At 70.8% G+C, this 55,928-nt stretch carries 56 protein-coding genes and 1 pseudogene (2 of these 57 cut by a window edge); 42 read left to right on the top strand and 15 right to left on the bottom strand.

Annotated elements, in window-relative coordinates; genetic code table 11:
• From hemL to ACFYOP_RS28470, 8 genes are all read left to right on the top strand, one after another.
• Positions 1-1,266: the 3' portion of a glutamate-1-semialdehyde 2,1-aminomutase gene (gene hemL, locus ACFYOP_RS28435; protein WP_356897624.1), read on the top strand. 51 nt of this gene lie to the left of the window's left edge; only the last 1,266 of its 1,317 coding nucleotides appear in the window; the start codon falls outside the window, past its left edge; it ends in the stop codon at positions 1,264-1,266.
• A gap of 119 nt (positions 1,267-1,385) precedes the next feature.
• A complete protein-coding gene (locus ACFYOP_RS28440; protein ID WP_356897691.1) occupies positions 1,386-2,033 on the top strand; it encodes a histidine phosphatase family protein in 648 nt (215 codons plus the stop codon).
• A 187-nt stretch (positions 2,034-2,220) separates the two neighbouring features.
• The gene (locus ACFYOP_RS28445) at positions 2,221-3,471 is read left to right on the top strand and encodes a hypothetical protein (protein WP_356897625.1); all 1,251 of its coding nucleotides are present in this window, start codon (positions 2,221-2,223) and stop codon (positions 3,469-3,471) included.
• 68 nt (positions 3,472-3,539) lie between these two features.
• Positions 3,540-4,139, top strand: coding sequence for a TlpA disulfide reductase family protein (locus ACFYOP_RS28450; RefSeq protein WP_356897626.1), 600 nt, complete (start codon positions 3,540-3,542; stop codon positions 4,137-4,139).
• 4 nt (positions 4,140-4,143) lie between these two features.
• A complete protein-coding gene (locus tag ACFYOP_RS28455; protein WP_356897627.1) occupies positions 4,144-4,914 on the top strand; it encodes a cytochrome c biogenesis protein CcdA in 771 nt (256 codons plus the stop codon).
• A 2-nt stretch (positions 4,915-4,916) separates the two neighbouring features.
• Positions 4,917-6,590 carry a cytochrome c biogenesis protein ResB gene (locus ACFYOP_RS28460; protein ID WP_356897628.1) on the top strand — a complete coding sequence of 558 codons (1,674 nt, stop codon included), beginning with the start codon at positions 4,917-4,919 and terminating at the stop codon, positions 6,588-6,590.
• Positions 6,587-7,690: a c-type cytochrome biogenesis protein CcsB gene (gene ccsB, locus ACFYOP_RS28465; RefSeq protein ID WP_356897629.1), complete on the top strand. Its 1,104-nt coding sequence runs from the start codon at positions 6,587-6,589 to the stop codon at positions 7,688-7,690. The genes ACFYOP_RS28460 and ccsB overlap by 4 nt, the downstream gene beginning before the upstream one ends.
• A 37-nt stretch (positions 7,691-7,727) precedes the next feature.
• On the top strand, positions 7,728-8,243 hold the full coding sequence (locus ACFYOP_RS28470) for an SRPBCC domain-containing protein (protein WP_356897630.1): 516 nt from the start codon (positions 7,728-7,730) through the stop codon (positions 8,241-8,243).
• A 9-nt stretch (positions 8,244-8,252) separates the two neighbouring features.
• On the opposite strand, the gene ACFYOP_RS28475 is transcribed toward ACFYOP_RS28470, so the two are convergent.
• Both ACFYOP_RS28475 and ACFYOP_RS28480 read right to left on the bottom strand, forming a co-directional pair.
• Entirely contained in the window at positions 8,253-8,702 is a 450-nt protein-coding gene (locus tag ACFYOP_RS28475; RefSeq protein ID WP_356897631.1) for a nucleoside deaminase, read from the bottom strand.
• A gap of 14 nt (positions 8,703-8,716) precedes the next feature.
• Positions 8,717-9,106: a PLD nuclease N-terminal domain-containing protein gene (locus ACFYOP_RS28480; RefSeq protein WP_356897632.1), complete on the bottom strand. Its 390-nt coding sequence runs from the start codon at positions 9,104-9,106 to the stop codon at positions 8,717-8,719.
• Positions 9,107-9,196: 90 nt separating this feature from the next.
• On the opposite strand from ACFYOP_RS28480, the gene ACFYOP_RS28485 reads away from it, so the two are divergent.
• From ACFYOP_RS28485 to mqnP, 3 genes are read left to right on the top strand one after another with little or no spacing between them, the layout of a single operon-like run.
• Positions 9,197-10,648, top strand: a complete 1,452-nt coding sequence (locus ACFYOP_RS28485; protein ID WP_356897633.1) for a menaquinone biosynthesis decarboxylase — start codon at positions 9,197-9,199, stop codon at positions 10,646-10,648.
• The gene (locus ACFYOP_RS28490) at positions 10,645-11,112 is read left to right on the top strand and encodes a hypothetical protein (RefSeq protein WP_356897634.1); all 468 of its coding nucleotides are present in this window, start codon (positions 10,645-10,647) and stop codon (positions 11,110-11,112) included. Before ACFYOP_RS28485 ends, ACFYOP_RS28490 begins: the two co-directional genes overlap by 4 nt.
• Positions 11,112-12,032 (top strand): menaquinone biosynthesis prenyltransferase MqnP, encoded by a 921-nt coding sequence (gene mqnP, locus ACFYOP_RS28495; RefSeq protein WP_388453324.1) that lies wholly within the window; start codon positions 11,112-11,114, stop codon positions 12,030-12,032. Before ACFYOP_RS28490 ends, mqnP begins: the two co-directional genes overlap by 1 nt.
• A gap of 114 nt (positions 12,033-12,146) precedes the next feature.
• On the opposite strand, the gene ACFYOP_RS28500 is transcribed toward mqnP, so the two are convergent.
• Entirely contained in the window at positions 12,147-12,740 is a 594-nt protein-coding gene (locus ACFYOP_RS28500) for a rhomboid family intramembrane serine protease (RefSeq protein WP_356897636.1), read from the bottom strand.
• Between the two features lie 107 nt (positions 12,741-12,847).
• Here ACFYOP_RS28500 and ACFYOP_RS28505 point away from each other — a divergent pair, with 107 nt between their 5' ends.
• The gene (locus ACFYOP_RS28505) at positions 12,848-13,510 is read left to right on the top strand and encodes a UbiX family flavin prenyltransferase (RefSeq protein ID WP_356897692.1); all 663 of its coding nucleotides are present in this window, start codon (positions 12,848-12,850) and stop codon (positions 13,508-13,510) included.
• Here ACFYOP_RS28505 and ACFYOP_RS28510 read toward each other — a convergent pair.
• Positions 13,507-13,641 (bottom strand): hypothetical protein, encoded by a 135-nt coding sequence (locus tag ACFYOP_RS28510; RefSeq protein ID WP_356897697.1) that lies wholly within the window; start codon positions 13,639-13,641, stop codon positions 13,507-13,509. The two genes, ACFYOP_RS28505 and ACFYOP_RS28510, sit on opposite strands and share 4 nt — an antisense overlap.
• A 142-nt stretch (positions 13,642-13,783) precedes the next feature.
• On the opposite strand from ACFYOP_RS28510, the gene ACFYOP_RS28515 reads away from it, so the two are divergent.
• The 5 genes from ACFYOP_RS28515 (at position 13,784) to ACFYOP_RS28535 (ending at position 18,083) form a co-directional block, all read left to right on the top strand.
• On the top strand, positions 13,784-14,239 hold the full coding sequence (locus tag ACFYOP_RS28515) for an Lrp/AsnC family transcriptional regulator (RefSeq protein WP_356897637.1): 456 nt from the start codon (positions 13,784-13,786) through the stop codon (positions 14,237-14,239).
• 50 nt (positions 14,240-14,289) lie between these two features.
• The gene (gene mqnE / locus ACFYOP_RS28520) at positions 14,290-15,453 is read left to right on the top strand and encodes an aminofutalosine synthase MqnE (RefSeq protein ID WP_356897638.1); all 1,164 of its coding nucleotides are present in this window, start codon (positions 14,290-14,292) and stop codon (positions 15,451-15,453) included.
• A 62-nt stretch (positions 15,454-15,515) separates the two neighbouring features.
• Positions 15,516-16,040 (top strand): GNAT family N-acetyltransferase, encoded by a 525-nt coding sequence (locus ACFYOP_RS28525; protein WP_356897639.1) that lies wholly within the window; start codon positions 15,516-15,518, stop codon positions 16,038-16,040.
• Positions 16,041-16,120: 80 nt separating this feature from the next.
• On the top strand, positions 16,121-16,417 hold the full coding sequence (locus tag ACFYOP_RS28530) for a DUF4229 domain-containing protein (RefSeq protein WP_356897640.1): 297 nt from the start codon (positions 16,121-16,123) through the stop codon (positions 16,415-16,417).
• A 286-nt stretch (positions 16,418-16,703) separates the two neighbouring features.
• Positions 16,704-18,083, top strand: coding sequence for a dicarboxylate/amino acid:cation symporter (locus tag ACFYOP_RS28535; protein ID WP_356897641.1), 1,380 nt, complete (start codon positions 16,704-16,706; stop codon positions 18,081-18,083).
• Positions 18,084-18,128: 45 nt separating this feature from the next.
• Here the strand turns inward: ACFYOP_RS28535 and ACFYOP_RS28540 are convergent, their stop codons facing one another.
• Positions 18,129-18,281, bottom strand: coding sequence for a hypothetical protein (locus ACFYOP_RS28540; protein WP_356897642.1), 153 nt, complete (start codon positions 18,279-18,281; stop codon positions 18,129-18,131).
• Positions 18,282-19,144: 863 nt separating this feature from the next.
• Between ACFYOP_RS28540 and ACFYOP_RS28545 the strand changes: the two genes are divergently transcribed.
• Positions 19,145-19,483, top strand: coding sequence for a hypothetical protein (locus tag ACFYOP_RS28545; RefSeq protein ID WP_356897643.1), 339 nt, complete (start codon positions 19,145-19,147; stop codon positions 19,481-19,483).
• A 249-nt stretch (positions 19,484-19,732) separates the two neighbouring features.
• Positions 19,733-20,410 carry a TetR/AcrR family transcriptional regulator gene (locus ACFYOP_RS28550; RefSeq protein ID WP_356897644.1) on the top strand — a complete coding sequence of 226 codons (678 nt, stop codon included), beginning with the start codon at positions 19,733-19,735 and terminating at the stop codon, positions 20,408-20,410.
• Here the strand turns inward: ACFYOP_RS28550 and ACFYOP_RS28555 are convergent.
• Together ACFYOP_RS28555 and ACFYOP_RS28560 are read right to left on the bottom strand one after the other, a co-directional pair.
• Positions 20,379-21,260 carry a MaoC/PaaZ C-terminal domain-containing protein gene (locus tag ACFYOP_RS28555; RefSeq protein ID WP_356897693.1) on the bottom strand — a complete coding sequence of 294 codons (882 nt, stop codon included), beginning with the start codon at positions 21,258-21,260 and terminating at the stop codon, positions 20,379-20,381. The two genes, ACFYOP_RS28550 and ACFYOP_RS28555, sit on opposite strands and share 32 nt — an antisense overlap.
• A gap of 2 nt (positions 21,261-21,262) precedes the next feature.
• Positions 21,263-22,573 carry a 3-oxoacyl-ACP reductase gene (locus ACFYOP_RS28560; RefSeq protein WP_356897645.1) on the bottom strand — a complete coding sequence of 437 codons (1,311 nt, stop codon included), beginning with the start codon at positions 22,571-22,573 and terminating at the stop codon, positions 21,263-21,265.
• Positions 22,574-22,743: 170 nt separating this feature from the next.
• Here ACFYOP_RS28560 and ACFYOP_RS28565 point away from each other — a divergent pair, with 170 nt between their 5' ends.
• Positions 22,744-24,666 (top strand): AMP-binding protein, encoded by a 1,923-nt coding sequence (locus ACFYOP_RS28565; protein ID WP_356897646.1) that lies wholly within the window; start codon positions 22,744-22,746, stop codon positions 24,664-24,666.
• Positions 24,667-24,787: 121 nt separating this feature from the next.
• On the opposite strand, the gene ACFYOP_RS28570 is transcribed toward ACFYOP_RS28565, so the two are convergent.
• Positions 24,788-24,991 (bottom strand): cold-shock protein, encoded by a 204-nt coding sequence (locus ACFYOP_RS28570; RefSeq protein ID WP_003967102.1) that lies wholly within the window; start codon positions 24,989-24,991, stop codon positions 24,788-24,790.
• A 294-nt stretch (positions 24,992-25,285) separates the two neighbouring features.
• On the opposite strand from ACFYOP_RS28570, the gene ACFYOP_RS28575 reads away from it, so the two are divergent.
• The 8 genes and pseudogenes from ACFYOP_RS28575 (at position 25,286) to ACFYOP_RS28610 (ending at position 34,304) form a co-directional block, all read left to right on the top strand.
• The gene (locus ACFYOP_RS28575) at positions 25,286-26,161 is read left to right on the top strand and encodes a menaquinone biosynthesis protein (protein ID WP_356897647.1); all 876 of its coding nucleotides are present in this window, start codon (positions 25,286-25,288) and stop codon (positions 26,159-26,161) included.
• Positions 26,162-26,213: 52 nt separating this feature from the next.
• Positions 26,214-27,980, top strand: a complete 1,767-nt coding sequence (locus ACFYOP_RS28580; RefSeq protein ID WP_356897648.1) for a protein kinase — start codon at positions 26,214-26,216, stop codon at positions 27,978-27,980.
• Between the two features lie 75 nt (positions 27,981-28,055).
• Positions 28,056-29,255: a cyclic dehypoxanthinyl futalosine synthase gene (gene mqnC / locus ACFYOP_RS28585; protein WP_356897649.1), complete on the top strand. Its 1,200-nt coding sequence runs from the start codon at positions 28,056-28,058 to the stop codon at positions 29,253-29,255.
• Between the two features lie 7 nt (positions 29,256-29,262).
• Positions 29,263-29,862: a hypothetical protein gene (locus ACFYOP_RS28590; protein ID WP_356897650.1), complete on the top strand. Its 600-nt coding sequence runs from the start codon at positions 29,263-29,265 to the stop codon at positions 29,860-29,862.
• Between the two features lie 188 nt (positions 29,863-30,050).
• Positions 30,051-30,746, top strand: coding sequence for a demethylmenaquinone methyltransferase (locus tag ACFYOP_RS28595; RefSeq protein ID WP_356897651.1), 696 nt, complete (start codon positions 30,051-30,053; stop codon positions 30,744-30,746).
• A gap of 30 nt (positions 30,747-30,776) precedes the next feature.
• Positions 30,777-31,688 (top strand): glutaminase, encoded by a 912-nt coding sequence (locus ACFYOP_RS28600; RefSeq protein ID WP_356897694.1) that lies wholly within the window; start codon positions 30,777-30,779, stop codon positions 31,686-31,688.
• 183 nt (positions 31,689-31,871) lie between these two features.
• Positions 31,872-31,940 (top strand): annotated as a pseudogene (locus tag ACFYOP_RS28605) (zinc-ribbon domain-containing protein); the annotation flags it as partial.
• Positions 31,941-32,066: 126 nt separating this feature from the next.
• Positions 32,067-34,304 (top strand): hypothetical protein, encoded by a 2,238-nt coding sequence (locus ACFYOP_RS28610; RefSeq protein ID WP_356897698.1) that lies wholly within the window; start codon positions 32,067-32,069, stop codon positions 34,302-34,304.
• Positions 34,305-34,361: 57 nt separating this feature from the next.
• Here ACFYOP_RS28610 and ACFYOP_RS28615 read toward each other — a convergent pair whose 3' ends face one another.
• Entirely contained in the window at positions 34,362-34,889 is a 528-nt protein-coding gene (locus ACFYOP_RS28615; RefSeq protein ID WP_356897652.1) for a GNAT family N-acetyltransferase, read from the bottom strand.
• A 122-nt stretch (positions 34,890-35,011) separates the two neighbouring features.
• Between ACFYOP_RS28615 and ACFYOP_RS28620 the strand changes: the two genes are divergently transcribed.
• Positions 35,012-36,298, top strand: coding sequence for a geranylgeranyl reductase family protein (locus ACFYOP_RS28620; protein WP_356897653.1), 1,287 nt, complete (start codon positions 35,012-35,014; stop codon positions 36,296-36,298).
• Positions 36,299-36,427: 129 nt separating this feature from the next.
• On the opposite strand, the gene tgmC is transcribed toward ACFYOP_RS28620, so the two are convergent.
• The 4 genes from tgmC to ACFYOP_RS28640 form a co-directional block, all read right to left on the bottom strand.
• Positions 36,428-37,585 (bottom strand): ATP-grasp peptide maturase system methyltransferase, encoded by a 1,158-nt coding sequence (gene tgmC / locus ACFYOP_RS28625; protein ID WP_356897654.1) that lies wholly within the window; start codon positions 37,583-37,585, stop codon positions 36,428-36,430.
• Entirely contained in the window at positions 37,578-38,546 is a 969-nt protein-coding gene (gene tgmB / locus ACFYOP_RS28630) for an ATP-grasp ribosomal peptide maturase (RefSeq protein ID WP_356897655.1), read from the bottom strand. The genes tgmC and tgmB overlap by 8 nt, the downstream gene beginning before the upstream one ends.
• A 1-nt stretch (position 38,547) precedes the next feature.
• Entirely contained in the window at positions 38,548-38,811 is a 264-nt protein-coding gene (tgmA, locus tag ACFYOP_RS28635; RefSeq protein ID WP_356897656.1) for a putative ATP-grasp-modified RiPP, read from the bottom strand.
• Positions 38,812-39,038: 227 nt separating this feature from the next.
• Positions 39,039-39,380, bottom strand: coding sequence for a hypothetical protein (locus ACFYOP_RS28640; RefSeq protein WP_356897657.1), 342 nt, complete (start codon positions 39,378-39,380; stop codon positions 39,039-39,041).
• A gap of 551 nt (positions 39,381-39,931) precedes the next feature.
• Between ACFYOP_RS28640 and ACFYOP_RS28645 the strand changes: the two genes are divergently transcribed.
• From ACFYOP_RS28645 to ACFYOP_RS28655, 3 genes are all read left to right on the top strand, one after another.
• On the top strand, positions 39,932-40,252 hold the full coding sequence (locus ACFYOP_RS28645; protein ID WP_356897658.1) for an antibiotic biosynthesis monooxygenase: 321 nt from the start codon (positions 39,932-39,934) through the stop codon (positions 40,250-40,252).
• Positions 40,249-41,487, top strand: coding sequence for a helix-turn-helix domain-containing protein (locus ACFYOP_RS28650; protein WP_388453300.1), 1,239 nt, complete (start codon positions 40,249-40,251; stop codon positions 41,485-41,487). The genes ACFYOP_RS28645 and ACFYOP_RS28650 overlap by 4 nt, the downstream gene beginning before the upstream one ends.
• Positions 41,488-41,555: 68 nt before the next feature.
• Positions 41,556-42,299: an NAD(P)H-binding protein gene (locus ACFYOP_RS28655; protein WP_356897659.1), complete on the top strand. Its 744-nt coding sequence runs from the start codon at positions 41,556-41,558 to the stop codon at positions 42,297-42,299.
• 569 nt (positions 42,300-42,868) lie between these two features.
• Here the strand turns inward: ACFYOP_RS28655 and ACFYOP_RS28660 are convergent.
• The gene (locus ACFYOP_RS28660; protein ID WP_356897660.1) at positions 42,869-43,660 is read right to left on the bottom strand and encodes a class I SAM-dependent methyltransferase; all 792 of its coding nucleotides are present in this window, start codon (positions 43,658-43,660) and stop codon (positions 42,869-42,871) included.
• Between the two features lie 213 nt (positions 43,661-43,873).
• The gene (locus tag ACFYOP_RS28665; RefSeq protein ID WP_356897661.1) at positions 43,874-44,689 is read right to left on the bottom strand and encodes a C40 family peptidase; all 816 of its coding nucleotides are present in this window, start codon (positions 44,687-44,689) and stop codon (positions 43,874-43,876) included.
• Between the two features lie 733 nt (positions 44,690-45,422).
• Here ACFYOP_RS28665 and ACFYOP_RS28670 point away from each other — a divergent pair.
• The 10 genes from ACFYOP_RS28670 to ACFYOP_RS28715 all read left to right on the top strand — a co-directional run.
• Positions 45,423-45,782, top strand: a complete 360-nt coding sequence (locus ACFYOP_RS28670) for an NADH-quinone oxidoreductase subunit A (RefSeq protein ID WP_003974383.1) — start codon at positions 45,423-45,425, stop codon at positions 45,780-45,782.
• Between the two features lie 18 nt (positions 45,783-45,800).
• Positions 45,801-46,355, top strand: a complete 555-nt coding sequence (locus ACFYOP_RS28675; protein WP_031141109.1) for an NADH-quinone oxidoreductase subunit B family protein — start codon at positions 45,801-45,803, stop codon at positions 46,353-46,355.
• A complete protein-coding gene (locus tag ACFYOP_RS28680; RefSeq protein WP_356897662.1) occupies positions 46,352-47,080 on the top strand; it encodes an NADH-quinone oxidoreductase subunit C in 729 nt (242 codons plus the stop codon). The genes ACFYOP_RS28675 and ACFYOP_RS28680 overlap by 4 nt, the downstream gene beginning before the upstream one ends.
• A complete protein-coding gene (locus ACFYOP_RS28685; protein ID WP_356897663.1) occupies positions 47,077-48,399 on the top strand; it encodes an NADH-quinone oxidoreductase subunit D in 1,323 nt (440 codons plus the stop codon). Before ACFYOP_RS28680 ends, ACFYOP_RS28685 begins: the two co-directional genes overlap by 4 nt.
• A complete protein-coding gene (nuoE, locus tag ACFYOP_RS28690; RefSeq protein WP_356897664.1) occupies positions 48,396-49,229 on the top strand; it encodes an NADH-quinone oxidoreductase subunit NuoE in 834 nt (277 codons plus the stop codon). Before ACFYOP_RS28685 ends, nuoE begins: the two co-directional genes overlap by 4 nt.
• A complete protein-coding gene (nuoF, locus tag ACFYOP_RS28695) occupies positions 49,226-50,608 on the top strand; it encodes an NADH-quinone oxidoreductase subunit NuoF (RefSeq protein ID WP_388453306.1) in 1,383 nt (460 codons plus the stop codon). The genes nuoE and nuoF overlap by 4 nt, the downstream gene beginning before the upstream one ends.
• Before the next feature lie 97 nt (positions 50,609-50,705).
• On the top strand, positions 50,706-53,210 hold the full coding sequence (locus ACFYOP_RS28700; protein ID WP_356897666.1) for an NADH-quinone oxidoreductase subunit G: 2,505 nt from the start codon (positions 50,706-50,708) through the stop codon (positions 53,208-53,210).
• Positions 53,211-53,334: 124 nt separating this feature from the next.
• A complete protein-coding gene (gene nuoH / locus ACFYOP_RS28705; protein WP_356897667.1) occupies positions 53,335-54,732 on the top strand; it encodes an NADH-quinone oxidoreductase subunit NuoH in 1,398 nt (465 codons plus the stop codon).
• The gene (nuoI, locus tag ACFYOP_RS28710) at positions 54,725-55,372 is read left to right on the top strand and encodes an NADH-quinone oxidoreductase subunit NuoI (protein ID WP_356897668.1); all 648 of its coding nucleotides are present in this window, start codon (positions 54,725-54,727) and stop codon (positions 55,370-55,372) included. Before nuoH ends, nuoI begins: the two co-directional genes overlap by 8 nt.
• A protein-coding gene (locus ACFYOP_RS28715; RefSeq protein WP_356897669.1) for an NADH-quinone oxidoreductase subunit J crosses the window boundary here: on the top strand, positions 55,369-55,928 show its 5' portion. Its footprint extends 298 nt past the window's final position; only the first 560 of its 858 coding nucleotides appear in the window; it begins with the start codon at positions 55,369-55,371; its stop codon lies beyond the right edge, outside the window. Before nuoI ends, ACFYOP_RS28715 begins: the two co-directional genes overlap by 4 nt.

The raw sequence follows: 55,928 nt of genomic DNA on the forward strand, positions 1-55,928 counted from the left end.
GACCGCGCGTCCCTCGTGACGCCCGGCGGCGTGAACTCTCCTGTCCGGGCTTTCCGTGCTGTGGGCGGTACGCCCCGGTTCATGGTGTCCGGTACCGGTCCGTACCTCACCGATGCCGACGGGCGCGAGTACGTCGACCTCGTGTGCTCGTGGGGACCGATGATCCTCGGCCATTCCCATCCGGCCGTCATCGAGGCGGTGCAGGCCGCGGTGGCCCGCGGCACCTCGTTCGGCACGCCCGGCGAGGGGGAGGTCGCCCTCGCCGAGGAGATCGTGGCCCGTGTCGCGCCGGTCGAGCAGGTTCGGCTGGTTTCGAGCGGCACGGAGGCGACGATGTCCGCCATCCGCCTGGCCCGCGGCTTCACCGGCCGCCCCAAGATCATCAAGTTCGCCGGCTGCTACCACGGCCACGTGGACGCCCTGCTGGCCGCGGCCGGCTCCGGGGTGGCGACGTTCGGCCTGCCCGACACGCCCGGAGTGACCGGCGCGCAGGCCGGCGACACGATCGTGCTGCCGTACAACGATCTGGAGGCGGTGCACGCCGCGTTCCACGCCAACGCCGGCCAGATCGCCTGCGTGATCACCGAGGCGTCGCCCGGCAACATGGGCGTCGTCCCGCCCCGCCCCGGCTTCAACGAGGGCCTGCGGGCCGCCTGTGCGCAGAACGGCGCGCTCTACATCTCCGACGAGGTGATGACCGGTTTCCGTACCTCGAAGGCCGGCTGGTACGGCGTCGACGGTGTCGCGCCCGACCTGATGACCTTCGGCAAGGTCATGGGCGGCGGCTTCCCCGCCGCGGCCTTCGGCGGCCGCGAGGACGTCATGGCGCACCTCGCCCCGGCCGGCCCGGTCTACCAGGCGGGCACGCTCTCGGGTAACCCGGTGGCCACCGCCGCCGGTCTCGCGCAGCTGCGGCTCCTCGACGATGCCGCGTACGAGAAGGTGGACGCGGTCTCGCGGGAGATCCGGACGCTGGTGACCGACGCGCTCGCCAAGGAAGGCGTCGCGCACCGGCTCCAGACGGCGAGCAACATGTTCTCCGTCTTCTTCACGGCGACCGAGGTCAGGGACTACGAGGACGCGAAGAAGCAGGAGGCGTTCCGCTTCAACGCGTTCTTCCACTCGATGCTCTCCCAGGGCGTCTATCTGCCGCCGTCCGCCTTCGAGTCGTGGTTCGTCTCCACCGTCCACGACGAGCGCGCGATCGAGCGGATCGCCGCCGCGCTGCCCGCCGCCGCCCGCGCCGCCGCGGAGGCCACGGCATGAGCGCCGGGCAGAGCAGCGGCTCCGAGCACCACGCGCTGGACGACGCGCTGGACCGCGCCGCCGCGGAGGGAGCGGACGTCCAGCGCGTCCCCGGCGGCGAGATCACGGTCGTGCATGTGATGCGCCACGGCGAGGTGCACAACCCTGACGGCGTCCTCTACGGGCGCCGCAGCGGCTACCACCTCTCCGAGCTCGGCCGGCGGATGGCCGACCGGGTCGCCGAGCACCTGTCGGGACGCGACATCACCCATGTCGTCGCGTCCCCGCTGGAGCGGGCGCAGGAGACGGCCATGCCGATCGCGAAGACGCACGGCCTGACCCTCGACACGGACGAGCGGCTGATCGAGGCGGCCAACGTCTTCGAGGGCAAGACGTTCGGCGTCGGTGACGGCGCGCTGCGCAACCCGGGCAACTGGAAGCATCTGACCAACCCGTTCCGCCCGTCGTGGGGCGAGCCGTACGTCGAGCAGGCCAGGCGGATGATGGCGGCGCTGGACGCGGCACGGGACGCCGCGCGCGGCCACGAGGCCGTGTGCGTCAGCCATCAGCTGCCGATCTGGACGGTCCGCAGTTTCGTGGAGCGCCGCCGGCTGTGGCACGACCCGCGCCGCCGCCAGTGCACGCTCGCCTCGCTCACCACGTTCACGTACGAGGGCGACCGGATCGTGTCCGTGGGTTATACGGAGCCGGCCCGCGATCTCGTCCCGGCGCATCTCCTCGCGGGGGCCCGGCCGGTGAAGGGCAAGAGCAAGGCATTCGGGGCATAGGCGGGCGCGGCTGCTCGTCGATCAACCGGTCCGCAGTGGTCAAGATCGTTCAGCAGTGTTAAAGAAAAATAACCAGAAATCCCCGGAACCCTCATGTTCCGCCGCGCATCTCAGGATGTGCCGGTCGCTGTGCCGGAGTGCCGGTTTCAACAGCTCTCCCGACCAAGAGAGCGCGGATGGGGGCGATATGCGGGACATCAGTCGAAGGGGCCTGCTCGGGGCGGGGCTCGGGGCCGCGGCAGCGATCGGGGTGGCGGGCTGCGGCTCCGGCGGCTCGGGCGGGGGCGGGAACCACGACCCGGCCAGTGGAGGCGGACCGGGCAAGGGCGGCGCCAAGCCCTCTCCTTCGAAGACCCCCGGCCGGCCGATCGGCGACGGCTCCACCGTCGACACGGGCAAGCAGCCGCACCAGCCGCGAAAGCCCGTCCCGCTCGAACCGGGGCAGACGCCGCCGCAATTCGTGATTTTCTCCTGGGACGGGGCGGGTGAAGTGGGCAACGGCCTCTTCCCCCGGTTCCTCGAACTCGCCGAGAACCACGGGGCGGGCATGACCTTCTTCCTTTCCGGGAACTATGTGCTGCCCGAATCGAAGAAGTCGCTCTACCGGCCGCCCAACAATCCGGTCGGGGCCTCCGACATCGGTTATCTCACCGACGACCACATCAAGGACACGCTGAAGTACATACGCCAGGCATGGCTCGACGGCCATGAGATAGGAACCCACTTCAACGGCCATTTCTGCGGCGGCAGCGGATCGGTCGCCAACTGGACGTCCGCGGACTGGCGAAGCGAGACGGACCAGGCTGTGAAGTTCGTCACCGAATGGCGCACGATCAGCGGCTGGCAGGACGTCGAACCGCTGCCCTTCGACTACCGCAAGGAACTCGTCGGCGCACGCACCCCCTGTCTGCTCGGTCAGGACAATCTGCTGCCGGTGGCCAAGCAGCTCGGCTGGCGCTACGACGCCAGTTCGCCCGGCGGCCGCCAGATCTGGCCGGACAAGAAGCTCGGCATCTGGGACCTGCCGCTCCAGGCCGTCCCGTTCCCCGGCCACTCCTTCGAAGTCCTCTCCATGGACTACAACATGCTCGCCAACCAGTCGAAGAATTCGACCCAGGGCATGCCCTCCCGTTATCCGGCGTGGAAGAAGCAGGCGACCGAGGCATATCTCGCCGGATTCAACCGGGCCTACGAGACCAATCGAGCCCCCTTCTTCATCGGCAACCACTTCGAGCAGTGGAACGGCGGCATATACATGGACGCCGTGGAGGAATCGCTCAAGGGCATGGCCGAGAAGAAGGACGTACGGCTGGTGTCCTTCCGTCAGTTCTGCGACTGGCTCGACGTGCAGGACCCGCAGGTGCTCGCCAAGCTGCGTACGCTCGAAGTCGGTCAGGCGCCGGCGGGCGGGTGGAACGCATTCTTTAAGGCAGCTTGACAACGGGCCCAATCGGGCACACAGGGGGGTGCGGAAGATCGGCGCGGGAGCCATGCGAAACTTTTCACATGAGCCTTAGCCGTGCCCCCCGCGCCGCCGTGCTGACCGCCCTGGTCGCCGCGGGCGCGCTCACCCTGTCGGCCTGCGGCGACGGTGGGAAGTCCGGCGGTGGCGGCGACACCAACTTCGTCACCGGCACCGGCGGGATCTCCACCGTTCCCAAGGGCGAGCGCCAGTCGCCCGACAAGCTCGCGGGCGAGACCCTCCACGGCGAGCACCTCGACGTCGCCGACCTCAAGGGCAAGGTCGTCGTGCTCAACGTATGGGGATCGTGGTGCGGACCGTGCCGTGCCGAGGCACGCTATTTCTCCGAGGTCGCCAAGGAGACCAAGGCGCAGGGCGTGGAGTTCGTCGGGATCAATACCCGCGACGCCAAGAAGCAGAAAGCGATCAACTTCGAGAACGACTACGGCGTCGAGTACCCGAGCCTGTACGACCCGATCGGAAAACTGATCGTCAACGGCTTCCCCAAGGGCACGCTGAACCCGCAGGCCATTCCCACCACGATCGTCCTCGACCGTGAGGGCAAGATCGCGGCCCGCTCCCTCAAGGCGCTGGACGACAAGGAACTCCGCAAGATGATCGACCCGCTGATCGCGGAGAAGTGATCCCGTGCAGGTTCTGGCTCTGGCCGCGGCGTCCGGCGTGACCGAGACGATCAGCGGGGGCGCACTGCTGCTCGCGCTGCCCATCGCCCTGCTCGCCGGGCTCGTCTCCTTCTTCTCGCCCTGCGTCCTGCCCCTCGTGCCCGGCTACGTCTCGTACGTCACCGGCATCGGCGGCACCGATCTGGCGGACGCCCGGCGCGGCCGGATGGTCATGGGCGCCTCGCTCTTCGTCCTGGGCTTCACGGTCGTCTTCGTCTCGGGCGGCGCGCTGTTCGGCTACTTCGGCAGCACTCTCCAGGAAGAGCGCGAGATCCTGTCCAAGGTCCTCGGCGGCCTGATGATCCTGCTCGGCGTGTTCTTCATGGGGCTGATGCCCTGGCTCACCCAGCGGGAGTTCCGCTTCCACAAGCGCCCGGCGGCCGGCCTCGCCGGTGCTCCGCTGCTCGGCGCGCTGTTCGGCATCGGCTGGACACCCTGCCTCGGACCGACGATCGCGTCGGTGAACGCGCTCGCGTTCCAGGAGGCGACCGCCGGCCGCGGGGCCATACTGATGGTCGCGTACTGCCTGGGGCTCGGCCTGCCGTTCATCGCCGCCGCGGTCGCCTTCCGCAGGGCCCTCGGGGCGTTCGGCTGGATCAAGCAGCACTACGCCTGGGTGATGCGGATCGGCGGCGGCATGATGATCGCGACCGGTCTGCTGCTGCTCACAGGTGCATGGGACACCCTGGTGCAGGAGATGCAGGGCTGGTCCGACGGCTTCACGGTGGGGATCTGAGCATGAGCAAGACCGATGAGCGCGAACTCGGCGAGGCCGGGGCGCAACTGTCGACCGCTCCCGTGGAGGAGCGGATCCCGGACTCCGCCGGCGGTCCCGCGATAGGAGTGATCGGCTGGCTGCGCTGGTTCTGGCGGCAGCTGACCTCCATGCGCGTCGCGCTGATCCTGCTGTTCCTGCTGTCGCTGGGCTCCATCCCGGGCTCGCTGATCCCGCAGAACAGCGTGGACGCGATGAAGGTGGACGCCTTCAAGAAGCAGCACGAGGTCCTGACACCGCTCTACGAGAAGCTCCAGCTGTTCGACGTCTATGGCTCGGTGTGGTTCTCCGCGATCTACATCCTGCTGTTCATCTCGCTCATCGGCTGCATCCTGCCGCGCAGCTGGCAGTTCGTCGGCCAGCTCCGCGGCCTGCCGCCGGGCGCGCCCGGGCGGCTCACCCGCCTGCCCGCCTACACCACCTGGCGCACCGGGGCCGAGCCCGAGGAGGTGCGGGAGGCGGCGCTCGCGATGCTGAAGGGGCGCCGTTTCCGTGCCCGTACCGACGGCGACGCGGTCGCCGCGGAGAAGGGCTATCTCCGCGAGGCGGGGAACCTCGTCTTCCATGTGTCACTGATCGTGATCCTCGTGGCGTTCGCGGTGGGGGTCCTCTTCAAGTCCGAGGGCGGCAAGCTGGTCGTCGAGGGCGACGGCTTCTCCAACACCCTCACCCAGTACGACGACTTCAAGTCCGGTTCGCTGTTCGACGCCGACGAGCTCGTGCCGTTCAGTTTCACCCTGGACAGCTTCACCGGCACCTACGAGAAGAACGGTCCGCAGCGCGGCACGCCCCGCACCTTCGAGGCCGCCGTGACCTGGTCCAAGGGCGGCGGACCCGAGCGGAAGTCGGTCATCGAGGTCAACAAGCCGCTGGACGTCGACGGCACCAAGGTCTATCTGCTGGAGCACGGCTACGCGCCCGTGGTGACCGTTCGCGACGGCCGGGGCAAGGTCGTCAGCAGCGAGGCCGTCCCGCTGCTGCCCATCGACGCCAACGTCTCGTCGACCGGCGCGATCAAGGTGATGGACGGCTACCGCGACAAGAACGGCAAGCGGGACCAGCTCGGCTTCGCCGCGTTCTTCGTGCCGACGTACGGCGGTGAGAACAGCGGCCAGATGTTCTCCCAGTTCCCCGGGCTCGAATACCCCGCGCTCAGCCTCGGCGCCTTCCACGGCAGCCTCGGTGTCGACGCCGGCCTGCCGCAGAACGTGTACCAGCTCGACACCGGCAAGATGAAGCAGTTCAAGGACGCCGACGGCAACAGGCTCACCGAGCGCCTGCTGCCCGGCGAGACCATGGAGCTTCCCAACGGCGCCGGCTCGATCACCTTCGAGAAGGAAGTGAAGGAGTGGGCCAGCTTCCAGATCTCGCAGCAGCCCGGCAACGGCTGGGCACTGACCGGCGCGATCGCGGCCATCGCCGGTCTCGCCGGCTCGCTGTTCATCCAGCGCCGCCGGGTCTGGGTGCGGGCCGTACGCGCTGAGGACGGCGTGACCGTCGTCGAGATGGCCGGCCTCGGCCGCAGTGAGTCGGCGAAGCTCCCCGAGGAGCTGGCCGAGCTCGCCGCCACCCTCCATGCACAGGCGCCGACCGCGCCTGAACCCGTAGAAGTTCCTGCCGAAGGGGCCAAGGAGTGACTCTCGCCGCCGCAACCAACGCGAACCTGGCCGAGATCAGCAACTACCTGATCTACTCGTCGATGGCCGTCTACACCCTGGCCTTCTTCGCGCACATCGCCGAGTGGACGCTCGGCAGCCGCAGCAAGGTGGCCCGTACCGCCGCCGCGCTGACCGCCCCGGCCGACAAGAGCGCGCCCGAGGCGCCGAAGGTCCGGGTCAAGGGCGGCGGCACCGCCGTCCTGGAGAAGCCGAAGGCCGTTGAGCAGCCGAAGGTCGTCACCCGTGCCGCGCACGGCGCCCGTGACGTACCCGACGGTCCCGGCGCGCACGGCGGCACCGAGAGCGGCGACCTGTACGGCCGGATCGCGGTCTCCCTCACCGCGCTCGCCTTCCTGCTCCAGGCGGCCGGTGTCGCCACCCGCGCCCTGTCGGTGCAGCGCGCGCCGTGGGGCAACATGTACGAGTTCTCCACGACGTTCTCGACCGTCGTCGTGGGCGTGTACCTGGCGCTGCTCCTCGCCAAGAAGAACGTCCGCTGGGCCGGCCTGCCGCTGGTCACCACCGTGCTGCTCGACCTCGGCATCGCCGTCACCTGGCTCTACACGGAGAGCGACCAGCTGGTCCCGGCGCTCGACTCGTATTGGCTGTGGATCCACGTCTCCACCGCGATCTTCTGCGGCGCGGTCTTCTACCTGGGCGCGGTCGGCACGGTGCTGTACCTGTTCCGCGACTCCTACGAGAACAAGCTGGTCGAGGGCGGCAAGCCGGGCCGCTTCGCCACCTCGGTCCTGGAGCGGCTGCCCGCCTCCGCCTCCCTCGACAAGTTCGCCTACCGCGTCAACGCCGCCGTCTTCCCGCTGTGGACGTTCACGATCATCGCGGGCGCGATCTGGGCCGGCGACGCGTGGGGCCGCTACTGGGGCTGGGACGCCAAGGAGGTCTGGTCGTTCATCACCTGGGTCGCCTACGCCGCCTATCTCCACGCCCGCGCCACCGCCGGCTGGAAGGGCCGCAAGGCCGCGTACCTGGCGCTGATCGCCTTCGCCTGCTGGCTGTTCAACTACTACGGCGTGAACATCTTCGTGAACAGCCTGCACTCGTACGCGGGCGTCGAGTGAGGTAGCGCCCGCGCCGCCGAGGGGTGACGCTGGATGCATGAGTGACGTGATCCCCCACGGCACCGTCGAGACCCGGGACGACGGCACTCACCTGCTGCGGTACGAACTGCGCCTGCCGCATCCGGTGATCCGGGCATGGGCCGCCGTGGCCACCCCCGAAGGGCTGCCGACCTGGCTCTGCGCCGCCGACGTACTCGAACCGAGAGTCGGCGGCGCGGTCGCGCTCCGCCGGCTGACCGCCGACTCCGAGGGGCGCCACCCCGTTGCGGAAGGGCGGGTCACCGCCTGGGACGTGGAACGCGTCGCCGAGTACACGGTCTTTGGCCACGGCCGCATCCGCTTCCACCTCGAGCCGCACGGCGACAGCGGGACCGTGCTGCGCTTCACCAACGAACTGCGCTGCGACGACGGTGTCCTCCCGGACCGCCTCGCCTGCTGGCACGACCACTTCGAGCTGCTGGTGGACGCCCTCGAAGGCAGGCCCATGACCGACTGGGCCCTGTGGACGCCGAAGCGCCGGCGGCAACTGCGGGACGCCTACGCGGCCGCGTAGCAGCGCGGCTCAGGCCCCGATGTCCTCGTGCCACAGCTCGGGCCGGGCCGTGACGAAGTCGCGCATCATCGCCGTGCACCCGGCGTCGTCCAGCAGCACGATCTCCACGCCGTGACCGGCCAGCCAGTCGTGGCCGCCGTGGAAGGTCTCCGCCTCGCCGATCACCACCCGGGAGATGCCGAACTGCCGCACCAGCCCACTGCAGTACCAGCACGGCGACAGGGTCGTCACCATCGTCGTCCCGTGATAGGAACGCTGCCGCCCGGCGGCCCGGAAGGCCGCCGTCTCCGCGTGCGCCGACGGATCGCCGTCCTGCACCCGCCGGTTGCGGCCCCGGCCCAGCAGCGTCCCGTCCGCCCCGTACAGGGCGGCCCCGATGGGAATCCCGCCCTCCCGGAGCCCGGCGCGCGCCTCGGCCACGGCCGTCTCCAGCCACGCCTCGTACCCGCCGTGCGCCATGGCCTTCCTCCCGGTCAGGACTTGTCGCCCTCGCCGCCCTGTTCCCGCTTCTTCAGCTCCTCCTCGCGGCGGCGCAGGTCCGCCTCCCAGTCCTTGAGGACCGCCTCGTCCTTCTTGGTCTCGTCCTTGAGGGACTTCAGGAAGTCCGGGTTGTCGTCCGGGGCGACCCACTGGGTGCGGTGGTTGCGGTGCCACTCCGAGGGGGTGCGGCCGCCCGCCGGGGCGTGCCGCGTCTTGCCGGCGGCGAACCAGACGATCGGGCCGACGATCCAGAAGAGCAGGATGATGAACACCCAGGCCAGCTTGGGCAGATGCTTGGCCTCGTCCTCAGGCGTGTTCAGGCAGTCGACGAAAGCGTAGATCGTCAGCGCCAGCGGCAGGATGTACATCAGTGCCCTGAGCATGTGGGACAGCCCCCTGGAGACATAGGCGGGGCGGCGTTTCCCCGGCCCCGGTGACGGGGCCAGGGTAGCGGGTGCCCGATACTTGACCCCATGGCTTACGACGATCTTCGCTCCCTGCTCCGGGCGCTGGAGCGCGAGGGCGACCTCAAGCGCATCAAGGCCGAAGTCGACCCGTATCTCGAGGTCGGGGAGATCGTCGACCGGGTGAACAAGGCGGGCGGCCCGGCGCTGCTCTTCGAGAACGTGCGCGGCTCCTCGATGCCGCTCGCGATGAACGTCTTCGGCACCGACCGCCGTCTCCTCAAAGCGCTCGGCCTGAAGTCGTACGCGGAGATCAGCGAGAAGATCGGCGGGTTGCTCAAGCCGGAGCTGCCGCACGGCTTCATCGGGGTCCGCGAGGCGTTCGGCAAACTCGGCTCGATGATGCACGTGCCGCCGAAGAAGGTGAAGGACGCGCCCGTGCAGGAGGTCGTCCTGCGCGGCGACGACGTCGACCTGGACATGCTGCCCGCGCTGTTCACCTGGCCCGAGGACGGCGGCTCCTTCTTCAACCTGGGCCTCACGCACACCAAGCACCCCGAGACGGGCGTGCGGAACCTCGGCCTCTACCGGCTCCAGCGGCACGACCGCCGGACCATCGGCATGCACTGGCAGATCCACAAGGACAGCCGCAACCACTACGCCGTCGCCGAGCGGCGCGGCGAGCGGCTGCCGGTCGCCATCGCCTTCGGCTGCCCGCCGGCCGTGACGTACGCCTCGACCGCGCCGCTGCCCGGCGACATCGACGAATACCTGTTCGCCGGCTTCCTCGCGGGCCGGCGGACCGAGATGGTCGACTGCAAGACCGTGCCGCTGCAGGTCCCCGCGAACGCCGAGGTCGTGCTGGAGGGCTGGCTGGAGCCGGGGGAGATGCTGCCCGAGGGCCCCTTCGGCGACCACACCGGCTTCTACACGCCGCAGGAGCCGTTCCCGGCGCTGACGATCGACTGCGTCACGATGCGCGAGCGGCCGCTGCTGCAGTCGATCGTGGTGGGCCGGCCGCCGACGGAGGACGGGCCGCTGGGCCGTGCCACCGAGCGGTTCTTCCTCCCGCTGCTGAAGATCATCGTGCCGGACATCGTGGACTACCACCTGCCGGAGTCGGGCGGTTTCCACAACTGCGCGATCGTCTCGATCGACAAGAAGTACCCCAAGCACGCGCAGAAGGTGATGCACGCCATCTGGGGCGCGCACATGATGTCGCTGACCAAGCTGATCGTGGTGGTGGACAAGGACTGCGACGTCCACGACCTGCACGAGGTCTCCTGGCGGGCGCTCGGCAACACCGACTACGCCCGCGACCTCACCGTCGTCGAGGGCCCGGTCGACCATCTCGACCACGCGTCCTACCAGCAGTTCTGGGGCGGCAAGGCGGGCATCGACGCGACGAGGAAGCTTCCGGAGGAGGGCTACACCCGGGACGGCGGCTGGCCGGAGATGGTCGAGTCCGATCCCGCGACGGCGGCGCTCGTCGACCGCCGCTGGAAGGAGTACGGCCTGTGAGCCCCATCGCCGTGGGCGGCCCCGCCCTCTTCATCGGCACCGAAAGCGACTACGTGGCCCTGGTGCGGCCCGAGCTCGACCCGGCCGACCCGGGGGTGCGGCTGGCCGCCGAGCAGGCGGGCGTCGCGCCCGAGGAGTTCGCCGGCGCCGGTGACACCTGGGCGGTCCTTTTCGAGATCGACGGCGAGGGCGACGGCTTCGAGCTGCCCGGTGTGCGCGACGCGGAGCCCGCCGGCTTCGCGGAGCGGCTGCGCGCCGAGCTCGCCGCGGCGTCCGGGCCGTTCACCGTCGACGGCGCCGTGCTGCGGCTGGAGGCGCTGCCGGCCGGCGCGGACGCGTACGCCTTCACGGCGCACCTCACCCCGCCGGAGGACGACGGGGCGCGGCCGACCGTGGAGACGGGGCCGCTGCCCGTCGCCGGGCTGCTGGCCGACCTCGACGCGTTCCTCGGGAGCCTCGCATGATGACCACCGCCGACGGAGTGGTGGAGCCGGGTCCGGCTCCGCGGCCCACCGGCAAGGTGAAGGCCTTCCTGCGGCTGGTGATGATCGAGCACTCGGTCTTCGCGCTGCCCTTCGCCTACATCGCCGCGCTGACCGCGATGTTCCGGGCGGACCGCAGCGTCCACTGGGTGGAGCTGCTGCTCGTCACCGTCGCCATGGTGGGTCTGCGGACCTTCGCGATGGCCTGCAACCGGATCATCGACCGCGAGATCGACGCCCGTAATCCGCGTACGGCGGGGCGCGAGCTGGTCACCGGCGCGGTGTCCGTCCGCTCGGCGTGGACGGGGGCGCTCGTCGCGCTCGTCGTCTTCCTCGGCGCGGCCGCTCTGCTCAACCCGCTGTGTCTGGCGCTGGCGCCGGTAGCGGTGGTGCCGATGGTGGTCTATCCGTACGGCAAGCGGTTCACGAACCTCCCGCACGCGATCCTCGGGCTGGCCCAGGCGATGGGCCCGGTCGGCGCGTGGATCGCAGTCACCGGGGCCTGGTCGTGGGACGCGGTGATCCTGGGGCTCGCCGTCGGCGTCTGGATCGGCGGCTTCGACCTGATCTTCGCCTGCCAGGACGTCGAGGCCGACCGCGCCCACGGCGTGAAGTCGGTTCCGGCCCGCTTCGGCATCCCGGCGGCGCTCCACGGCGCCCGCGGCTCGCACGCCGTGACGACCGGCCTGCTGGTCTGGTACGCCCTGGCGACGGACGCGGGCGTCCTCTTCTGGGCTGGCCTGGTGATCGTCGCGGCGGCCTTCCTCTACGAGCACACGATCGTCCGCCCGCACGACCTGTCCCGCCTGAACAGGGCGTTCTTCACGACGAACGGCTTCATCGGCATCTCGCTGTTCGTCTGCGCGCTCGCCGACCTGCTCGTCCGCGGGCTGACGCTGTAGCCCGATGGGGTGGTAGGCCGCACTGGGACCCGTGCCCGTACGGGAAGACGGTCACGGGGAACACCGGGGTCGGGCGGCTGCGCGTCGACACCGGCACGCCGCCGGCGGACAGGCCTAGGCCGGGGGCCGAGCGCGGCGGAAGAGGAACGCCGCCGCGATGCCCGCCAGGAGGCCGAAGAGGTGGCCCTGCCAGCTCACGCCCGTCTGGGACGGGGATATGCCGAGCAGGATCGAGCTGCCCCAGACCGCGCCGACCAGCAGGCCGACGCCCACCTCCAGCAGCCTGCGCTCCACGAAGCCGCGCACCACCAGGAAGCCGAAGAGGCCGAAGACCAGTCCGGACGCGCCGGCGGTGTTGGCGTAGGACGGGGAGAACAGCCAGATGCCGAGGCCGGACACCACGATGATCAGCAGCGATACCGCGAGGAAGCGGCGGATGCCGCCCAGCGCCGCGAGGAAGCCGAAGATCAGCAGCGGGACGCTGTTGGCCGCGACATGGGCGAAGCCGAAGTGCGTGAAGGCCGCCGGGATCACGTCGACCAGCTCGTCGGGCTCGCGGGACACGATGCCGAACGTGTCCAGCGCGTGGCCCGTGGCCGCGTCGACCGCTTCGAGCGCCCACAGCAGTGCCACCCAGACCACCATCAGCTTGGCGGCGGCCTTCGCGCGGTCGGAGCCGCGCCACTCGGTGAGTTCCGTACGCGCCATCCCTGCCCCCTGCGGTGTGTGCGCCCTGCTGTGGGAACGTCTCGCACACCGTGGTCAGTTCCGCTCCGGCCCCGCCGGATAGGCTCGACGGTGTGGAGCAGCGGGAGATGAAGAGTCGCCGGCCGTGGGTCGTGGGGGTGTCGGGTGCTTCCGGCACGCCGTACGCGGCGGCCGTGCTGCGTGGATTGCTGGCCGCGGGCGAGAGCGTGGACCTGGTGGTCAGCCGGGCCTCACGGCTGACGCTGCTCGACGAGACCGGGGTCGCCTTCCGGGACGCGCACTGGCAGGACGACCTGCGGCAGTGGCTGGCCCGGGGCGCCGACGGGAAGCCGGACCGGTTCGACGCCGATGTGTCGGACGTGCGGTACTGGGCGGCCGGAGACCTCGCCGCCGGCCCGTCGTCGGGGTCGTACCCGGTGAAGGGGATGCTGATCGTGCCGGCGTCGACGGCCTGTGTGGCGGGGGTGGCGCTCGGGCTCTCGAAGGACCTGTTGCAGCGCGCGGCGAGTGTGACGCTGAAGGAGCGGCGCGCTCTGGTGGTCGCCGTGCGCGAGACCCCGCTGAACGGGCAGACGCTGAAGCATCTGGTCACGCTGGACGAGGCGGGCGCCGTGGTGCTGCCCGCCTCTCCGGCGTTCTACGCGGGTGCGACGCACATCCAGGATCTGGTGGACTTCGTCGCGGGGCGGGTCCTCGACGCGGCAGGGGTGCCGCATCGGCTGTACCGCCGCTGGGAGGGGGAGCTCGGTGGTGGCTCCGCGGGTGATTAGCGCTTCTTGCCGGTGCGCGGTGCGCGGGTCCGGTCGACCCGGTGCGCGGCGGCGGGCTGATGGGCACGCGAGCGGTTGGCCAGCTCCTGCAGCTGTTGCATGTGGGCGTGGGCCATCTCGATCGTGTACACGGTGAGTGTCAACTCCTGTATGGATCGTGATCCGGTGGGACCAGCTGTGATCGTTTGAGTAATTCGCAGGGTGTCGGCCCTGCGTGCCTTAGATTCTACACGTAAACTTGCGGTATCGCTGAATAATGGAAGGCTTGAGTCTATGGACGCCGTGGACAGGCAGCTCATCCAGGCCCTGCGCGAGAACGGCAGGGCTTCGTACGCCGAGCTGGGGCGGCTCGTGGGGCTCTCCGGCCCCTCTGTCACCGACCGCATCAACCGCCTCGAGGCGGCGGGCGTCATCACCGGGTACCGTGCGACCGTCGACGCCGCCTCGCTCGGCCTCGGCGTCACCGCCCTGATCGGCATCTCGCTCTCCGACGCCGCCGACCACGACGACGTGGCCCGCCGGCTGAAGGACCTCGCCGAGATCGAGGACTGCTGGTTCATCGCCGGCGACGACTCGTTCATGCTCAAGGTCCGCTCCGACAACGTGGACGGCCTGGAGAAGACGATCCGCCGGCTTTCCGGAACGCGCGGCGTCTCCCGTACGCGTACCACCATCGTGCTCTCCACCAAGTGGGAGAACCGGGTCGGCGACCTGCCCGAGGAGAGCTAGGGATACCGTTGGTGGAGCCCGATCGGTACATGTATGGGAGGCGGCCCGAAGTGGACGCAGGACTCAAGCGCGAGCTCGAGGAGAAGGTCCGGGCCGGTGAGCGGCTGACGCGTGAGGACGGCATCGCCCTCTACGCGTCGGACGACCTGGCATGGCTCGGCGGGCTGGCGCACGAGGTGCGCACCCGCAAGAACGGCGATGTCGTCCACTTCAACGTCAACCGCCACCTCAACATGACCAACGTGTGCACCGCGTCCTGCGCGTACTGCTCGTTCCAGCGCAAGCCGGGCGAGAAGGACGCGTACACCATGCGCATCGAGGAGGCCGTCCGCCTCGCCAAGGCGATGGAGGGCGAGAACCTCACCGAGCTGCACATCGTCAACGGGCTCCACCCGAACCTCCCGTGGCGCTACTACCCGCGCTCGCTCTCCGAGCTCAAGAAGGCCCTGCCCGACGTATCGCTGAAGGCCTTCACCGCCACGGAGATCCACCACTTCGAGACGATCTCCGGGATGTCCGCGTCGGACATCCTCGACGAGCTGATCGAGGCCGGTCTGGAGTCGCTGACCGGCGGCGGCGCCGAGATCTTCGACTGGGAGGTCCGGCAGCACATCGTCGACCACCGCACCCACTGGGAGGACTGGTCGCGCATCCACCGCCTGGCGCACGAGAAGGGCCTCAAGACCCCGTCCACGATGCTGTACGGGCACATCGAGGAGCCCCGGCACCGGGTCGACCACGTGCTGCGGCTGCGTGAACTGCAGGACGAGACCGGCGGCTTCCAGGTCTTCATCCCGCTGCGCTACCAGCACGACTTCGTGGACATGCAGGACGGCAAGGTCCGCAACAAGCTCCAGGCCCGCACCACCATGGCGACCGGCGCGGAGGCGCTGAAGACCTTCGCGGTCTCGCGTCTCCTCTTCGACAACGTCCCGCACGTCAAGGTCTTCTGGGTGATGCACGGCGTGCAGACCGCCCAGCTGGCCCTCCAGCACGGCGCCGACGACATGGACGGCTCGGTCGTCGAGTACAAGATCACACACGACGCGGACAACTACGGCACGCCGAACAAGCTGACCCGCGACGATCTGCTCGACCTGATCCGCGACGCCGGCTTCCGCCCCGTGGAGCGCAACACCCGCTACGAGATCATCCGCGAGTACCCCGGCCCGGACGCCGACCGCCGCGAGTCGCCGCAGCCCATGCGCCTCTGAACGGCGTCTCGACCTCCGGAAGCCCCGGCCGTGGCCGGGGCTTCTTTTCCTACGCTGCGCCCATGGCTCTCACCTTCGAACTCGACCCGCCGGGCGGGGACGAGCTGCGCGACGGCGTCATCGCGCTCTGGACGGACGTCAGCAACGCGGGCGGCGCCGTCGGCTTCGTGCCGCCCGTGACCGCGGAGGACGTGCGGCCCGAGTGGCGCAGGCACCTCACGGCCATCGCGGAGGGGCGGATGCGGCTCCTCGTCGGCCGCGACGAGGACGGCCGGATCGCGGCCACCGCCTTCCTCGCGTACAACACCCACCGGCTGATGACGCACTGGGTCTGGCTCTACACGGTGATGGTCCACCCCCGGCACCAGGGCAAGGGCTACGGCCGCGACCTGATGGCCGCCGCGGCACAGGCCGCCCGCGGCTTCGACGGGATCGAGGCGATACGCCTCACCTGCCGCGGCGGCTCCGGCGCCGACCGCTTCTACGCCGCGTGCGGATACAAGGAGGTCGGCCGGGTCCCCGGCGCGATCAGGGTCGCCGACGGCGACGACCGCGACGACGTCATCATGCTGCTGCCGCTCGGCTAGACCCTCCCGGCGGGGCCGCCGCGGGGGGCGTGCTTCACTGGAACCGGCACCCACGTCGTACGCAAGGAAGAAGGCCCGCCGTGTCCGCTGCAAGGACGAGCGCCGCGATCCGGTACACCGCACTGCGTCTGGCGATCTTCGTCGGATGCTTCGTCGTCGTGGCCGGGCTGGTCCAGATCGGCGCGCTGCCGAAGGGGCTCGGCGACTCCAACTTCGTCTGGGTCGTGCTGCTCTCGCTGGTGCTCTCCGCGCCGCTCAGCTTCGTCCTGCTGCGCAAGCAGCGCGACGCGATGTCCGAGCAGATCGTCACCAAGGTGGACGGCGCCAAGGCCCGCCTGGAGGCCAACCGCACCCAGGAGGACGGCCTCGCCCGGTAGGGGCACGGGGAACAGGGGGCCGCTCAACGCTCCCAAAGGGCAGCTTTGAGCATCCATAAGTTCAAATGTTAACGTGTTCGGCATGAAGACAGCAGTGCGCCACCACGCCGCGAGCATTCCGCTCGTGGCGCGCCTGCATGTCGACCTGTGCCGCTGTATGTCCGCGGTCTGTTGCCGGTAGCCCCTCGCGCCACTCGGCACCACACTGCGGCACCGCGCCTTCGCGCGCCCGGGCGCCGCACCCCGTCCCCCTGTACTTCCCTTACGTCATCACTGGAGTGCGTCCGTGTCCGCGAACACCGCGTCCACCCCTGCCGGAAATACGTCCGGCTCCGGTTTCCGCATACCCAAGGTCCCCTTCTGGGCCCAGATCGTCGCCGGTCTGGCGCTCGGTGTGCTGCTCGGCTGGCTGGCCCGCAGCCAGGACATCGCCTGGCTGAAGGACACCCTCGACCAGATCGGCTCGATCTTCGTCCAGCTGCTGAAGCTGGCCGTCGCGCCGCTCGTCTTCTTCGCGATCCTGGTGTCCATCACCAATCTGCGGAAGGTCAACAACGCCGCCCGGCTGGCCACCCGCACCCTGCTCTGGTTCATGATCACGTCGCTGATCGCCGTGGCCCTCGGCCTGGTCATCGGCCTGCTCACCGACCCGGGCGCGGGCACCGGCCTCACCCCGAAGGACGGGCAGAAGCCGGAGAACGCCGGATCCTGGATCGACTTCCTCACCGGCATCGTCCCGACGGACGTGATCACGCCGTTCACCGAGCTCGAAGTGCTCCAGATCGTCTTCATGGCCGTCGTCGCCGGTGTCGCCGCGCTGAAGCTCGGTGACCGCGCCAAGCCGATCCTCGCGCTGAGCGAGTCGCTCCTCGAACTGCTGCAGAAGGCCCTGTGGTGGGTCATCCGCCTCGCCCCGATCGGCACGGTCGGCCTCATCGGCTTCGCCATCGCCGACTACGGCTGGGACCTGATCGGCAAGTACGCCACCTTCACCGCCGACGTCTACATCGGCTGTGCCCTGGTCATGTTCGGCGTCTACCCGCTGCTGCTGGCGACCGTCGCCAAGGTCAACCCCCTCCAGTTCTTCAAGGGCGCCTGGCCCGCCATCCAGCTCGCGTTCGTCTCGCGCTCCTCCGTCGGCACCATGCCGGTCACTCAGAAGGTCACCGAGCGTCTCGGTGTGCCGAAGGACTACACGAGCTTCGCGGTCCCGTTCGGCGCGACGACCAAGATGGACGGCTGCGCCGCCATCTACCCGGCGCTCGCCGCGATCTTCATCGCGCAGATCTTCGACGTGCAGCTCGGCATCCAGGACTACCTGCTGATCGCCTTCGTCTCCGTCGTCGGCTCCGCCGCGACGGCCGGTCTGACCGGTGCCACCGTCATGCTGACGCTGACCCTGTCGACCCTGGGCCTCCCGCTGGAGGGCGTCGGCCTGCTGATGGCGATCGACCCGATCCTCGACATGATGCGCACCGCCACCAACGTCACCGGCCAGGCGCTCGTTCCGGTCATCGTCGCGGCCCGGGAGCGGATCCTCGACCGTGACGCGTACAACTCCGCGACGTCCTCGCCGATCGACGACATCGACGCCGACGTGGACGCGGACGCCGGCTCCGGCGCGGTGGAGGCCGGGCAGCAGGCGCCCGTGCCGGTCCCCGCGTAACTCCCGGTCGGCAGCCGCCGAACCCAGGCCCGTGGGCCTCTCCCGTCAGCGGGGGAGGCCCACGGCCTTCTTGCGCGACGGGGCCCGCCCCTGCGCGAACCGCCGGTTGACCACGGTCTGCCGGCGGTAGGCGTCGGGCAGGTCCGGCATCGCCAGCAGCCGGTCGCAGGCCCGCAGCGAGGCGGCGTACTCGCCCACCCAGTACGCGGTGATCGAGAACTCGAACAGCAGCCCCCAGCGGTAGACCCACGGCTGCGTGAAGAGCAGATCGTCCGGCTGCGGCCGGTCGAGGCCGGCGGAGGCGAAGGCGTACGCCGCGCGATGACGGCCACGGCGCCGCAGCCCGGCGGCCAGTTCGTAGCAAAGGCTTCACCGCTGCAACCCTCTTTGGCCGGTCGGTTCGCGGGTGACGGTAGAGGGCGGCGGTGCCGGGGCGGCGGGAGCCACGCCGTGGCGTGTGTCGCGTTCGCCGGTGCGCACGGCCGGAGGTGTGCAGGTGGTGGGCCGATGTGCTGACAGCGGGGGGGCGGTGCCTCAACGTCGCGGGCTCGCGTTCCGAAGAAGCGACACGAAACAGAACCTACTTCCGGGTCGTCACCCGATCCGGTCGAAAAGAAGCACCCTTCATGAGTCCTGCACGCAGGACAAGATCCCCTTCGGCCCGCTTCCCCGCCGCCAGTCCCTGCTGACCGGGGCGCGGTGGCGTCCCTCGCCCTTCTGCTCGCGGGCTTCGCCGGCCCCGCCCTCGCCGCGGCGCCGAGTGAGCGCGCGGGCGTGGCCGTCGCGAGCATGGGCGGCGGCGACGAGTGCCAGCCCGACCACCCGCGCTCGAACTTCGACGACCTGCGGGAGATGGGTCTGGCGGGCTACGGCGAGCCGCACCGCGGCGACGAGTGCAAGCCGGGCGTGCCCGGCCCGTGGGGCCCCGCGGGCCCCGCGGGCCCCGCGGGCCGGAAGGTCCGACGGGTCCGGCGGGTCCCACGGGTCCGACCGGCTCGCAGGGTGAGCCGGGCGAGCCCGGACCGTGCCAGGACATCGACGCCTACCTCCCCAGCAACGCGGTGGAGTACAAGGCCGTCCTCCACGACGGCGTCGCCTGCGCGGGCGTCCGGGATCTTCGGCCCGACGTCGGTGACGTCATCTGGTACGACCTCACTGACGGCGCGGGATCGAACTTCCCCGAAGGGGCCTGCTCCATCTCGATCGGATCTCAGAGCAATGCCGAGGGCGCCGTCTCCATCGAGGTGCTGACCACCGACGGCGAGGTGTGGGAGACCGTGTGTTCGCGGAACCCGGGCAACCCCATCACGCTCACCTGCGACTCGCCGTGGGTCATGCTGACCACGCCGTCCGACGACCCGGAGCCGGCGGCCGGGCAGCGTGCCAAGGGCATGAAGTAGCGGCCCGCACCACCTGAGGTCCCGCGAGGGGGCCGTGATGCGCCGACCGTGTGCTGTGTCCGCCCTGCGGTGGACACAGCATGCGTATGTCCGGGCACGCCCGGATACGGCCGAGATACACCACCCCCGGTTGACCGCCCCGCGCGCGGTGGACCTTAATGCGGGCCATGAACGCCGCCATGACGCTGTCAACTGCCGGAGTCGTAGTCTTACTGCTGAGTAGGGGCACGGGGCGGGAGGAACACTGACATGAGCGCTGTGAAGAGCGTGAGGGCGAAGCGCATGCCGCGCGCCGTGCGCGAGCAGCAGATGATGGACGCCGCCGTGCAGACCTTCGGGCAGCGCGGTTACCGGGCCGCGTCGATGGACGAGATCGCGGAGCTCGCGGGCGTCTCCAAGCCCCTGGTCTATCTGTATCTGAACTCCAAGGAGGAGCTGTTCACCGCCTGCATCCGGCGGGAGGCGCAGCGGCTCACCGAGGCCGTGCGGGCGGCGATCCAGCCGCGCCTGCCGGCGGACCAGCAGATGTGGGCCGGGCTGGAGGCGTTCTTCCGCCACACCCAGGAGAACCCCGACGGCTGGTCGGTGCTGCACCGTCAGGCCCGCACGCACGGCGAGCCGTTCGCGGCGGAGGTCGCGCGGATGCGGCAGGAGATCGCCGACTTCGTGACCGTGCTGATCGGCGCCGCCGCCCGCCAGGGCGTGCCTCCGGCGCCGGGCGCGGCGGGCTCGCACCGGAGCGGCGAGCTGGCCGACCGGGACGTCGAAGGGCTCGCGCAGGCGCTCGTGGGCGCGGCCGAGTCGCTCGCGGGGTGGGCGAACGACGCCGGCGGCATCTCGGCCAAGGAGGCGGCCGGCCTGCTGATGAACTTCGCGTGGACCGGGCTCGGCGGCCTCATGCAGGGCGAGCGCTGGTCCCACCGCTGACGGCCTCCCCGGCCAGGTGCACCCGTTCCCTGCCGCGCAGTTCGAAGACGGCGCCCCGATCAGTGGCGCGCGCCGCGTAGGTGACGTCGGCGGGGAGCAGGACCGGCGCCCGGAACTCCGCCCGTGCCGCTTTCACCGGCCCGCCCGTCCTCTCGGCCTCGGCCACGCAGCGCGCGAAGGTCCACATGCCGTGGGCGATGGCGCGCGGGAAGCCGAACAGCCTCGCCGTCAGCGGATGGAGATGGATGGGGTTGCGGTCGCCGGAGGCCGCGCCGTAGCGACGGCCGAGGTGGCCGGGCGCGTGCCACTCGGTGACGGCCGGCGGCGGCGCGGCGTTCTCCGGGCCGCTGCCGCGGGGGCCGTCGTACGCGGTGCGGTGCCGGGCCAGATAGGAGCTGCGGGACTCCCAGACCAGCGCACCGTCGAGCCGGGCCCCGGTGACCATCACCACCTCGGTGCCGCGCCGGTGGGGGACCAGCTTCTCGGCGTGCACGGCGAGTTCGGGCCGGTCGCCCCGCACCAGCGGGTGGCCGTGGCGCCTGATCTCGATCCGGGTGTGGACCAGGCCGAGGAGCGGCAGCGGGAAGGCGCGGTCGGCCATCAGCCGCATGGCGAGAGGGAATCCGAGGATGTGCGGGTACGGGAGCGGCAGCGCCTCCCCCTCCGGGAAGCCGCACACCTCGGCGTACGCGGCGAGGCGCGCGGCGTCGACACGGGCCCCGGGCAGCACCAGCCGGGTGCGCGGGAGCGCCGCCCCGGCGTGGACGCGGCGCTTCAGCGCGGAGAGCGCCGCCCCGCGGACGAGCAGCGGGGTGAGCGGGGGCGCGGTGGTCAGCGTGACGGTGTCCATGGTCACGCGCCCAGCAGGCTCTGGCCGCAGACGCGCAGGATCTGGCCGTTGACCGGCCCCGACGACGGGTGGGCCAGATAGGCGGTCGCCTCGGCGACGTCGACGGGGAGGCCGCCCTGGGCGTGGGAGTTCATCCGGCGGCCGGCCTCGCGGATGAACAGGGGGACCGCGGCGGTCATTTTCGTCTCGATGAAGCCGGGGGCGACCGCGTTGACGGTCACGCCGTGCTCGGCGGCGGCGCGCGGCGCGAGGGAGCGGACCAGGCCGATGATTCCGGCCTTGCTCGCCGCGTAGTTGGTCTGGCCGGTGTTGCCCGCGATCCCGGCGATCGAGGCGGTGGCGACGATCCGGCCGCCGCGGCGGACGGCGCCCGTCTTCAGCAGCGCGTCCGTGGTGTAGAGGACCGCGGCGAGGTTGACGTCGACGACCGGACTCCACCGGTCCGCGGGCATGTTGGCGAGCCTGCGGTCACGGGTGATGCCCGCGTTGTGGACGAGGACGTCCAGGTGGCTGTCGGGCAGCGCGGAGGCGATGCGGTAGGCGGCGTCCTCCGCGGTGATGTCGACCGGGAGCGCGGTCGCCGCCAGCCGGTCCGCCGTCCGCACCAGGTCCGCCTGGGCCTGCGGGACGTCCACGCAGATGACATGGGCGCCGTCCCGGGCGAGGACCTCGGCGACCGACGCGCCGATGCCGCGGGCCGCGCCGGTGACCAGTGCGGTGCGCCCGGCGAGCGGGCGGGCCGGGTCGACGGGCCACCGGGGGCTGGCGTCGGTGAGCTCGAGGACCTGGCCGCTGACGTACGCGGACTTGGGGGAGAACAGGAAACGCAGCGTGGACTCGGCCGGCGCGGCCGAAGGGCCCGTCAGCCGGACGAGGTTGACGGTCCGCCCGCGGCCGATCTCCTTGCCGAGGGAGCGGACGAACCCCTCGAGCGCCTGCTGTGCGGCTGCCTGGTGGTGGTCGTCGGTTGACGGCCGTACGCCGAGGACGACGACGCGGCCGCTGTCGGCGACGGAGCGCACGACGGGGTGCAGCGCGGCGTGCACCGCCGCCAGATCCGCGGCGCCGGTGACGCCGGTCGCGTCCAGGAGGACCCCGGCCGGACGGTCCGCGTCGGCGGCCGGCTTCAGGCCGATGTCGGGCAGCGGGCCCTCCAGTCCGGAGCCGCCCGCCGTCAGTACGAGCAAGGGGCCGTCGAGGACCGGCTGTTCGGGGCTCCAGCGGCGCAACGGGGCAGGCTGGGGCAGACCGAGCCGGCGGGTGAGGAAGCGGCCGGGTGCTGTGCCGGTGAAGTGCAGATAGCGATCGGCCATTGTCCTGACTCCTGCTCGGTCGTAGATTTACTCCTCAGTAAGGTTACTCAGGAGTCAGGAGCTGGTCGAGATGCTGCCGACGACGTCTCGCCGCGCCGCGATCCCCGAAGGCGCCTGAGCGCCGCCCCACCTCCGCCCGCCACATCCGGAACCGTCACGAGGAGCCGCACGTGTCAGCCGATCTGGTACTCCCCGCCGGGGCGCCCGCGCCGGTGGAGCCGCACAAGAAGCTGGTGAACGGTGTGGTCAGGGAGGTGTCCGTGCCGGCGCTGGTGCCGCCCGTCACCGGCGGCTCCCTCGCCGACATCCCCTTCCGCAACGCCCGCGAGGCCCCCGACGACGCGGTCCTCAGTCGCAAGGACGCCGACGGGGCCTGGCAGGACGTGACCGCGGCGCGGTTCGCCGAGGACGTCCTCGCCGTGGCCAAGGGCCTGATCGCCGAGGGGCTCGAGCCGGGCGACCGGATCGCGATCATGTCCCGTACGACGTACGAGTGGACGCTCCTCGACTTCGCCGCCTGGGCCGCCGGACTCGTCACCGTCCCCGTCTATCCGACGTCGTCCGCCTTCCAGGCGCGCTGGATCCTCGAGAACTCCGGGGCCGTCGCCTGCGCCGTCGAGAGCGCCGAGCAGGCCAGGCTGATCAGCCACGAGCGCAGACAACTGCCCGGTCTGGTCCATCTGTGGGGATTCGACACCGGGGGCATCGCCCGGCTCCGGAAGGCCGGCGAGGAGGCCCGTGTCCCGGACGCGGTCGTCACCGCCCGCCGGGCGTCCCTCTCGCCCGACTCCGTCGCGACCCTGATCTACACCTCGGGCACCACCGGCCGCCCCAAGGGCTGCGTGCTCACCCACGCCAACTTCTTCGCCGAGGTCGACAACGCGATCGAACTCCTGCACCCCGTCTTCAAGTCGGTCAGCAAGGAGCCCGCCTCCACCCTCCTCTTCCTGCCCCTGTCGCACGTCTTCGGGCGCATGGTCGCCATCGGCTGTCTGCGGGCGCGCGTCCGGCTCGGGCACGCCCCGTCCATCCGGACCGAGGACCTGCTCGCGGACCTGGCGGGCTTCCGGCCGACGTTCCTGCTGGCCATCCCGTATGTGCTGGAGAAGGTCTTCAACACCGGCCGGGCCACCGCGGAGAAGATGGGCAGGGCCGCGTCCTTCGACCGCGCCGCGAAGATCGCGCAGCGGTACGGGCAGGCCGTCGAGGCGGCGGAGCACGGCGTCGGACGGGGCCCGTCGCTCGGCCTCAGGGCGGCGCGCGCACTGTACGACCCGCTGGTCTACCGCCGGATCCGCGCGGCCCTCGGCGGCAAGGTGCGGTACGCGATCTGCGGCGGCTCACCGCTCGGCCGCCGGCTCGCCTCCTTCTACGCGGGCGCCGGCATCGAGGTCTTCGAGGGGTACGGCCTCACCGAGACCACCGCCGCCTCCACGGTCACCCCGCCGCTGCGCCCCCGGCTCGGCACGGTCGGCTGGCCGATGCCCGGCACCGCGGTGCGCATCGCCGACGACGGCGAGGTGCTGCTGCGCGGCGGCCAGGTCTGCGGCGGCTACTGGGACGCCGGGAGCGGCACGGCCGTCCCACTGACGGACGCGGAGGGCTGGCTGCCGACCGGTGACCTCGGGGCGCTCGACGACGACGGCTATCTGACGATCACCGGCCGCAAGAAGGACATCATCATCACCTCCGGCGGCAAGAACGTCGCGCCCGCCCCGCTGGAGGACTGGCTGCGTGCCCACCCGCTGGTCGCCCAGTGCATGGTCGTCGGCGACGACCGCCCGTACATCACGGCCCTGTTGACCCTCGAGGAGGACGGGCTCGACCACTGGCGGCGGATGAAGAGGAAGCCGGATCTGCCCCTGGCCGACCTGGTGCGGGACGAGGAACTCCTGGAGGCGCTGCAGCGCGCGGTGGACGAGGCGAACCGGCTGGTCTCACGGGCCGAGTCCATCCGCCGCTTCACGGTGCTGGCCGCCGACTTCACCGAGGAGAGCGGGCATCTGACCCCGTCGCTGAAGCTCAAGCGCGCGGCGATCGCCCGGGACTTCGCGGCGGAGATCGAGTCGCTCTACGACGGCCGGCGCGGCTGAGCCCGCCAGCGGCAGTCCTGTCGCGGGCGCGCCCAAAGGCAGGAGCCTCGCCCCGTACGACCGTACGGGGCGAGGCTCCTTGGGTACTGCTCAGTCGTGCGCGATCGCCGACCCCGGCTGACTAGGCCGGGGTGACGTTCTCCGCCTGCGGGCCCTTCGGGCCCTGGGTGACGTCGAAGTTCACGACCTGGTTCTCCTCGAGGGAGCGGAACCCGGACGCGTTGATCGCGGAGTAGTGGACGAAGACATCCGGGCCGCCGCCGTCCTGGGCGATGAAGCCGAAGCCCTTTTCAGCGTTGAACCACTTGACGGTTCCGGTAGCCATAAGCCCTCCTATGGGCCAAAGGGTTGCCCTGCTCCAGAACCTGCAAGAAGTCTGAAAACTACAAAAGCCTGCGGGTTACATGCTCCGCAGGCTCTGTACTGCAAGGGAAACCAAACTGCAACTTGCGTCGAGCCTAGCACGCAGCGTGTGCGCAGCGGTAGAGGGAAAGATCACGTCACCCGAACGTTTGATCACGCCCGTCCGGGCTGACGAAGCCCAGCTCGGACGGGGCGCGCCGGAGCGTCGCGGCCACCCGGCGGCGGCGCGGGAGGGGGGCGGGTCTAGCCTCACGATGTGGACAGTCTTGGAGAAAGCACAGCAACCGACCCCCTTCGCAGCAGGCCGCGCGTCGGGCACATCCAGTTCCTGAACTGCCTCCCCCTTTACTGGGGGCTCGCCAGGACCGGAACTCTCCTCGATCTCGAACTGACGAAGGACACGCCGGAGAAGCTCAGCGAGCGGCTGGTGCGCGGGGAACTCGACATCTCGCCCGTCACGCTGGTGGAATTCCTGCGGAATGCCGATGAACTCGTCGCCTTTCCCGACCTCGCCGTCGGCTGCGACGGCCCGGTGATGTCCTGCGTGATCGTCTCGCAGCTCCCGCTGGAGCAGCTCGACGGGGCGCGCGTCGCACTCGGCTCCACCTCCCGCACCTCCGTACGGCTGGCCCAGCTCCTGCTCGCCGAGCAGTACAAGGTCACCCCCGACTACTACACGTGCCCGCCGGACCTCGGCGTGATGATGCTGGAGGCCGACGCCGCCGTCCTCATCGGCGACGCCGCGCTGCGGGCGTCCCTCCACGACGCCCCCCGGCTCGGTCTGCGGGTGCACGACCTCGGCCAGATGTGGAAGGAGTGGACGGGGCTGCCGTTCGTCTTCGCCGTGTGGGCGGCGCGCAAGGATTACCTGGCACGCGAACCGGGCGTGGTCCGCAAGGTCCACGAGGCGTTCCTCGCCTCGCGGGACCTGTCCCTCGAAGAGGTCGGCAAGGTCGCGGAGCAGGCGGCGCGCTGGGAGGCCTTCGACGCGGAACTGCTGGAACGGTACTTCACGACACTGGACTTCCGTTTCGGCCCGGACCAGCTCGAGGGCGTGAGGGAGTTCGCCCGCAGGACGGGCCCGACGACCGGCTTCCCGGCGGACGTGAAGGTCGAACTCCTCGGCGAGTGAACCCCCTAGGCTGAGGCCCGACGTGCGCAGGGGGCCGAACGGGGGAGTGCGGATGCAGCCGCTGGATCCGGGAGAGCCGCGCAGCATCGGCGCGTACCGGTTGCTGGGCAGGCTCGGCGCGGGCGGGATGGGACGCGTCTATCTGGGCCGCAGCGCCGGCGGGCGGACCGTCGCCGTCAAGGTCGTTCACCCGCACTTCGCGCTCGACGACGAGTTCCGGGCCAGGTTCCGGCGCGAGGTGGAGGCGGCGCGGCGGGTCGGCGTGGAATGGACCGCGCCCGTCCTGGACGCCGACCCGGACGCGCCCGTGCCGTGGGTCGCGACCGGCTACGTCGCGGGCCCCTCCCTCTCCCAGGCGGTCACCGAACACGGCCCGCTGCCCGACGCGTCGGTCCGCGTGCTCGGCTTCGGCCTGGCGAGGGCGCTCACCGCCGTGCACGCGCTGGGGCTCGTGCACCGGGACGTGAAACCGTCCAACGTGCTGCTGACCCTGGAGGGGCCGCGGCTGATCGACTTCGGGATCGCCCGCGCCACGGACGGCACCGCGTCCCTCACCTCCACCGGCGTGTCCGTCGGATCGCCGGGCTACATGGCCCCCGAGCAGATCCTCGGCAAGGGCGTCACCGGGGCCGCCGACGTCTTCTCGCTCGGCGCGGTCCTCGCGTACGCGGCGACCGGCGCCGCCCCCTTCCCCGGCGACTCCTCCGCCGCGCTGCTCTACATGGTGGTGCACGAGGAACCCGAACTGGGCGCGCTGGACGGCGACCTGCGGGATCTGGTGGCCGCGTGCCTGACGAAGGACCCGGCCGCCCGGCCCGGCCCCGACGAGGTCGCGGACCGGCTGGCGGCGGAATCGGCGGAAGCGGAGGAATCGGCGGGACCGCAGGGATCGGCGGGAGCAGCCGGGTCGGCCGGGTGGCTGCCGGGGCCGCTGGTCGAGCAGATCAGCCGCGCGGCCGTGGAGCTGCTGCATCTGGATTCCTTGCCGCTGTCGCCGCCCGAGCCGACCGGACCGGTACCGGCGCCCGCGTCGGGTGTCGAGCCGGGTGCGTCGGGGCCCGTGGACTTCAGCAGTCCCGCCATCGGCGTCTTCGGACCGCCGGTCGACCCCGGTACGCCGGGGGAGCCCCCGACCGCATGGGGGCCGCAGCCCGGTCCGCGGCCGCCGAATCCGGCACAGCCCGCCGGTCCCGCACAGCCCTCCGATCCGACCCGGCCCTCCGCCGGCGGCCTCGCGTTCTCCGTCGGCGGCGGCCGGACGGTCAGCTGCACCCTCGCGCTGACCATCGCGGGGGCTCTCGCCGCCGTCACGGTCGGCGCCGGGCTCCTCCTCAACACCTGGCGCGGCGGCGGCGACGCGGACAAGGGAAACGTCGGGGCGCAGCCCCCGCCCTCCGCGTCGGCCTCGAAGTCACCGCCGGCCGCCGGCGCCGCCCAGCCGGTCGACGAGGTGCCCAGGGAGTTCGTCGGCACCTGGACCGGGCCGGCGACCGAACGGACGGGCCTGCCGCACGGCACGGTCACCGTCACGGTCACCGAAGGGAAGAAGGGTGAGGACGTCGTCCGCACGACCACCTCGCTCTCCGTGCTGAGCGTGACCGTCGAGTGCCACGGCGTCGGCAGACTCGCCGCCGGCAGCACCACCCGGAAGCTGCGGATCGAGGAACGTACGGACACCGAACGGCCCTCGCAGGGCCAGTGCACCGGCGGCGACGCGGTCCTGGACCTCACGCTCGCCGGCGACGGGACGCTGCGCTACCAGTCGCACGAGGACGCCGCGGGCCGCCCGACCGCCACTCTCACGAAGAAGCCCGGCTGACGGGCCGGCCAGGGCGGTGGCGTAGCCTGGCCCGGTCCGTGGAATCAGCAGAAAACCGCCGAAGGGTGACGCCCGGTGACCGAGAAGGCCGATCTTCAGCCCGTCCTGGACCGTGCCGCCGAAGGCGGCCGGATCACGGCAGAGGAAGCGCTCGAGCTCTACCGCTCCGCTCCGCTGCACGCCCTCGGCGCGGCGGCCGACGCCGTGCGCCGCCGGCGGTACGCGGGCAGCGAGCACATCGCGACGTACATCATCGAGCGCAACATCAACTACACCAACGTGTGCGTCACGGCCTGCAAGTTCTGCGCCTTCTACGCAGCGCCGAAGGACACCGCCAAGGGCTGGACCCGCGACCTCGACGACATCCTGCGCCGCTGCGCGGAGACCGTGGAGCTCGGCGGCACGCAGATCATGTTCCAGGGCGGCCACCACCCCGACTACGGGGTGGAGTACTACGAGGAGCACTTCGCGGCGATCAAGAAGGAGTTCCCGCAGCTGGTGATCCACTCACTCGGCGCGTCCGAGGTGGAGCACATGGCCAGGATCTCCGGGGTCTCCGTCGAGGAGGCGGTCTCCCGTATCCACGCCGCCGGCCTGGACTCCTTCGCCGGCGCGGGCGCCGAGCTGCTGCCCGAGCGGCCGCGCAAGGCGATCGCCCCGCTCAAGGAATCGGGCGAGCGGTGGCTGGAGATCATGGAGATCGCGCACGGACTGGGGGTCGAGTCCACCTCCACGATGCTGATGGGCACCGGCGAGACGAACGCCGAGCGCATCGAGCACCTGCGGATGATCCGCGACGTGCAGGACCGCACGGGCGGCTTCCGCGCCTTCATCCCGTACACGTACCAGCCGGAGAACAACCACCTCAAGGGCCGTACGCACGCCACGCTCTTCGAGTACCTGCGCATGATCGCCATCGCGCGGCTCTTCCTCGACAACGTCGCGCACATCCAGGGCTCCTGGCTCACCACGGGCAAGGAGGTCGGCCAGCTGTCGCTGCACTACGGCGCGGACGACCTCGGCTCGATCATGCTGGAGGAGAACGTCGTCTCCTCGGCGGGCGCCAAGCACCGGTCCAACCGCATGGAGATCATCGACCTGATCCGCAAGTCGGGCCGCGTGCCCGCGCAGCGGACCACGACGTACGAGCACATCGTGGTGCACGACGACCCGGCGGACGACCCCGTCGACGAGCGGGTCGCCTCGCACATCTCCTCCACGGCGATCGAGGGCGGCACGGCTCACCCGGAGCTGAAGCTGCTCCCCGCGAACTGACGCGGCCGTGCTGACGATCCACGTCGCGGAGGCCTCACCGGAACTCGCCGTACTGGTCGACGGCGCGACCATCGCCGCCGTCGGCCCGTACGAGGACCTGGCCGCGGTCCGCCCGCAGGCACGGGTACGGCGGTGGCCCGGCATCCTCACCCCGGGGCTGCTCAACCCGTACGGACCCGAGCTGCTCGAAGCCGCCTACCACCCCGACCCGCGCGAGGCCGACCGGTACGGCACAGAGCCGGTCACCGGAGAGCGCGCGCAGGCCCTCTTCCGGGTCGACCCGTCACGCCGGGGCGCGAGCGCGCGCCGGGGCGTACAGCGGATGCTGGCGCACGGAACGGTCGCGATCGCGGGCGAACTGCGCAGCAGGCCCGCCCTGGACGCGGTGCGCCGGGCCGGGCTCGTGGTGGGCGGACGGCCCCCGGGACTGCCGGGACCGCCGTCGTTCTCCCCGGTGCCGCTCGTCCTGTTGCCCGGACCGACTCCGGGCGGCCCCGCCCGGTTCGCCGTGTTCGACGTGGCGGACCGGGCCGAACTGGTCCGGCGCGGCGCGTCGACCTGCGTGGCCACCGTCATCGAAGGGCGGTTGGTCCACCGGAGCCGGTAGCGGGCGCACCGCCCATGACACGTCGCTGGTGATGATCGTCCGTTCCCCGCTGCCATCCTTTCCCTGAGCGCCGGCGGGCGGAAAAGGTTGCGTGCGCGTTCATACGGCAGCGGGCACGGCGGCAGGTTCGGCGCGGCGGGGCCGCACCCTGGTCCGTCCGGGAGCGGGCCGGGTTGCACAATGGGACCGTGACCCGAGCCTCCCTGGAAAAGCAGCCGCACGAAGTCGCCTCGATGTTCGACGACGTGGCGGCGAACTACGACCTCACCAACGACGTGCTCTCGCTCGGCCAGGACCGCCGCTGGCGCAGGGAGGTCGCCAGGGCCGTCGACGCCCGTCCCGCGGAGAAGGTCCTCGACCTGGCGGCGGGCACCGGCACCTCGTCCCTGCCGTTCACCGCCACCGGCGCGTACGTCGTGCCCTGCGACTTCTCCCTCGGGATGCTGCGCGAGGGCAAGCAGCGCAACCCCTGGCTGCCGCTCACCGCGGGCGACGCGACGAAGCTGCCGTTCGCCGACGACGTCTTCGACGCCGTGACGATCTCCTTCGGGCTGCGCAACGTGCAGGACACGGACACGGCCCTGCGCGAGCTGCACCGGGTCACCAAGCCGGGCGGGCGCGTCGTGATCTGCGAGTTCTCGCACCCGACGTGGGCGCCGTTCCGGACCGTCTACGAGGAGTACCTGATGCGGGCGCTGCCGCCCGTGGCCCGCGCGGTCTCCTCGAACCCGGACGCGTACGTGTACCTCGCCGAGTCGATCCAGAGCTGGCCCGACCAGCCCGCGCTGGCGCGGCGCCTCCAGCAGGCCGGCTGGTCCAGGGTCGCGTGGCGCAACCTGTCCGGCGGCATCGTGGCGATGCACCGCGGCACCAAGCCCCGGTAGGCAGCGGGCATGGAACTTCACGGAATCGCCGTGGACTACCAGGCGGTTCTGGAGCAGATCGCCGAGGACGTCGCCCCGCTGATCGGCAGCGGCACACCCGCCGAGTACATCCCGGCGCTCGCGGGCGTCGACCCGCGGCGCTTCGGCATGGCCGTCGCCGACGTGAGCGGCAAGGTGTACGGGGTGGGGGACTGGGAGCAGCCCTTCTCCGTGCAGTCCATCACCAAGGTGTTCGCGCTCGCGCTCGCCCTGGCCGAGGGCGACGACACCCTGTGGGAGCGCGTCGGCCGCGAGCCCTCCGGCAACCCCTTCAACTCCCTGGTGCAGCTGGAGTATGAGAACGGCGTCCCCCGCAATCCGTTCATCAACGCGGGTGCCCTCGTCGTCACCGACCGGCTGCAGACGCTCACCGGCGACGCGAGCAGCGAACTGCTGGAGTTCCTGCGGCAGGAGAGCGGCAACCCGGAGCTGGCCTTCGACCCCGAGGTCGCCGAGTCGGAGTCGGCGCACGGCGACCGCAATGCCGCGCTCGCCCACTTCATGGCCTCGTACGGCAACATCGCGAACCCGGTACCGACGCTGCTCGACCACTACTTCTGGCAGTGCTCGATCGAGATGAGCTGCGCCGATCTGACCCTGGCCGCGCGCTTCCTGGCCCGCCACGGGCTGCGCGCCGACGGCTCGCGGCTGCTCACCCGCAGCGAGGCCAAGCAGATCAACGCCGTGATGCTGACCTGCGGGACGTACGACGCGGCCGGCGAGTTCGCCTACCGGGTCGGGCTGCCCGGCAAGAGCGGGGTGGGCGGCGGGATCGTCGCGGTCGTGCCGGGGCGGTGCACCCTGTGCGTCTGGAGCCCGGGGCTGGACGCGCGCGGCAATTCGGTGGCGGGCATGGCGGCGCTGGACCGCTTCACGACGCTGACCGGCCTCTCCGTGTTCTGAGCCGGCCGGCCATTTCCCCTGTGCCCGAGCCGAGTTGACGGGAACCGGCCGGGGGTGAAGATGAGTCAGTCGTCTACGACCGCACACAGCCGTGCCGGTCCGCCCGCTCCCGCCCCCGCTCCCCTCCGCCCTTGCTCCTGAACTCCATCTTCCCGCCCCTGTCTGCCGTTTCGGAGTCTCCCCATGGCGTCGTACTGCCAGCACTGCGGCACCCCATCCCCGGATGAGGCGCGCTTCTGCATGAAATGCGGGAAGGAGCGGGTGCCCGAAGTACCGACCGCGCCACCGCCACCGCCACCGGCAGCGGCTCCGGCGGCTCCTCCGGCCGCACCCCCGCCTCCGGCCGCTCCGCCACCGCCCGGGTACGGGCCCGGCCCCGTGCAGCCGTCGCCCCTCGGCGCCTTCCTCGGCCGGGCCTTCCGGGGCGACTGGCTGCCGGCCGCCAAGGCCGCGCTCTGGCCGGCCGGGCTGCTGCTCGGGCTCGCGATCGCGCTGGCCGTTCCCTCGTACGGGCAGGACGACGAGGTCGTCGTCGGCTGGAGCGACCGGCTCCGCATCGCGCTGGCCCTGCTGCTCCAGGGCGTCGGCGGCGACTTCGAACTGAAGGCGTCCGGACCGTCGCAGTACGGCCCGGACGGCTCCGACGGCTCCTACTCCCGCTTCGGCGACTCGTACGGTTCCGGCTCCGGCTTCGGTTCCTCCGGATCGGACGACGTCGTGCAGGGCGCCGCGTCGTTCTCGCTCGTACCGCTGACGGTGACGGCGCTGCTGATCGGGGCGCTCTGGCTGGCGGCCCGGATGCTGCGCCGCCGCGGTGAGGGTCTGGAGGCGGCGGTCCGTGTCTCCGTGCTCGTCACGGGCGTGGTGCTGGTCCTCGGCCTGTTCGCACAGCCGGAGGTCCTGGGCGTGGAGGTGTCGTCGTCGCCCGTGCTCGCCGCGCTCGGCACGCTGGTGATCACCTTCGTGGTGACGGCGGGGGTGCTGCAGCGCGACCGGTTGGCGGCGCGGCTCGCCGAGCGGCCGGCCGCCGGGTCGGCGGTGCGCGCACTGGGCACGGCGAGCGGCGCGGTGTGCGCGGTGGTCGCGCTGTGCTCGCTGGTCGGCTTCGTCGTCTACGCGAACACCGAGGACGTCGACGGGACGGCGCTGCTCCTCGCCCTGCCGATCCTGCCCAACATCGGCTTCGCGGTCCTCGGGCTGAGCTGGGGCGTGCCCGTGGAGTACAGCTTCCGGGGCAGCGCCGGCTGGGGCGGCTCCGCCATGGAGCGCGGCACCGTCGGACTCGGCGAGATCGGCGACGAGTGGGGCGGCGGCGCCGTGACCGGCGTGGTGGCGCTGGGCGTCGTGAGCGCGCTGGCCATCGGCCTCTGGGCCGCCCGCCGCTCGGCCGACCGGCGCGAACAGGTGCTCGCCGGGGCGTTCGCGCTGGGGCTGATCCTGGTGTTCACCGGCTTCAGCGGAATCACCTCCGATCTGGCGGGCGCCTTCGGCGACTTCGGCGCCCTGGGCAGGACCGAGGTGGCGCCGAGCGTTCCGGACGCGTTGCTGTTCGGTCTGCTGTGGGTGGGCGCCTCGCTGCTGGTGGCCCCGGTGCTGCTGCGCCTCGCGGGCGGCGGCTCGGCGGCTCGGGACACGGGGCACGCTCCGCCCCCGCCGGTCCGGCCCGCCCCCGGCCAGGGCCCCACGGCCCCCTACGGCCCCGCAACAGCGGCCCCCGCGCAGGCCCCGGCGGCTTCCGCCGGGACCGCGCCGCTGCCGGCCACGCCCGCGCCCCCGGCCGGCGGGCCCGGCGCCGTACCGACGCCCACCACTGTGGACGGCGGCGCCGCGGCCCACGTACCCGCGCCGTACGCACCGCAGCCCCGGCTTCCCGGCGCTTACGACGAGCCCGCCGCCGACGGGGGCCGCAAGCGGCGCGTCATGGTGTGGACGGCCACGCTCACCGCGGCGTTCGTCGTCGGCGGCGGCGCGACCGCGGGCGTGCTGATGCTCCAGGACAGGGACGACCGGGCCGGCCCGTCGATCGAGACCGCCGGGACGCCCGGCGCCGATGCCAAGGCGTCCGCCTCACCCTCGCCGACCCCGCCGCCCTCGGCGGCGCCCACCACCCCGTCCGCGGAGCCGTCCGCCGGCGCGTCGGGAACGGCCGGCGCCGACGCCGCGCTCCCGCCCGGATTCGTGCTGAAGCAGGACCCGGCCGGGTTCACCATCGGCGTGATGGACGGCTGGTCCCGCCGCCAGACCGGCAGCCAGATCTTCTACGAGGCCCCCACCGGCGGCGCGTACATCCAGGTCGGGATCGTCAGGAACACGCCGATGACCAGCTACGAGAACTTCACCGGCCTGGAGAAGAGGCACCTGGCGAACACCGCGAGCGACTACGAACGGGTCCGGCTGGAGGAGAACACCTACCAGGGACGGCCGGGCGCGATCTGGGAGTTCACCCACATCCCCGAGCCCGAAGAGAGCCCCCTGCGGCGCCATGTGATCGACCAGGCGTTCGTCGCCGCCGACGGCACCGAGTACGCGATCCTCGCCGCCGTCCGCGCCGACCGCTGGGACCCGGCCAGGGACACGGTGTTCTCCACCGCGGTCAGCACGTTCGAGCTCGGCTGAGTCAGGAGGGCCGCCGGCGGTTCGGGTTCGGCCGGCGGTCCAGGGCCGCCCTGCCGGTCACGGCCGGGCGGGGCCCAGCTCCAACCGGAAGCAGAAGCCCTGCTGCTGGGACGTCGGGGTCGTGAACGTCTCCGCGAGCTCCATGCCCAGCCGCCGCGTCACGGCGATGGAACGCTCGTTGCGGGCGTCGACCATCGCCACGACCCGCTCCACCCCGGCCGCCCGTACCCGCTCCAGCGTGGTGCGGGCGGCCACGGTCGCGTACCCCTTGCCCCACGCGGAGCGCGCCAGCCGCCAGCCGATCTCTATCTCGCCGACGGGGCCGAAGTTCTCGTGCGGCCACGGCTGGGCGCCGGTGAAGCCGATGACCCGGCCGCTCTCGTCGAGCATCGTCCAGAGGCAGAACCCGTGCTCGGCGTCGTGCCGGCGCTGGCGCGCCGTGAGCTCCTCGTAGACGGACAGTTCGGCCGCTTTCCCACCGTGGAACTCCATCACGTCCGGGTCGTCGAAGGCCCGGTGCCAGGCGACGGCGTCCTCGTCCGTGGGGACCCGCAGCTGTATGACGGGGAGCGGCCTGCTGGTCATAGACGGAGCCCTTCGGTCGGTAGATCGGTACGCCACCTTAGACTGCACAAGACTGCACCTGTCCTGTGCCGTTCGGTACGCGATATCGACAAAGCCCCATCGAATCTTCGGGAGAAGCCGCCGTGACCGAAGCCCTCACCGAGCACACTGCCGATGTGATCGTCGTCGGGGCGGGCCCGGCCGGCTCCACGACCGCGTACCACCTGGCGAAGGCCGGACTGGACGTGCTGCTGCTGGAGAAGACCGCGTTCCCGCGCGAGAAGGTCTGCGGCGACGGCCTCACCCCGCGCGCGACCAAGCAGCTGGTCGCCATGGGCATCGACATCTCGGAAGAGGCCGGCTGGCTGCGGAACAAGGGCCTGCGGATCATCGGCGGCGGGGTGCGGCTCCAGCTCGACTGGCCGGATCTCGCCTCGTACCCGGACTACGGTCTGGTCCGCAAGCGCGACGACTTCGACGAGCAACTGGCCCGGCAGGCGCAGAAGGCGGGCGCGCGGCTGTACGAGCGGTGCAACGTCGGCGCGCCGGTCATCGACGACCGCACCGGCCGGATCACGGGGGTGCACGCCAAGCTCGGCGAGGAGAAGACCCCGGTCACCTTCCGCGCCCCGCTCGTCGTCGCCGCCGACGGCAACTCCTCCCGGATCTCGCTCGCCATGGGTCTGCACCGCCGCGAGGACCGTCCGATGGGCGTCGCGGTCCGGACGTACTTCACCTCGCCGCGCCACGAGGACGACTACCTCGAGTCGTGGCTGGAGCTGTGGGACCGGCGCGGACCGGGCGAGGACCGGCTGCTGCCCGGCTACGGCTGGATCTTCGGCATGGGCGACGGCACGTCCAACGTCGGCCTCGGCGTCCTCAACACCTCCGCCTCCTTCAAGGAGCTGGACTGGCGCGAGGTCCTCAAGGCCTGGTGCGCGTCGATGCCCGAGGACTGGGGCTACACCGAGGAGAACATGACCGGCCCGATCCGCGGGGCGGCCCTGCCGATGGCCTTCAACCGCCAGCCGCACTACACCCGCGGTCTGCTGCTGGTCGGCGACGCGGGCGGCCTGGTCAACCCGTTCAACGGCGAGGGCATCGCCTACGCGATGGAGTCCGGCCAGATCGCGGCCGACGTCATCGTCCAGGCCCAGGCCCGGCAGACCCCGGCCCAGCGCGAGATGGCCCTGCACCGCTACCCGAAGGTCCTCAAGGACACCTACGGCGGCTACTACACGCTGGGCCGCGCCTTCGTGAAGCTGATCGGCAACCCGAAGGTCATGAAGATCGCGACCCAGCGCGGTCTGACCCACCCGGTGCTGATGAAGTTCACGCTGAAGATGCTGGCCAACCTGACCGACCCGACGGGCGGCGACGCGATGGACCGCATCATCAACGGCCTGTCCAAGGTCGCCCCGCGTTCGTGATCACTCAAGCCTGATCCTCCGTGGCCTGCTGACCTCGGCTGTCCGTGTCTACGGCGCAATGCCCTTTGCTCCGTAGACATGACTCCGCCCGACGAGCGCCTACTTGCGCGGCGGGCGGAGCCAGAGGCCCTAGGTGGGCAGGGTCCAGCTCGGGCCGTCCGGAGCGCCGAGCCAAACCCGTTGGGTGTCGGCGGTGACAGTCACTCCGAACCCGGACAGGTGAGGCGAGCCGTGAGCCTGCCAGAGTGCCACCGAGTCCTCGACGGCGTTCCACAGCTTGAGCGGGCCGCGCTGGATCACGGTCCATCCGTCGTTGCCCTCGGCCACCCGCGTGCGAGCCTGCGACCCCGTGGCAACGTCAAGCAGGATCTGCCCGGTTCCCGCGCCGAGGCGCTCGGCCGAGGGCGCGGCGAGCTGTGCGACGAAGCGACCGGTCCAGTCGTCGAGCAGGGCCGGGTCGACCCGGCTCGGGCGTTCATCCCCGGGCAGCAGCTCGAGCGGTCCGTGCGGCGGCCGATCGTGGGAACGGGCGATCATGAACGAGGTGTATCCGGGCAGGAAGCGGCCTTCTGCGACGCTGATCGCCTGGACCGTGAGGCGAACGAGGCCGTGTGCGACTCCCCATCCGGCGAGGGTGACGAGCAGGGTTCCGCCGGCCTTGACCTGCTGTAGCAGGCTGTAGGGGACGTGTCGCATCGAGCAGAACGCGATCACGATGTCGTAGGGGGCCCGGTCGGGGTAGCCGCGCAGGCCGTCGGCCGTGATGAGCGTCGGGACGTAGCCGGCCTCGTCGAGGGCCTTCCGGGCGCGTTCTGCCGCGGCGGCGTCGGTCTCGATCGCGGTCACGTTGTCCTCGCCGGCCACCTCGCACACGTAGGCGGTCGAGAGGCCCGTTCCGGCGCCGATGATCAGTACGCGCTTTCCCCGGGCGACGCCCGCCTGCTCGATCATCCAGAGAATGACGCTTGGCAGGGTCGAGGACGAGGTCGGGCTACCTCCGGTCACGGGGCCGACGGCGTCCTCGGCGAGCACGCCGTCGAGCTGCGTCACCCACGTCTGATCTTGATAGGTGAGGCGCAGCCATTCGTCGCTCGGGGTGTCGTCGCGGCGCGTTGGGGTCCAGACCGTGACGCCCGGGGGGCTGCTCGGCTTGTAGATCGCGGGGCCGAGGAACATCTCGCGGGGTACGGTCTCAGCCGCCCGTCGCACCTCGGGGTCGTGCAGCACGCCGTTTTCGACGAGCTGTTCGACGAGTTGGCGCCGTAGGGCGGCGGCGTTGTCAGTCATGCGGGGCGCCCTTCTGGAGGGTGTCGGCAAGTGCGCTCGCGATGGCACGGGTCGTGGGTTCGTCGACGAACGCCCACTGTCCGTTCGGGTTGCATTCGAGGAACCACCATCGGCCGTCTGAGTCGAGGGCGAAGTCGAAAGCGCCGAAGCTGAGCCCGAACGCATGAAGGAAGGCGTGTACGGCCTTGCGAACTGAACAGGGGACCGGGATCGGGGAGCAGGTGATCAGGCTTTGGTCTTGGCGCCAATCGAGGTGATCGCCATCGGTGTCGATCCGGGTCGCGAATGTGTGATTCCCAACGGCGGCGAGGCGGATGTCGGCGATCTTCGGCACGCAGGCTTGGAAGAGATGCGGGCACAGTGCTATCGAGTCGTCGAACTCGTCAGCTTGGACGGCGCGCACCCAGACAGTTCGGTTCCGTCCGTCCGCGCAGGCGAGGTGTACGCGGTGAACGGGCTTGTAGATCACGGGCCCGTGGTCGGCCGCGAACCTCCGGGCATCCGCCGGCACATTTGTGATCAGGGTGTCGGGGAGCGTGAACCCCAGGCGGGCGGCGGTGGCGAGCTGGAGCGCCTTGTTCTCGGCGTCACGGTTCCGTGCGGGGTGGTTGACGTGTAAGGCCCCGGGAAGCGCGGTCAGTGTGCCTGTGTAGCCGCGACGCGATTGTTCGAGCCCGAACCGCCGCTCGGGAGTCTCGGCCGCCCGCGGGTCGCTGAAGGGGCTCGGGCGGCGCCAGTAGACGGAGCGGACGCCCGACAGGTCGATGTGCCGAGTCGAGGTGGTGAGATTCCCGGTGAAGGTGCCTCGCTCGATCCGAGCGCTCATGGCGGCGGTGTTCGGGAAGTCGGCGGCGGGGTCGAGCCGTACGGCCGGGACACCCCGGCCGTAAAGCTCGCCCATCACCAGATCCGCCGTGATGTCACCGAGCGCGGTGACGACGAGGACCGGTGCGTGGGTCATGTCAGTCCGAGTCGCTGTCGTCGGTGAGGTCGGAGTCGGCGGGCGGGGGCGGGTTGGGGCCCCCGCCGTCGGACGACGTCGAGGTCTGGTTGGCCGTTGCCGTTCCGGTGCCGTGCCCACCCAGCTCGACACGCTTGCCGTTCGCGTCGACGTAGCAGGTCGTCTGAGTGTCCGCGTCGATCTCCGTTCGGACGTACGGCACTTCGGTGATGGTGGGGTACAGCGCCAAGCGCCTGGTCCCCCACGGTGCTACTGCGGTGGTCATCGAGTCTCCTGATCTCTGATCAACGGTCACATGCTCTGAGTTGCCATACGGTGCGCCCTCCTCGGCTCGGCGACAAGGCTGCGCCGAGGCGGTGGCCCCGCGCCGGGGAGCGCCGACGAGCCGAGCCCCGATGCGGGAGTTCTGGTGCGACCCTGACCCGGATGGTCGCCATGGGCGCCGCCAGCGCGGCGAGGGAACTGCTTCCGGAGAGGGACTGCCTCGCCAGATCACTGGAAGGGCGTCTCAGTGGCCGCCTCGTCGGCCCCGACCGTGCCGCCCGGTCCTCCGAGCCGGGCCCCGCGGCTCTCGGCGATACGAAGGACATCCCGGAGCGACTCGGTGAGGCAACCGGACAGGTAACGCAGTTCGTCCGGCGCTGTGCCGCGTTCGGCCAGTAACGCGTCCGCGTGCAGAAGCAGTTCGTTGCCCATCCCGATCTGTACGGATTCGACGTTGTCGGCGACGCGGGAGACGGGGCCGCCCCGATCGTCGGTAAGGAGATAGCAGGGTTTCCCCTCGGGGCCGGTCCAGGGGAGCAGTCGTGTCGTCCGGTTCTCTGCGGGTCGCACTACGCGGCCACCTCCATTCCATGGACATGCCGGGAAGTGATGCCGCTCCCATGAGCCGTCGACGGTAGGGGCCGGCACCGGCGCCGCTGCGGCTGCTGGGTCGACTGATGACGGTGCAGTCCGGCTGCCGTGAGCGCGTAGGAGCGTACGAGGCGGCAATCCTCGCCCCGGAGGAGGGTGCAGATCCGTCGTCGTTCCACTGGCCGCGGCACCGCGGCCCCCCGTGGGTGGGTCGCAGTGAGCTGCAGCCGTGCGCTGCCTCGGTGCCGGCCGCTGGGCGGCAGTAGCGCCGCGAGGAGGAGCGTCAGGAGAAGGGCGATACAGTGCGGCACGTCAACCTGCTTTCTCAGGTGGGCCATGCCCCCGGGCCGTGTCAGCGGTCGCGGGGGTCCGTCGTTTCGGACGCATGGCGATCGGCGCGGACGTCTTGATCACTCTGGGCGACTCCGCGATCACCAGCATACTCATAGATTGCCTGCGAGTTAAGGGTTTCTGTGACTCGCTACGGGAGAGTGTGAGTGACAGACTGAGTGCCATCGGAAGGGGTGCTTGTGAGTGAGGGATTCGGTCTGGTCGTCCGCTTCATGCTGAAGGGTGACGATGCGGCAACAGCCTTTGACGAACTGTGTGTTCGAACGCTGGAGGGCATCAGAGAGCTGGAGCCGGGCACGCTGGTGTACGTCAGTCATGTCCCGGACGGAGAACCGCTGGTCCGTGTCTTCTACGAGCTGTATACGGACCGGGCCGCCTTCGAGGAGCATGAAGCGCAGCCGCACGTCAGGCGCTTTCTCGCCGAACGTGAAACGTTCTTGGCCGGCATCGACGTGACGTTCCTGAATGCCGTTGCCGGGAAGGTGCCCCCGCAGCCGTGATCACGCAAGAGAGGTCCGACTTCGGCCCACGAGTCGCGGAGCTCAGGCGCCAGAAAGGCCTGACCCAAGGCGAGTTGGCCGCAGCGATCGGGAGAACGGCCAGCTGGGTGTCACAGGTCGAGCGCGGCATTCAGCCGGTGAACCGTCTCGATGTGCTCCGGTTGCTGGCGGACGGCCTCGGGGTGGCGCTGCAAGTGCTGCAACCGGAGGCTCCAGAGGCATCCCGGTTGGCGAGCCCGGAACCGGCCGCGCTCAACGACCTGGATCAGGCCCGGCTCGTGATCTCGGGCCACCCGGCTCTGGACGTTCTGCTCACACCCGTACGGGGCGCGACCGCAGACGCACTCCCGGAACTGCGTGCGGAAGTCGACCGCGTGTGGTCGTTGACCCATAGCGGCCACTTTGCCGAACTGAGCAATGCGCTGGGGGTGCTGGTGCCTCGACTGGAGCGGGCGTCGAGAACGGTGCCGCCTCCGGACCGGACGGAGGCATGTCGACTGCTCTCTCGCGCGTACCAGGCGCTTGCCGCGGCGTTCGTCCGGCAGAACGAGGCGGATGCGGCGTGGGTGGCTGCGGATCGGGCGATCCGCGCAGCGGAAAGTGCGGGCGACGCGCTCGGGGTCGGCGTCGGGATCTTCCGGCTCGTCCATGCCTTCGTGCGCTTGCAGCACCTCGATCAGGCGGAGCACGCCGCAGCCTCGGCGATCAACACCTTGGAGCGGCATGCCGGGGCGGACACGGCACCTGCCGAAGAGCTGTCCGTACTCGGATCGCTCCATCTGGCGTTGGCGCTGGTGCACGCACGTGCCGGAGAGCGGACTTCTGCCCGTGAGCAGATCGGCAAGGCGCGAGCTGTGGCCCAGCGGATCGGGGAGGAGAGGAACGACTTCAACCTCGAATTCGGACCTACCAATGTCGAGGTCCAGGCCGTCTCCACTGCGGTGGAGCTCGGGGACGCCGGAGAAGCCCTCGACCTTGCCGAAGGGGTGGATGCCGGGGGACTGTCTGCGGAGCGGCAGGCTCGGCTGCTCATGGACGTCGGGCGTGCCCACGCGCAGCGCCGCCGTGCAGGAGAGGCGCTGGACGCCCTGCTGAGGGCCGAGGCACTGGCCCCCGACGTCGTCCGCAATCACCTGGGGGTGCGCGGTGTCGTACGCGACCTGATGATGACGGCCGGCCGTGGCGCCTCGGCGGAGCTACGTGGCCTGGCGGAGCGGTCGGACGCAATGGGCTGACGCTACTGCCTGCCATCGGCAATCCGGGGGTAGTTTCGCCCGTGGAACCAACCCCGAGGAGAGCTGACATGCGGGTGGCGGTAGCGGGCGGTACGGGGACGGCGGGGCGGCACGTCGTCGAGGAGTTGCGGGCGGCGGGGCACGAGCCCGTCGTGCTCGCCCGCTCGGCGGGCGTGGACGTCACGACGGGCAGCGGGCTGGACGAGGCACTGGCGGGCGCGGAAGCGGTGATCGACACCGCCAACGTGTCGACCGTCAGCCGCGCCAAGGCCGTGGCCTTCTTCGAGGCCGAGACGCGCAACCTGCTCGCCGCCGGGGAACGGGCGGGCGTACGGCACCACATCGTGCTGTCGATCGTCGGCCTCGAGCGCGTCGGCCACGGCTACTACCAGGGCAAGCTCGCCCAGGAGCGCGCCGTGGCCGCCGGTCCGGTGCCGTGGACGGTCCTGCGGGCCACGCAGTTCCACGAGTTCGCGGACCAGGTGCTCGACCAGATGCCGGGCCCGTTCGCCCTCGTCCCGCGCATGCGCACCCAGCCGGTCGCCGTCCGTGAGGTCGCCCGCGCCCTCGTCGCCGTCGCGGAGGGCCCGCCCCGGGGCATGGCCCCCGAACTGGCCGGTCCGCGCGAGGAACTGCTCCTCGACATGGTCCGCCGCGTCCTTCCGCTGCGCGGGGAACGCCGCCTGGTGCTCCCCGTCCCCCTGCCCGGCCGCGCGGGCCGCGCGATGGCGTCCGGGGCCCAGCTCCCCGGCGGCCCGGGCCCGCGGGGCACGCAGACGTTCCAGGACTGGCTGCGGGAGCGCGGGACGTGACCGGAGGGCCGGCGCGACGGCGTGGCCGCTCGGTCAGGACATGCGGATGACGGCCCGGTCGCCGTCGACGGCGACGATCTTGGCCTTCAGGCCGTTGACGACCGAGGTGCCCGAGGCGCTCATGCTGCCGCTGAAGGTGTGTCCGGGGGCCGGTCGCCTTGTGGGTCAGCGCGTTGCCGGCCACGCGGACCACGGTGAAGCTCTTCAGCGCGACCTCGTCGCCGGTGAAGGCGATCGTGTCCCCGGCCCGTACCGCCACCTCGCAGCGGCCGTCCGCGCAGGCCGCCGGGTCCGTGCCGCCGGCCGGCTCCGGCAGCGCCGGGGCGCTGGACACCGGTGGAGAGGGGGACGGCAGCGGTGACGGGGCCGCAGAGGGCTTGGCGGCGGAGGAGCCGTCGGACCCCGGGCCCCCGCACCCGGTGAGCAGCAGCCCCACCGCGCCGGCGCACAGGGCGGCTGCGCGGCGGTGGACGGCGCAGGGCATCGGGAGGCTCCCAGGTTCTCGGGCCAGGACGCCGGATGCATGCCCACCGCCGGGCCGGGCGACGCCCAGGCCGGCTCGGCGCCGGTCAGGCCGCGTGGGTCACGCGGAGTTTCGACTGCCCGTGCGGCAGCCGCTCCCAGTCGTCCATGAAGCGGGCGACGAGACCGTGCCGCGCGGCCAGCCGGGTCAGCGTCTCCGTGCGGTAGTAGAAGTCCTCGCCCAGGACCTGGTGCTCACGGGTCTCGGTGCGGTCGTAGGTGAAGTCGAAGAAGCCGCCGGGCGCCAGCACCCGTCCGATGTGGGCGAGGCATTCGTCAATGACCTCCAGCGGCGAGTGCGAGAAGACGCTGTGCGCGTGCGCGACCGTGAAGGCCGCGTCGGGGAGGAAGTCGAGCCTCAGGTCCTCGACGGGGGTGAGATACGGCAGCTTGTGCTGGAGGCCGTAGCGGACGAGGGTCTTCTTCGCCTCGACGAGGATGTCCGGCGAGATGTCGATCCCGTAGTAGTGGCCCGGCTCCAGATGGTCGATGAACCGCCATCCGGCCCGCAGGTTGCCGCAGCCGATCTCCAGCATCCGGTCCTGCGGCCGCAGCCCGTGCTCCTTCAGGTAGTCGAACTGCATCTGCCCGATGGCGAGCCACCGGTCGTGGGACGGCCCTCCGCCCACCGCCGCCTCCGGGCTCCGCGCGGTGTCCGACGCCATCACCGCCCGGTAGTACGCGACGTGCCCGCCGCGGTGGCGCAGCCGCAGCCAGGCGTCCCGGCCCGCACGGCGCAGATAGGGCAGCACGCGCCGGGGGTGCCGCAGCGCGTACCGCGCCTTGTGGCCGAGCCGTGAACGGTTCGTCGACAGCCGCGATCCGGGTCCGTGCCGCATGACGCCTCCCTGTGGCTTGGCGGGCCGCCTCTCTCGGATGCTAACCACGGACGGCACGGACCGCCCGGGGCCGACACCGGCGGCTTCGGGGGAGAGCCGGGCCGCCCCCGGACACGCGAAAGGGCCGCCGCTCCCCCCGAGGGAGCGACGGCCCTTCCAGGCGCAGGGCGCACGACTCACGTCACCGGAGACGCCGTACGCGCTGAAGCGACGTCAGAGGACGCGGACCGCGCCGCTCGCCGGGTAGCCCGACAGGTCCTGGATGACGACGCCCTTGCTGGGGTTGGCGGCGTCGAGGTACTTGCCGTCGCCGATGTAGACGCCCGTGTGGTACGCCGAGCCGGCGCCGCCCCAGTAGAGGATGTCGCCGACCTGCAGGTTGGACGTGCCGACCTGGGTGCCGGCCACGGACTGGTCCTGCGAGACGCGCGGGAGGTCGATGCCGACCGTGCGGTAGGCGGCCTGGACCAGGCTGGAGCAGTCCCAGGCGTTGGGGCCGGTGGCGCCCATGATGTACGCGTCGCCGAGCTGCGCCTTGAGGAAGGCGACGACGGTCGCGGCGCTGCCCGTGGCGGTGCTGCCGGCGGAGCTGTACGCGGAGAGGGAGGTGCGCTCGGAGTCGCGGGACGCGCGCTCCTGGGCGGCGGCCTCCGCGCGCTCCCGCGCCTCTGCCTCCGCCTTCTTCTTCTCGGCCTCGGCCTTGCGGTCCGCCTCGGCCCTGGCCTTCTCCGCGGCCTTCGCGGCCTTGGCCGCGGCGGCGTCCTCCTGGGCCTGCAACTGCGCCTGGAGCTCGAGGTCGAGGGCGACCTGCTCGGTGGCTTCGGCGGCCTGGGTGACGGCGGTGACGGCGTCCGGGGTGAGAAGGGGCATCTCGATGGTCTCGGTCACCGGCTCGGCGTTCGCCGGCCCGGCGGCGCCGGCCACCGCGATGGTGCTGAGGAAGCCACCGGCAACTCCGGCCCGTATCGCCATTCTCGAGGCGTTGCGGCGGGGTTTCCGGTGGCTGGGTATGTGAGCGGTGTGGGACATGGGACAACCGCTATCAGGGCATCAGGGTTCCCTTCAAGAAACGTGTGTTGCGCCACAGTTACGACCGGAACCTCTGAATCCACGGCGCATGGACCCTTATTGACGCCGTAACGGGCAAACCGGGCAGGCGCGATCAGGGCTGTGATCATGGGCTTTCCGTAAAAGGTCCGAATTGCCGGTGGCTTACCACCGCTTTATGTTCATGGCCAAGCCCGCTTTTGTTGAACTCTTGAGTGAGTGGCGCAGGTCACAGAATGGTCAACGCCCGGGCGCTCGTGAGCTCGTGAAAGCGGCGCTCGCGTCCACCGCGGTCCGCTCGATGCCACTGCCGGGTGACCCGCCGTCCAATATCACCCGATGCGGTCCATCTCCAATTTGCGTGTAGTCACCATGGCTTGGTAGGGCACCCCTGCTCCGACCAGCGGTGACAGCCGCCAATGTCACAGCTCGTGGTCGGTCGAGTGCTTCGCGTGTGAAGATCACCGCTCATCCGACTTCATGATCCTTCGTCGGGTGGTGGAGATCACAAACTCCATGACCGACCCCGTGTCGCAGATCACAGACCGACAGGCATAGGATGCGGGGCAGCCGGGCTTGTGAACTGCCTCACATGTACACGATCTTCGAGCGCGACCCCGGTCGCGATCTTCGGAAGTCGGCGTCACCTGCGGGGCGGTGAGGCGGTTGCCCGGTGCGGTCCAACGGTCAAGGACGACTGGAAGGAGCGAGGAGGGTGAATGCTTACGCGCCCATCCTTGTGCTCGGCGCCCTCGGGGCAGGGTTTGCGATCTTCTCCGTGGTCATGGCCACGCTTATCGGTCCCAAGCGGTACAACCGGGCAAAGCTTGAAGCGTACGAGTGCGGCATCGAGCCCACGCCTACGCCCGCGGGAGGCGGTCGCTTCCCGATCAAGTACTACCTGACGGCGATGCTCTTCATCATTTTCGACATCGAGATCGTCTTCCTCTATCCCTGGGCCGTCACCTTCGACGCCCTGGGGATCTTCGGGCTCGTGGAGATGCTGCTCTTCGTGCTCACCGTCTTCGTCGCCTACGCGTATGTGTGGCGGCGCGGCGGCCTGGAATGGGACTGAGGAGCTGAGGAGCACACCATGGGACTCGAAGAGAAGCTGCCGAGCGGATTCCTGCTCACCACCGTCGAACAGGCCGCGGGCTGGGTGCGCAAGTCATCCGTCTTCCCCGCGACGTTCGGCCTGGCCTGCTGCGCCATCGAGATGATGACGACCGGCGCCGGCCGTTACGACCTGGCCCGCTTCGGTATGGAGGTCTTCCGCGGTTCACCGCGCCAGGCCGACCTGATGATCGTGGCCGGCCGGGTGAGCCAGAAGATGGCCCCCGTCCTGCGCCAGGTCTACGACCAGATGCCCAACCCCAAGTGGGTCATTTCCATGGGGGTTTGCGCGTCGTCGGGCGGAATGTTCAACAATTACGCGATTGTGCAGGGCGTTGATCATATTGTCCCTGTCGACATCTATCTGCCGGGCTGCCCGCCCCGCCCCGAGATGCTGTTGGACGCGATTCTCAAGCTCCACCAGAAGATCCAGAGCTCCAAGCTCGGTGTGAACGCGGAGGAAGCCGCCCGTGAGGCGGAGGAGGCGGCCCTCAAGGCGCTCCCGACGATCGAGATGAAGGGGCTGCTCCGATGAGTGACCAGCCGAACCCGGAGAAGGAGCTCTCCGAGCAGAACCTCCCCGGGCAGCGCGGCGAGAACGGCGAGGAGATCCGCGTCCAGCGCGGGATGTTCGGCGCCAACAACGGAGGGGACACATCCGGTTACGGAGGGCTCGTCCGCTCCGTACGGCTGCCGGGGCCGGCCTCCCGCCCGTACGGCGGCTACTTCGACGAGGTCGCCGACGAACTCGAGGGCGCGCTCGAGGAGCAGGGCCTGGTGCCCGAGAACGCCATCGAGAAGACCGTCGTCGACCGCGGCGAACTCACCTTCCACATCGCGCGCGAGCACCTGGTGCAGGTGGCGAGGACGCTGCGGGACGACCCGGCGCTGCGCTTCGAGCTCTGCACCGGCGTGAGCGGGGTGCACTACCTCGAGGACAAGGGCCGCGAGCTGCACGCCGTCTACCACCTTCGCTCGCTCACCCACGGCCGGATCCTGCGGCTGGAGGTCTCCGCCCCGGACAGCGACCCGCACATCCCGTCCCTGGTGCGGGTGTATCCCACCAACGACTGGCACGAGCGCGAGACCTACGACTTCTTCGGGCTCGTCTTCGACGGCCACCCCGCCCTCACCCGGATCATGATGCCGGACGACTGGCAGGGCTTCCCGCAGCGCAAGGATTATCCGCTCGGCGGCATCGCCGTCGAGTACAAGGGCGCCCAGATCCCGGCTCCGGACCAGCGGAGGTCGTACTCGTGACTACACCGTCTGCAAGCGCACGCGAAACCACCGAGGGCCCGGTCTACACGGTCACCGGTGGCGACTGGGACGAGGTCGTCCAGGCCGCGGCCAAGGCCGACGACGAGCGGATCGTCGTCAACATGGGCCCGCAGCACCCCTCCACGCACGGCGTGCTCCGGCTGATCCTGGAGATCGACGGCGAGACCGTCACCGAGGCCCGCTGCGGCATCGGCTACCTCCACACCGGCATCGAGAAGAACCTCGAGTACCGGACCTGGACGCAGGGCACCACCTTCGTCACGCGCATGGATTACCTGACGCCGTTCTTCAACGAGACGGCGTACTGCCTGGGCGTGGAGCGGCTGCTCGGCATCGAGGACCAGATCCCGGACCGGGCGTCGGTCGTCCGGGTCCTGCTGATGGAGCTCAACCGGCTCTCCTCGCACCTGGTCGCCATCGCGACCGGCGGCATGGAGCTGGGCGCCACCACGATCATGATCTACGGATTCCGTGATCGTGAACTCATTCTCGACGTCTACGAGCTGATCACCGGCCTGCGCATGAACCACGCGTACATCAGGCCCGGCGGACTGGCCCAGGACCTGCCCCCGGGCGCGGTCGACCAGCTCCGCGAGCTGGTGAAGACGCTCAAGAAGAACCTGCCGGAGTACGACAAGCTCGCCACCGGCAACCCGATCTTCAAGTCCCGGCTGCAGGACGTCGGACATCTGGACCTGACCGGCTGCATGGCGCTCGGCGCGACCGGACCGATCCTGCGCTCCGCGGGCCTCGCCCACGACCTGCGCAAGACCGACCCGTACTGCGGCTACGAGACCTACGACTTCGACGTCCCGACCGCCGACACCTGCGACTCCTACGGGCGGTTCCTCATCCGTCTCGAGGAGATGCGGCAGTCGCTGCGGATCGTCGAGCAGTGCCTGGACCGGCTGGAGCCGGGCCCGGTGATGGTCGCGGACAAGAAGATCGCCTGGCCCGCGCAGCTCGCGCTCGGCCCCGACGGCCTCGGCAACTCCCTCGACCACATCAAGAAGATCATGGGCACCTCCATGGAGGCCCTGATCCACCACTTCAAGCTGGTCACCGAGGGGTTCCGGGTGCCGGCCGGGCAGACGTACGCCGCAGTCGAGTCGCCCAAGGGCGAACTGGGCGTCCATGTCGTCTCCGACGGCGGCACCCGGCCCTTCCGGGTCCACTTCCGCGACCCGTCGTTCACCAATCTCCAGGCCATGGCGGCCATGTGCGAGGGCGGCCAGGTCGCCGACGTCATCGTCGCCGTCGCGTCCATCGACCCCGTGATGGGAGGCGTCGACCGATGACGGACGTATCGCTGGGCATGCCGCAACTGCCCGCGCCCGACTACCCGGCCGATGTGCGCGCGCGGCTGGAGGCGGACGCGAAGGAGATCATCGCCCGCTATCCCGGCAGCCGGTCCGCCCTGCTGCCGCTGCTGCACCTCGTGCAGTCGGAGGAGGGCCATGTGACCCGCACGGGCATGCGGTTCTGCGCCGAGATGCTGGACCTCACCACCGCGGAGGTCACCGCGGTCGCCACCTTCTACTCCATGTACCGGCGCAAGCCGTCCGGGGACTACCAGGTCGGCGTCTGCACCAACACGCTGTGCGCGGTGATGGGCGGCGACGCGATCTTCGAGGAGCTCAAGGAGCACCTCGGCGTCGGCAACAACGAGACGACCGAGGACGGCAAGGTCACGCTCGAGCACATCGAGTGCAACGCGGCCTGCGACTTCGCGCCCGTGGTGATGGTCAACTGGGAGTTCTTCGACAACCAGACCCCGGAGTCGGCGAAGAAGCTCGTCGACGACCTGCGCGCCGGCGAACAGGTCAGCCCCACCCGCGGCGCGCCCCTGTGCACGTACAAGGAGACCGCCCGCATCCTGGCCGGCTTCCCCGACGAGCGCCCCGGCGCGGTCGAGGCGACCGGCGGCGCCGGTCCGGCGTCGCTGATCGGTCTGCGGCTCGCCAAGGGCGAGACCGCACCCGCGCGGGTGGTCCATCCGCGCGGCGAGGCCCCGCAGGACCGGCCCCAACCCGGTTCCGAGCACCTGAGCTCGCACGACGCACCGCAGAAGACTTCGGCGTCCGACCCGGACAACCCGGCCGGACCTGTGGCCGAGGAGGGGGAGTGATGACCGTGTCCACCGAATACGGCGGCGGTTCACGGCCGGGGGCAGCGGCCGAGGGCAGCCCGGAGAAGCTCCTCTCACCGGTCCTGTCGGCCTTCTGGGACGAGCCCGAGTCATGGACGCTCGAGACGTACCGCAGGCACGAGGGCTACGAGGGCCTGCGCAAGGCGCTCGCCATGACCCCCGACGACCTGATCGCCTACGTCAAGGACGCCGGTCTGCGCGGCCGGGGCGGCGCGGGCTTCCCCACCGGGATGAAGTGGCAGTTCATTCCGCAGGGCGACGGCAAGCCGCACTACCTCGTCGTCAACGCGGACGAGTCGGAGCCGGGCACCTGCAAGGACATCCCCCTTCTGTTCGCCAATCCGCACTCCCTCATCGAGGGAATCGTGATCGCCTGCTACGCGATCCGCTCCAGCCACGCCTTCATCTATCTGCGCGGTGAGGTCGTCCCCGTACTCCGGCGGCTGCACGAGGCGGTGCGCGAGGCGTACGCGGCGGGCTATCTCGGCAAGGACGTCCTGGGCAGCGGACTCGACCTCGAACTGGTCGTGCACGCGGGCGCCGGCGCGTACATCTGCGGTGAGGAGACCGCGCTGCTGGACTCCCTGGAGGGCCGCCGCGGCCAGCCCCGGCTGCGGCCCCCCTTCCCCGCGGTCGCCGGTCTGTACGCCTGCCCCACTGTGGTGAACAACGTCGAGTCCATCGCCTCGGTTCCCGCGATCCTCAACAAGGGCAAGGACTGGTTCAGGTCCATGGGCAGCGAGAAGTCCCCGGGCTTCACGCTGTACTCGCTCAGCGGCCATGTCGCGAGCCCCGGCCAGTACGAGGCACCGCTCGGCATCACCCTGCGCCAGCTGCTCGACATGAGCGGCGGCATGCGCCCCGGCCACCGGCTCAAGTTCTGGACGCCCGGCGGTTCCTCGACCCCGATGTTCACCGACGAGCACCTCGACGTCCCGCTGGACTACGAGGGCGTCGGCGCGGCCGGTTCGATGCTCGGCACCAAGGCGCTCCAGTGCTTCGACGAGACGACCTGCGTGGTGCGGGCCGTCACCCGCTGGACCGAGTTCTACGCCCACGAGTCCTGCGGCAAGTGCACACCGTGCCGCGAAGGCACGTACTGGCTGGTCCAGTTGCTCCGCGACATCGAGGCCGGCAAGGGCGTCATGTCCGACCTGGACAAGCTGAACGACATCGCCGACAACATCAACGGCAAGTCGTTCTGCGCCCTCGGCGACGGCGCCGCGTCGCCGATCTTCTCCTCGCTCAAGTACTTCCGGGACGAGTACGAGCAGCACATCACCGGCAAGGGCTGCCCCTTCGACCCCGCCAGGTCGACGGCCTGGGCCGACCGACACACCACGGAGGTGTCCGCATGACTGTGGCGCACGCGCCGAATCCCGGCCGCGGCCCCGCCGCAGGCCGCTGCACGGGCGTTGCCGCGCAGGCCGCCCCGTACCGCGGGGAGGTGCGGGCATGACCGTCACCACGACCGGCTCCACCGCCGCGGGCGGCGGCGCCGTGCCGCCCGAGGACCTCGTCTCGCTGACGATCGACGGTGTGGAGATCTCCGTCCCCAAGGGGACGCTGGTCATCCGCGCCGCAGAGCTGCTCGGGATCGAGATCCCGCGCTTCTGCGACCACCCGCTCCTCGACCCGGCCGGCGCCTGCCGTCAGTGCATCGTCGAGGTGGAGGGCCAGCGCAAGCCGATGGCCTCCTGCACCATCACCTGCACCGACGGCATGGTCGTCAGGTCGCAGCTCACCTCGCCCGTCGCCGAGAAGGCGCAGCAGGGCGTGATGGAGCTGCTGCTGATCAACCATCCGCTGGACTGCCCGGTCTGCGACAAGGGCGGCGAGTGCCCGCTGCAGAACCAGGCCGTCTCGCACGGCCAGGCCGACTCCCGCTTCGAGGGCAAGAAGCGGACCTTCGAGAAGCCGGTCCCGATCTCCACCCAGGTGCTCCTGGACCGTGAGCGGTGCGTGCTCTGCGCGCGCTGCACCCGCTTCTCCAACCAGATCGCGGGCGACCCGATGATCGAGCTGCTGGAGCGCGGCGCGCTGCAGCAGGTCGGCACCGGCGAGGGCGACCCGTTCGAGTCGTACTTCTCCGGCAACACCATCCAGATCTGCCCGGTCGGCGCGCTCACCTCCGCCGCCTACCGGTTCCGCTCCCGCCCGTTCGACCTCATCTCCTCGCCCTCCGTCTGCGAGCACTGTGCGGGCGGCTGCGCCACCCGCACCGACCACCGCCGCGGCAAGGTCATGCGGCGCCTGGCCGCCGAGGACCCGGAGGTCAACGAGGAGTGGCTGTGCGACAAGGGGCGCTTCGGCTTCCGCTACGCGCAGCAGCGCGACCGGCTCACCACGCCCCTGGTCCGCAACGAGGAGGGCGTGCTGGAGCCGGCGAGCTGGCCGGAGGCGCTGGAGGCCGCCGCCGCCGGCCTCGTCAGGGGCCGCACCGGTGTCCTGACCGGTGGCCGGCTGACCGTCGAGGACGCCTACGCGTACGCCAAGTTCGCCCGCGTCGCACTCGACACCAACGACATCGACTTCCGTGCCCGGACGCACTCCGCGGAGGAGGCCGACTTCCTCGCGGCGCGCGTCGCGGGGCAGGGCAGGGACCTGTCCGGCACCGGGGTCACGTACACGGCGCTGGAGAAGGCCCCGGCGGTGCTGCTCGCCGGGTTCGAGTCGGAGGAGGAGGCCCCCGGGGTCTTCCTGCGGCTGCGCAAGGCCCACCGCAAGCACGGCCAGCGCACCTTCTCCCTCGCCCCGTACGCCACCCGCGGACTCGCCAAGTCGGGCGGGACGCTGCTTCCCGCCGCGCCCGGCACCGAGGCCGAGTGGCTGATCGCGTTGTCTCAAGAGGGCCTCGCCTCCGGTACCGGCCTCGACGGGGACGGCGCACGGGCGGCGGAGGCGCTGCGCGCCGACGGCGCGGTGATCGTGGTCGGCGAGCGGCTCGCCGCCGTGCCCGGCGGCCTCACCGCCGCCGTACGCGCGGCGACCGCCACCGGCGCGCAGCTCGTGTGGATCCCGCGCCGCGCCGGTGAGCGCGGCGCCGTGGAGGCCGGTGCGCTGCCGTCCCTGCTGCCCGGCGGCCGGCCGGCGACCGACCCGCGGGCCCGCGAGGAGACCGCGGAGGTCTGGCGCGTACGCGAACTCCCGCACCGCTACGGCCGGGACACCGGCCAGATCGTGGAGGCCGCGGCCACCGGCGAACTGGGCGCGCTGCTCGTCGCCGGAGTCGAGGTCGCGGACCTGCCCGACCCGGCGCGGGCCCGCGAGGCGCTCGACGCGGTCGGCTTCCTGGTCTCGCTGGAGCTGCGGCCGAGCGAGGTCACCGAGCGGGCGGACGTCGTCTTCCCGGTCGCGGCCGTCGCGGAGAAGCCGGGCACCTTCCTCAACTGGGAGGGCCGGGCCCGGATGTTCGAGGCGGCGCTCAAGCCCGACCACATGACCCGCCGCCTCGCGCCCACGGACGCCCGGGTGCTGCACATGCTCGCCGACACCCTCGACGTGCACTTCGGCCTCCCGGACCTCAAGTCCGTCCGCACCGAACTGGACCGGCTCGGCCGCTGGGACGGCCCGCGGGCCACCGAGCCGCTGGAGACCGCGCGCCCGCTACCCCGGGCCGGTGAGGGCGAGGCGGTCCTCGCCGGTCACCGGCTGCTGCTCGACCACGGCCTGCTCCAGCAGGGCGACGAGGCGCTGGCCGGCACCCGGCACGCCGCGGTCGCCCGGCTGTCGGCGGCCACCGCCGCGGAGACGGGCGTCGAGGACGGCGACGAGCTGGAGGTCTCCGGACCGGCCGGCTCCGTACGGCTGCCGCTCCAGGTCACCGAGATGCCCGACCGGGTCGTGTGGCTGCCGCTGAACTCCGTGGGCGGTGGCGTCACCGCCGACACGGGCGCCCGCCCCGGCGAGCTCGTCCGTATCACGCCCGCGGCCGCGGCCGCTCCGGAGGTGCAGTCATGACCGCCCGTGACCTCGGCCGGCCGGTGACCGCGCGGACGCGCGGCGCCGTGCCACCGGCCGGGTCCCCGACCCCTGCCGGCCTGCCGGGCACCGCTCCGGCCACCCCCGCACCGGAGGTGCGCGCATGACCACGCTGGCTCATGTCGCAGAAGCGCAGCGCAGCGTCCTCGCGCTCGAGGACCTGTCGATGTTCGGACGCGACCCGTGGTGGCTCGTCGCCATCAAGGCCGTGTTCTGCTTCGCCTTCCTGATGGTCACCGTGCTCTTCTCCATCGTGTGGGAGCGCAAGGTCGTCGCCTGGATGCAGCTGCGCATCGGCCCCAACCGGCACGGCCCGTGGGGTCTGCTGCAGTCGCTCGCCGACGGCATCAAGCTGATGCTGAAGGAAGACGTGATCGTCAAGCGGGCGGACAAGGTCGTCTACGTCCTCGCGCCGATCATCGCGGCGATCCCGGCCTTCATGGCGATCGCCGTGATCCCCTTCGGCCCGGCCGGCAACGAGATCTCGATCTTCGGGCAGCGCACCACGATGCAGCTGACCGACCTGCCGATCGCGATGCTCTACATCCTCGCGGTCGCCTCGGTCGGCATCTACGGCATCGTGCTCGCCGGCTGGTCGTCCGGGTCCACGTACCCGCTGCTCGGCGGCCTGCGTGCCTGCGCGCAGATGATCTCCTACGAGATCGCGATGGGCGCCGCGTTCGCCTCCGTCTTCCTCTACTCCGGGTCGATGTCGACCTCGGCGATCGTGGACGCGCAGGCGGACCGCTGGTTCATCGTCCTGCTGCCGGTCTCCTTCATCATCTACGTCGTCACGATGGTCGGTGAGACCAACCGGGCGCCGCTCGACATGCCGGAGTCCGAGGGCGACCTCGTCGGCGGCTTCAACACCGAGTACAGCTCCATCAAGTTCGCGATGTTCATGCTGGCCGAGTACGTCAACATGGTCACCGTCGCGGCCGTCTCCGTCACCCTCTTCCTGGGCGGCTGGCGGGCGCCGTACCCGATCTCCACCTTCTGGGAGGGCGCGAACCACGGCTGGTGGCCGATGCTCTGGTTCGTCGTCAAGGTCCAGCTGCTGCTGTTCTTCTTCATCTGGCTGCGCGGCACCCTGCCCCGCGTCCGCTACGACCAGCTGATGAAGCTCGGCTGGAAGGTCCTCATCCCGGTCTCCGTCGTCTGGCTGATGCTGGTGGCGACCGTGCGGGCCCTGCGCAACGAGAACTACGACTTCCAGCAGATCGTGCTGTACGTCGGCGGAGCGGTGATCGCGGTGCTGCTCCTCTCGTTCGTGGCCGACGTCTTCCGCGGCAAGAAGGAGAAGGCGGAGGAGGCCGCCAGGCCGGCGCCCCCCGCCTTCGATCCGATGGCGGGCGGCTTCCCCGTACCGCCGCTGCCCGGACAGGAGCTGCCACCGGTCCCGCGCAGGCGGTCCCGGCAGGAGCGCGAACTGATTGTCAGTGGTGGACCCAATACTGACAGTGATGACCCTCGGGACGGAAAGGAGGCTGACGGTGTCTGAGGAATCCAAGAGCAAGGAATCCGAGAGCAAGTTCCTGAATCCGGTTGCCGGCTTCGGCGTGACCTTCAAGGCCATGTTCAAGAAGCGGCTGACCGAGCAGTATCCGGAGCAGGAGAAGGTCACGGCGCCGCGCTTCCACGGCCGGCACCAGCTCAACCGCCATCCGGACGGGCTCGAGAAGTGCGTCGGCTGCGAGCTGTGCGCCTGGGCCTGCCCGGCGGACGCGATCTATGTGGAGGGCGCGGACAACACCGAGGAGGAGCGCTACTCCCCGGGTGAGCGGTACGGCCGCGTCTACCAGATCAACTACGCCCGCTGCATCCTGTGCGGTCTGTGCATCGAGGCCTGCCCGACGCGCGCGCTGACGATGACCAACGAGTTCGAACTGGCCGACACCAGCCGGGAGAACCTCATCTTCACCAAGGAGCAGCTGCTCGCCGGTCTGGACGAGGGCATGGTCGACTCGCCGCACGCGATCTACCCCGGCATGGACGAGCAGGACTACTACCGGGGTCTGGTCACGGAGGCCGCGCCGGGCACGGTCCAGCAGGCCGCGGACTCCAAGGACGGGACGGTGCAGGAGGGCGAGTCGACCTTCGGCGAGGACGAGCCCGCGTCCAAGAAGGTGATCGGGGCATGAACACGTTCGCCGCCTCCGTCACCTCCACCGGCGAGGCATTCCAGTTCTGGGTGCTCGGCACCATCGCCGTGATCGGGGCGCTCTGCACCATCCTGATGAAGCGGGCCGTGCACAGCGCCCTCTGCCTGGCCGGGACGATGATCATCCTCGCGGTGTTCTACCTGGCCAACGGCGCGTACTTCCTCGGCGTCGTCCAGATCGTCGTCTACACCGGCGCGATCATGATGCTGTTCCTCTTCGTCGTCATGCTCGTCGGCGTCACCGCCGCCGACTCCCTCAAGGAGACGCTGAAGGGCCAGCGCTGGCTCGCGGTCGCCTGCGGCCTCGGCTTCGGCATCCTGCTGATCGCCGGCATCGGAAACGCCTCACTGCAGACCTTCAACGGCCTGGGCGCCGCCAACTCGGCCCACGGCGGGAACGTCGAGGGCCTGGCCGCGCTCATCTTCACCAAGTACGTCTTCGCCTTCGAGATCACCGGCGCGCTGCTGATCACCGCGGCCGTCGGCGCGATGGTGCTCACCCACCGGGAGCGCACCGAGCGGGCCATGACCCAGCG

Source organism: Streptomyces sp. NPDC006294 (assembly GCF_042870895.1).
In the GTDB taxonomy this organism is placed as follows: Bacteria; Actinomycetota; Actinomycetes; order Streptomycetales; family Streptomycetaceae; genus Streptomyces.

Excerpts from the sequence above, each read along its gene's own strand:
- nuoE (WP_356897664.1), top strand. The coding sequence starts at position 48,396 with ATGACGGACGTATCGCTGGGCATGCCGCAACTGCCCGCGCCCGACTAC.
- ACFYOP_RS28515 (WP_356897637.1), top strand. The coding sequence starts at position 13,784 with ATGGACGCCGTGGACAGGCAGCTCATCCAGGCCCTGCGCGAGAACGGC.
- ACFYOP_RS28615 (WP_356897652.1), bottom strand. The coding sequence starts at position 34,889 with ATGACCAGCAGGCCGCTCCCCGTCATACAGCTGCGGGTCCCCACGGAC.
- ACFYOP_RS28560 (WP_356897645.1), bottom strand. The coding sequence starts at position 22,573 with ATGGCCGATCGCTATCTGCACTTCACCGGCACAGCACCCGGCCGCTTC.
- ACFYOP_RS28500 (WP_356897636.1), bottom strand. The coding sequence starts at position 12,740 with ATGGCGCGTACGGAACTCACCGAGTGGCGCGGCTCCGACCGCGCGAAG.
- ACFYOP_RS28660 (WP_356897660.1), bottom strand. The coding sequence starts at position 43,660 with ATGCGGCACGGACCCGGATCGCGGCTGTCGACGAACCGTTCACGGCTC.
- tgmA (WP_356897656.1), bottom strand. The coding sequence starts at position 38,811 with ATGACCACCGCAGTAGCACCGTGGGGGACCAGGCGCTTGGCGCTGTAC.
- tgmB (WP_356897655.1), bottom strand. The coding sequence starts at position 38,546 with ATGACCCACGCACCGGTCCTCGTCGTCACCGCGCTCGGTGACATCACG.
- ACFYOP_RS28480 (WP_356897632.1), bottom strand. The coding sequence starts at position 9,106 with ATGCTCAGGGCACTGATGTACATCCTGCCGCTGGCGCTGACGATCTAC.
- ACFYOP_RS28680 (WP_356897662.1), top strand. The coding sequence starts at position 46,352 with ATGAGTGACCAGCCGAACCCGGAGAAGGAGCTCTCCGAGCAGAACCTC.
- ACFYOP_RS28555 (WP_356897693.1), bottom strand. The coding sequence starts at position 21,260 with ATGGACACCGTCACGCTGACCACCGCGCCCCCGCTCACCCCGCTGCTC.
- ACFYOP_RS28460 (WP_356897628.1), top strand. The coding sequence starts at position 4,917 with ATGAGCAAGACCGATGAGCGCGAACTCGGCGAGGCCGGGGCGCAACTG.
- ACFYOP_RS28550 (WP_356897644.1), top strand. The coding sequence starts at position 19,733 with ATGAGCGCTGTGAAGAGCGTGAGGGCGAAGCGCATGCCGCGCGCCGTG.
- ACFYOP_RS28570 (WP_003967102.1), bottom strand. The coding sequence starts at position 24,991 with ATGGCTACCGGAACCGTCAAGTGGTTCAACGCTGAAAAGGGCTTCGGC.
- ACFYOP_RS28580 (WP_356897648.1), top strand. The coding sequence starts at position 26,214 with ATGCAGCCGCTGGATCCGGGAGAGCCGCGCAGCATCGGCGCGTACCGG.
- nuoH (WP_356897667.1), top strand. The coding sequence starts at position 53,335 with ATGACCACGCTGGCTCATGTCGCAGAAGCGCAGCGCAGCGTCCTCGCG.
- mqnP (WP_388453324.1), top strand. The coding sequence starts at position 11,112 with ATGACCACCGCCGACGGAGTGGTGGAGCCGGGTCCGGCTCCGCGGCCC.
- ACFYOP_RS28525 (WP_356897639.1), top strand. The coding sequence starts at position 15,516 with ATGGCTCTCACCTTCGAACTCGACCCGCCGGGCGGGGACGAGCTGCGC.
- ACFYOP_RS28675 (WP_031141109.1), top strand. The coding sequence starts at position 45,801 with ATGGGACTCGAAGAGAAGCTGCCGAGCGGATTCCTGCTCACCACCGTC.
- ACFYOP_RS28470 (WP_356897630.1), top strand. The coding sequence starts at position 7,728 with ATGAGTGACGTGATCCCCCACGGCACCGTCGAGACCCGGGACGACGGC.
- ACFYOP_RS28450 (WP_356897626.1), top strand. The coding sequence starts at position 3,540 with ATGAGCCTTAGCCGTGCCCCCCGCGCCGCCGTGCTGACCGCCCTGGTC.
- ACFYOP_RS28445 (WP_356897625.1), top strand. The coding sequence starts at position 2,221 with ATGCGGGACATCAGTCGAAGGGGCCTGCTCGGGGCGGGGCTCGGGGCC.
- ACFYOP_RS28655 (WP_356897659.1), top strand. The coding sequence starts at position 41,556 with ATGCGGGTGGCGGTAGCGGGCGGTACGGGGACGGCGGGGCGGCACGTC.
- ACFYOP_RS28505 (WP_356897692.1), top strand. The coding sequence starts at position 12,848 with ATGAAGAGTCGCCGGCCGTGGGTCGTGGGGGTGTCGGGTGCTTCCGGC.
- ACFYOP_RS28440 (WP_356897691.1), top strand. The coding sequence starts at position 1,386 with ATGCGCCACGGCGAGGTGCACAACCCTGACGGCGTCCTCTACGGGCGC.
- tgmC (WP_356897654.1), bottom strand. The coding sequence starts at position 37,585 with ATGACTGACAACGCCGCCGCCCTACGGCGCCAACTCGTCGAACAGCTC.
- ACFYOP_RS28700 (WP_356897666.1), top strand. The coding sequence starts at position 50,706 with ATGACCGTCACCACGACCGGCTCCACCGCCGCGGGCGGCGGCGCCGTG.
- ACFYOP_RS28665 (WP_356897661.1), bottom strand. The coding sequence starts at position 44,689 with ATGTCCCACACCGCTCACATACCCAGCCACCGGAAACCCCGCCGCAAC.
- ACFYOP_RS28485 (WP_356897633.1), top strand. The coding sequence starts at position 9,197 with ATGGCTTACGACGATCTTCGCTCCCTGCTCCGGGCGCTGGAGCGCGAG.
- ACFYOP_RS28475 (WP_356897631.1), bottom strand. The coding sequence starts at position 8,702 with ATGGCGCACGGCGGGTACGAGGCGTGGCTGGAGACGGCCGTGGCCGAG.